This window comes from Pseudomonas sp. ASL4 (genome assembly GCF_056680395.1).
In genome coordinates this window covers 2,966,379-3,022,500 of record NZ_CM155280.1, presented here as the reverse complement: position 1 = coordinate 3,022,500, position 56,122 = coordinate 2,966,379, and the positions used below count along the sequence as shown (strand labels likewise).

Genomic DNA, 56,122 nt, shown 5'->3' with positions numbered 1-56,122 from the left:
CCAGGCTTTGGCACAACTCTCGCTCGACGATCGCCGCAAACAGTTCATCCTTTGACGAAAAGTGACTGTAGAACGCCCCGCCACTCAAGCCGATCGCCTTCATCAAACCGTCGACACCGACCGTTGCAAAACCAGACTTCTTGGCCGACACCGCACTGCTTTCCAGCAATTTCTCTTTGGTTTCCAGCTTGTGATTGGGCGAGTAACGCATTGCCTTGTCCTCAGGATTGATCACCTTGACGTTAGCCGGATCGTAGCATAACGTTCGTTTAGTTAACGATCGTTTACCAAAGGGATCTACCCATGAATAACAAGAAGGTCGTACTGATTGTCGGCGCTGGGGATGCTACCGGCGGCGCTATTGCCAAACGCTTTGCGCAAGAAGGTTTTATCGCCTGCGTCACCCGACGCAGCGCCGACAAACTCCAGCCGTTGGTGGATGCCATCAAGGCCAGTGGTGGCGAAGCTCACGGTTTCGCCTGTGACGCGCGCAAGGAAGAGGACGTGATTGCGCTGGTCGAGCAAATCGAAACCCAGATCGGCCCCATCGAAGCATTCGTGTTCAATATCGGCGCCAATGTGCCGTGCAGCATTCTCGAAGAAACCGCCCGCAAGTATTTCAAGATCTGGGAAATGGCCTGTTTCTCGGGATTCCTCAACGCTCGCGAAGTGGCCAAGCGCATGGCCACACGCCAACGGGGAACGATCCTGTTTACCGGCGCCACCGCTGGCATGCGTGGAGCGGCAGGGTTTGCAGCGTTCGCCGGCGCCAAACACGGCATCCGCGCCCTGGCCCAAAGCATGGCCCGAGAATTGGGACCGATGAACATCCACGTCGCCCACATCGTGGTCGACGGTGCCATAGACACCGACTTTATCCGCGACAACTTCCCGGAAAAGTACGCGACCAAAGATCAGGACGGCATTCTCAACCCCGAGCACATTGCCGAAAACTACTGGTACCTGCACAGTCAGCCTCGGGACGCCTGGACCTTCGAGCTCGACCTGCGCCCCTGGAGCGAACGCTGGTAAGCCCTCCCCCAACAACAATAAGCAGAGCGCATTGACCATGAGCAAAACCGTGGAGTTTTACTTCGATCTGGGCAGCCCCGCCACCTATCTGGCGTACACCCAACTGCCGAAGATCTGCGCGCAGACCGGCAGCCAACTGATCTACATTCCCATGCTGCTGGGCGGCGTCTTCAAAGCCACCGGCAACGCTTCACCGGCGACCATCCCCGCCAAGGGTCGCTACATGTTTCAGGACCTGGACCGCTACGCCAAACGCTACGGCGTTCCGCTGAAGTTCAACCCGCATTTCCCGATCAATACACTGATGCTCATGCGCGCCGTCACCGGCATGCAATTGCGCCATCCCGAGCGTTTCCAGGCGTTCATCGATTGCCTGTTCATCGCCCTCTGGATCGAAGGTCGCAGTCTCAATGATCCGGCGACCGTCGCGGCCGTATTGACGCAGAACGGTTTCGACCCGAACGAGGTACTGGCCCTGACCGCCGACGAGGAAGTCAAAGCCGCCCTCAAGGACAACACCGAGAAAGCCGTGCAACGCGGCGTATTCGGCGCACCGAGCATGTTTATCGACAATCAACTGTTCTTCGGCCAGGACCGCTTGGACTTCGTCCTTGAAGCCTTGCGTTAAATCTCGATAACCAATCGCCCTTTGGCCGCTCCGGCAGTGAGCATGTCATAGGCGGCCTCGGCAGTTTCCAGCGTGAACTGCCGGGGATCGAGTAACGGCGTCAGTTGACCCGCCTCGATCAATTGCGCAGCCTCCCGAAGTATCTGCCCGTGATGCTCACCGCCCGTGCCAGTCAGCAACGGCAACAAGGTAAATACCCCAGAGTAGGTCGCCCCACGAAACGAGAGCGGCGCCAGGCTGTGTTGTCCCCACCCAAGGCAGCTCACCACATGGCCGTGATAAACCCGAGCGGCCTTGAATGACGCATCCAGGGTCGCGCCGCCTACCGTGTCATAAACAATATCAAAGCCCTCACCCGCGGTGTGTTCAGCCACGTACTCTTCAACCGTAGACTTGCGGTAATCAATGAAAGTCGCACCGAAGCTCTCGATGATTGCCTGTTGTCCCGCCGATCCGGTGGCAAACACTTCAGCCCCGAACGCCCGAGCCAGTTGCACAGCCACATGCCCGACCCCGCCCGCGCCGCCATGAATCAATACCTTCTGGCCGGCCCGCACCCGAGCACGATCCACCAACCCTTCCCACGCTGTAATCAATACCAGCGGTAAACCCGCCGCCTCACGCATACTCAGACTCGCCGGTTTGCGCGCCAACAACCGTGAATCAACTACGGCGAATTCAGCCAGGGAACCCTGGACCCCGCCGATACCGGTGGCCATGGCATAGACCTCATCACCCGGCAGCCATCCACTGACACCTGCCCCTACCCCTTCAACGGTCCCTGCCAGGTCCATGCCCAATACCGCCGGCAATGGTTGGCGAGCATGGACAGCCTGACCCGCACGAATTTTCCCATCCAGCGCGTTCACGCCGCTGGCCTTGATCCTGACCAACACCTGCCCCACTCCCGGCACAGGCCGCTGAATCGAAGCCAAGCGTAACGGCCCGTTGGCCGAGTCAACAATCAGAGCGCGCATTTCCAGTAAGTCAGTCATTTCGTCAATTCCTGTAAGAGGTGAGTAACCCCATCCTCCTGCAATGCACTCATGCCGATAAGACGCTATATAGCTATAGTGACCATGCCCATTTGGCATCAATGAGAAACCCCGTGGACAAACTCAACGCAATGGCGGTTTTCGTCCGGGTAGTCGAGCGCGGCAGCTTTTCGGCAGTTGCCCGGGAATTGCAGACCAGCCAGCCGACCATCAGCAAAGTCCTGCGGGCGCTGGAAACCGAACTGGGCGGAAAGCTGATTTCCCGCAGCACTCGGCAACTGTCCCTGACGGACGAAGGTCAGCGGTACTACAGCGAATGCCGACAGATCCTCGCCGCCGTCGACGCCGCAGAACACAGTTTTCAATCGGGACGCGAGACCGTCGCCGGCAATCTAAGGATCGGCTCATCGGTGAGTTTTGGACGCATGCAAATTGCGACGCGACTGCCAGGTTTCCTCAAAAAATACCCACAAGTACACATCGACCTGCAATTAAGCGACCAAAACCAGGGCCTGGTCAGCGAAGGACTGGACGTCAGTTTCCGGATCGGCGAGCTGAATGACAGCGGCATGATTGCTCGCCATATCGGCACCACGCACCGGGCGACCGTCGCTGCGCCCGATTACCTCAAGCAACACAAAACACCACAAACGCCACAGGACTTAAGCGAGCACAACTGCCTGCAGTTCAACCTGCTGAACAGCCAAAACCTGTGGGTTTACGAGAAAGACGCCCAACGCCACGAAGTGCGGATCAAGGGCAATGCACAGAGCAACAACTCCGAGGCGATCCGCGAAATGGTCTTGGGGGGATTGGGGATTGCACTGTCGCCGGTATGGCTGTTCAGCGAGGATCTGAAGGCAGGCCGTGTCACAGCGATTCTTAAAGACTACAGCGCACAGCCACTGCCGATTCATGCCGTGTCCCCGGCCAATCGTCGCCAATCGGCCAGGGTTAAAGCCTTTGTCGATTACATGAGTCAGGCGCTGGAGACAGCGCCTGAACTCAAACCGGTCAGATAGCTGCGGTCCGGGTTTTCAACCATTCAAGGGCAGCACCGTCGAGCAACGGGCTCAAGCGCTCACACACTTCGGCGTGATAGGCGTTGAACCACTGTTTTTCGTCCAGCGTCAGCAACGACGGCTCAAGGCATCGAGTGTCGATCGGGCACAGGGTCAGGGTTTCGAATTTCAGGAACTCACCGAACTCGCTCTTGCCTGCTTCACGGTTCAACACCAGGTTTTCGATCCGCACGCCCCAACGACCCGGACGATAAGTCCCCGGCTCAATGGAGGTAATCATCCCCGGCTGCATCGCAGTTTGCGGTGCGGCTGCGGCTTGATAGGCAATCACTTGAGGGCCCTCATGAACGTTCAGGAAGTAACCGACGCCATGACCGGTGCCGTGACCGTAATCCACGCTCTCCGCCCAGATCGGCGCGCGAGCGATGGAGTCCAGCAGCGGCGACAGAATGCCCCGAGGGAATTGCGCACGGGATAACGCGATCACGCCCTTGAGCACCCGCGTGCAATCGCGTTTCTGCTCATCGGTCGGCGTACCGACCGGAACCATCCGCGTAATGTCGGTGGTGCCGCCCAGGTACTGGCCGCCGGAGTCGATCAACAACAGGCCGTCACCCTCGATAACTGCGTGTTCTTCTTCAGTGGCGTGGTAGTGCGGCATCGCGCCATTGGCGTTGAATGCGGCAATGGTGTTGAAACTCAGCGACACATAATCCGGACGCCGGGTACGGGCGGCGGTCAGGTGTTCGTCGATGGTCAGTTCGGTGATGCGCTCGCGGCCCCATGCCGACTCCAGCCAGGCGAAAAATTCGCACAGCGCCGCGCCGTCCTGCTCCATGGCCTGACGAATGTGTTCAGCGTCGGCCAGGCTTTTCTGTGATTTGGCCAAAGTAGTCGGGTTCAGGCCTTCCAGCAGTTTCACGCCACTGCTCAGGTTATCCAGTAGACCGGCAGTAACGCGGGCCGGATCGACCTGCAGGCTCGCGCCGCTCGGCACGGCGCGCAGGGCATCGGCCACTTCGCTGTAGTCGCGCAGTGTCACGCCGTCCTGTTCGAGGATCGCACGCAGTTCGGCGCTGACTTTGCTCAGGGCCACGAACAAGGTGGCCTGCTTCTGGCTGATCAAGGCGAAGGACACGAACACCGGATTAAACGACACATCGCCGCCGCGCAGGTTGAACAGCCAGGCGATGTCATCAAGGGTGGCGATGAAATGCCAGTCGGCACCGCGCGCCTCAAGCGTTTCGCGCAGCTTGGCGAGTTTCTCGCCACGACTGACGGTCGCTTGCGGCGGCAAATGTTGATAGATCGGCTCGTTCGGCAGCGTCGGACGGTCGCTCCAGACTTCGCTCAACAAATCGATGTCAGTGCGCAGTCGGGCACCGCGTTCTTCGAGTTTGCCGCCCAGCGTCCGCGCCGACGCCACAGCCATCACTGCACCATCGACGGCAACGACGCCACCTTCAGGGGTTTGTTCCGCCAGCCAGTCCAGCGGCCCGGGTTGACCCGGTTGCAGCTTGACCAGTTCGATGCCGCTGCCCTTGAGCTCCTTGCTCGCTTGCTCCCAATAACGACTGTCGGCCCAGACACCGGCAAAATCCGGCGTGACGATCAGGGTGCCGACCGAGCCGTGGAAGCCCGACAGCCATTGCCGACCTTGCCAGTAACCCGGCAGGTATTCCGACAAATGCGGGTCGGCCGACGGCACCAGCAGGGCATGAATACCCTCCCGGCTCATCAGCTCGCGGGTTTGCGCCAGGCGCTGGGGTACCAATCCATTGATCAAAGGCTGCGTACTCATCATGTCTCCTGCTAACCACTTCATCATTATTGTTGAGTGCCGATCTGAGTCGGCGCTTTCATAGCCTTATTGCCAAAATGCCGGCGCACTGGCGCAAGCCGCTTTAATCAGTTCGACCGCTTGATCGATGTCTTGCTCGGTGGTGAAACGCCCCAGGCTCAAGCGGATGGTGCGGCCGGCCGAGCGAGCGTCGTGCCCCAGCGCCAGCAACACATGGGACGGAGCATTGCTGGCGGAGTTGCAGGCCGAGGTCGCGGAAAATGCGATCGAATGGCCCAGCGCCGCCGCATTGAACTCACCTTCACCGAAGGTCAGGCTCAGCGTATGAGGAATACGTTGGATCGCGCTGCCGTTGAGGCGCACGCCGGGGATATTCAATAGTTGTTCGAGCAGACGCTCACGCAGATGAACGACGGTCGCTTTTTCGTCATCGAACAAGGTCGCCGCCAACGCAAACGCCTCGCCCATCGCGACGATCTGGTGAGTGGCCAGGGTGCCGGAACGCAACCCGCCCTCGTGGCCGCCGCCATGGATCTGCGCCTGCAAACGCTGGTGTGCACGCGGACCGACATAGAGCGCGCCGATGCCTTTGGGGCCATAGATTTTGTGAGCGGAAAATGACATCAGATCCACCGGCCATTCGGCCAGGTCGATCGCGACTTTACCTGCGCCCTGGGCGGCGTCGACGTGAAACAACGCGTCACGATTTCGCACCACCTGGCCGATGGCCGGGATGTCGTTGACCGTGCCCAATTCATTATTAACCAGCATCAGCGACACCAGAAACGTGTCGTCACGCATGGCTTCGCTGACCGCTTGCGGGGTGATCAGGCCTTCAGCGTCCGGCACCAGATAGGTGACCGCCACACCGGCGTCCTGCAATTGTTTCGCGGTGTCGAGAATCGCCTTGTGTTCGATCTGGCTGGTGATGATGTGGCCGCCGGACACACCACGGGCCTGGGCGACACCTTTGAGCGCGAGGTTATTGGACTCGGTGGCGCCAGAGGTCCAGACGATTTGATCAGCCTGGGCCCCCACCAGTTTGGCCACTTGCTGGCGCGCCTGCTCGACCGATTGCCGGGCCTGCTGGCCGAACGCATGGGAGCTGGACGCCGGGTTGCCGAAATTGCCGTTGAAACCCAGACACTCGACCATGACCTTGATGACCCGCTCATCCACCGGCGTGGTGGCGGCGTAGTCGAAATATAGCGGACGTTTATTCATAAAAAGACTCGCAGAGCATGTTCCGGGATCAGGAAGCTCGTGACTGGATAGGTCAAAGCGTCGCCTTGTGAGCGACGCCGAATAATCCGCACGTAAGCAATACCTGATCGGAGGCCGTTAAAGAAGAACAACTTCATTTAAAAGTGCGTAGGAACGCTCCTGAAGTCGAGCTTAACAGGCATCGGCCAACCGGTTGAAGCAATGCGTCAGCGAAAGCTTTCGATCAACAACGGATACAACGAAGCCACCAGCAGCAGGGCCATGCCCCAGTTGAAGATCCGCAACCAACGGCGATCCTTCAACACATTGCGCAACAAAGTACCGCAACCCGCCCAGACACCAACGCTAGGCAGGTTGATCAAGGCGAACACTGCCGCAATCACGATCACATTGGTGAAGTAGCCCTGCATCGGCGTGTAGGTACTGATGGCACCGATGGCCATGATCCAGGCCTTGGGATTGACCCACTGAAACGCCGCAGCGCTGAGGTAACTGATCGGTTTACTTTCGCCCTTTTCGCTCTCGGAGACGGGACCGGAATGGGCGATCTTCCACGCCAGGTAGAGCAAGTACGCCGCGCCGACGTAACGCAACACGGTGTAGAGCAACGGATAGGTTTGAAACACCGCGCCCAGGCCGAAACCCACCGCGACCACCAGGACAAAGAAGCCGCAAGTGATGCCGAGCATATGGGGGATGGTGCGGTTAAAGCCGAAGTTCACGCCCGATGCCAGCAACATGGTGTTGTTCGGGCCGGGAGTAATTGAGGTGACGAGGGCAAACAGGGCGAAGCCCAGCAGCAGATCGAGCGAGAGCGTCATCGGTGGCAGTCCGTCAGGGTCAGTCAGGTATTGACCCTATCGCACGCCTTGCGCAAAACCCACGGACAGTTACGTGAAAGTTCGAGCAGTACAGTCGCGAATCAGCTTGGGCGACCGTGAAGGTGTACGGCACGCTCGGCGTTCATTTCGCCTTGGCTATCAAAACCGTATGACTTCTGTGGCTGGCCGAGCAATGCAGCTTTTTTCATTTGGTATTCATCGAAGGACAAACCCCGGCGGTTCAAGGCTTCCAGCGCCAGTTCCTTGGTTTCTTCGGCGGTGTAGGGACGCAATTCCGGGGAAACATGGCTGGCACATCCAGCGAGGACAGAGACGGCAAGCAGCAAGGAAACAGCGAGTAAACGATTCATGGGGAGCGTCCTGACATTCTTTTGTTTGGCGATGGATGAAGGCTACGCCCGGCCTGGGTTTGGTAGAAATCACCGCTCTCGATAGTGGGTATCAGGGTTGGCGGCAATGAGGCTTAAAAATCAAAAAATCGCAGCCTTCGGCCGCTGCTACAGGGATAAGTGCATATTCATTTATGATCTATAAATATCTTTTAATGATCTTTTGAGGAATAACAACAAGCCTTTATAACAACTCCATCGCTTCAACCACTGTTGCCCACGCAACTGTTTGCCAGGCAACAGTCATTCAACAAACAGCCCTGGAAATCGCACAGCTTGCGCTGTTCACGGCGCTGAAAGCCCCGAAAACAGGGGCCTCGAAGGATTGGTACAGGTCTTGCTCAGGCCCAGTGACTATTCACTGCTCCCTGAGCAACTGTTTAAAAAGGAACTGATCATGTCGCGTCCACTGAAAGTTGTTGCCCTCTCCGGCGGTACCTGGCGTCCGTCCCGCACTTTGGTACTGACCCAAGCCCTGTTGGCGGAACTGGCCGAACAGTTGCCGATCGAGAGCAAGCTGATCGAACTGGGCGACATTGCCCGACCACTGGGCGCCGCCCTTGCCCGCCAGGAACTGAGTGCCGAGATTGAAGCCGAACTGCAAGCCATCGAAAGCGCTGATCTGCTGATCGTCGCCGCCCCGGTTTATCGCGGTTCGTACCCCGGCTTGCTCAAGCACCTGTTCGACCTGATCGATCTCAATGCGCTGATCGACACCCCCGTGCTGTTGGCCGCGACCGGTGGCAGCGAGCGGCATGCACTGATGCTCGATCATCAACTGCGGCCGCTGTTCAGTTTCTTCCAGGCCCTGACCCTGCCGATTGGCGTCTACGCCACCGAAGCCGATTTCTCGAATTATCAAATAACCAGTGAGCCCTTGAAGGCCCGCATTCGCCTTGCTGCAGAACGCGCTGCGCCATTGTTTGGCGTGCACCCCAAAAATCTGCTGAAAATCGCTTAAGGATTTCTTCATGGATGTTTTCTGGTTCCTGCCGACCCACGGCGACGGTCATTACCTGGGCACTACCCAGGGCGCCCGCCCGGTGACGCTCAACTATCTGAAACAAGTGGCCCAGGCCGCGGACAGCCTTGGTTACCACGGTGTACTGATTCCCACCGGTCGCTCCTGCGAAGACTCGTGGGTGATCGCCTCGGCGCTGGTGCCGTTGACCGAACGACTGAAGTACCTGGTGGCGATTCGTCCGGGAATTATTTCGCCGACGGTCTCGGCGCGCATGGCCGCCACACTGGATCGTCTGTCCAATGGCCGGCTGCTGATCAACGTGGTGACTGGCGGCGACCCGGATGAAAACCGTGGCGACGGGATCTTCCTCGACCACAGCGAGCGCTACGAAGTCACCGACGAATTCCTGCAGATCTGGCGTCGGGTGCTGCAAGGCGAATCCGTCGACTTCGAAGGCAAGCACCTGCAAGTACAAAACGCCAAGGCGTTGTATCCGCCGGTGCAGAAACCCTATCCGCCGCTGTACTTCGGTGGTTCTTCTGAAGCGGCCCATGAACTCGCTGCCGAACAGGTCGATGTTTACCTGACCTGGGGCGAGCCACCGGCCGCCGTGGCAGAAAAACTCGCCGATGTGCGTGAGCGTGCTGCACGCAACGGGCGCACGGTGAAGTTCGGAATTCGCCTGCACGTGATCGTTCGCGAGACGGCCGAAGAGGCCTGGAAAGCTGCCGACAAACTGATTGAGCACATCAGCGACGAGACCATCGCCGCCGCACAGAAGTCGTTCTCGCGTTTTGATTCCGAAGGCCAGCGGCGCATGGCCGCGTTGCATGATGGACGTCGCGACAACCTGGAAATCGCGCCCAACCTGTGGGCCGGTGTCGGCCTGGTGCGCGGCGGTGCCGGGACTGCACTGGTGGGCGATCCGCAACAAGTGGCGGCGAGGATCAAGGAGTACGCGGACCTGGGGATCGAGAGCTTTATCTTCTCCGGTTATCCACACCTCGAAGAAGCATATCGCTTTGCCGAACTGGTGTTCCCGCTGCTGCCAGAACCGTATGCGAGCCTGGCTGGCCGGGGCGTCACCAACCTCACCGGGCCGTTTGGCGAAATGATTGCCAATGATGTGCTGCCCACCAAAGCCACGGCCTGATAGAACCGGTCTGTGGGCTGTCGGGATTAATTGTGGCGAGGGGGCTTGCCCCCGTTCGGCTGCGCAGCAGTCGTAAAACAGGCTGACGCGCAGTATCAATAAATGCTCGGCTCTCAGGTTTTGGGGCCGCTTCGCAGCCCAACGGGGGCAAGCCCCCTCGCCACAAAAGCCAGCTCCCACAGGGATTACGTCGACTTCAATGAGGAACCCCCGCGTGACGGCCAAACCACAAAGCGCCCTGCTATCCCCTTTGCACACCGCTCGCCAGTTGGCGGCCGAGTTTGCCCTGACCGCCGTCGAGCGCGACGAACGCGGCGGTACGCCCAAGGCTGAACGTGATGCCTTGCGCCACAACGGTCTGCTCGCCTTAAGCATTCCCACCCAGTACGGCGGCCTCGGCGCCAGCTGGAGTGACACCCTGAGCATCGTGCGCGAGTTCGCCAAGGTCGACAGCTCGATTGCCCATGTCTTCGGTTTCCATCACCTGATGCTCGCCACCGTGCGCCTGTTCGCCAAACCCGAACAGTGGCAACCGTGGTTCGAACAAACCGCGCGCAAGAACTGGTTCTGGGGCAACGCCCTCAATCCGCTGGACACCCGCACCGTGGTGAAGAACCTCGGCGGCTGGCGCGAGTTTTCCGGCAAGAAGAGTTTCTGCTCCGGCGCCAGCGATTCACAAATGCTGATCGCCTCGGCGGTCGATGAAAGCGCTGGCGGCAAGCTGTTGATCGCCGCGATCCCCAGCGGTCGCAGCGGTATCACCCTGCACAACGACTGGAACAACATGGGCCAGCGCCAGACCGACAGCGGCAGCGCGACGTTCGAACGGGTGCGGGTCGAGGAATCGGAACTGCTGCTCGATCCGGGTCCGTTGAGCACACCGTTCGCGTGCCTGCGGCCATTGATTGCTCAACTGACGTTCACCCACATGTTCCTTGGCATTGCCGAAGGGGCGTTCGAAGAAGCGCGGCAATACACCCTCACCGAAACCCGACCCTGGCATAAATCCAGCGCCCAGGATGTGCGTGAAGATCCCTACGTACTCGGCCATTACGGCGAATTCTGGGTCGCTCTCGAAGGGGTTCGATTGCTGGTGGAACGCGCCGCCGAACTGCTCGACAAGGCCTGGGCCAAAGGCCCGAATCTCAGCGCCGAAGAACGCGGGCATCTGGCGACAGCGATTGCCACGGCCAAGGTCGCTGCCACCCGCAATGGCCTGGAACTCTGTAGCCGCTTGTTCGAAGTGACCGGCGCGCGCTCGACCCACGCCTCGCTGCGACTGGACCGCCACTGGCGCAACCTGCGCACGCAAACCCTGCACGACCCGGTGGATTACAAACTCCATGAACTGGGTGATTGGGCGTTGAACCAGTCCCTGCCGATTCCGACTTTCTATTCCTGATCTTCTCTTCATGGAGCCTGCCATGCAACTGCTGACCCTACCGCCCTCGCCCGCCCTCGCTACGTCGATCCGCGCCACCGCGCAGGTGTTCGAAGATCCGAAATCCCAGGCCTTGCTCGCGCATTTGCAACAGGTCGCCCCGAGTGAAGCCAGCGTGCTGATCATCGGTGAAACCGGCACCGGCAAGGAGTTGGTGGCGCGGCACATCCACAACCTCAGCGCCCGGCGTAACCGGCCGTTCGTGGCGGTGAACTGCGGCGCGTTCTCCGAATCCCTGGTCGAAGCCGAGCTGTTCGGCCATGAAAAAGGCGCCTTCACTGGCGCCCTCAGCGCCAAGGCCGGGTGGTTTGAAGAGGCGGATGGCGGCACCTTGTTCCTCGATGAAATCGGCGATTTGCCGATGGCGATTCAGGTCAAGTTGTTGCGGGTGTTGCAGGAGCGTGAAGTGGTGCGACTCGGTTCGCGCAAGAGCATTCCCATCGACGTACGGGTGCTGGCGGCGACCAATGTGCAACTGGAGAAAGCCATCAACGCCGGGCACTTTCGCGAGGATCTGTATTACCGCCTCGACGTGGTCAGCCTGGAGCTGAGCCCGTTGCGCGACCGTCCCGGCGACATCCTGCCGCTGACCCGGCACTTCGTCGAAGCCTACAGCCAGCGCCTCGGCTACGGCACGATCACCATCAGCAAAGAAGCCGAACTGAAACTGCGCAGCTACAGTTGGCCGGGCAACATCCGCGAACTGGAAAACGTGATTCACCACACCCTGCTGATCTGCCGTAACGGCGTGATCGAACGCGATGACTTGCGCCTGTCGAACATGCGCATCGAGCGTCAGGACGATCACCACGGCAACGTCGACGACTCACCGGAAGCCTTGCTCGACCGAGCCTTTCAAAAGCTCTTCGAGGAACAGGCCGGGGCGCTGCACGAAAAAGTCGAAGACGCGTTGTTGCGCGCGGCTTACCGCTTCAGCCATTACAATCAGGTGCACACCGCCGCATTGCTGGGCTTGAGCCGCAACGTGACCCGCACGCGGTTGATCAAGATCGGCGAACTGGCAGTGAACAAACGCCGCCCGACGGAAAACGTGCAAGGCGAGCGCTTGATGCAGTTGTCGATCTAGGCGCTTACCGGGAATGCACCAAATTGCAGTGCAGCGCGTTGTCGTGACTGCGCTCCAGGCTGTGCAGCACCTGGAAGGAGCCGAACGTTACGGCTTTCGCCTTGTGGGCGCGGATCAGTTGCCAGAAATCCTGCTCGCCGCTTTCAAAGTGCTGGAATGCGGCTTCCCCGGCCTCGCGGGATTGCCATTGCAGGTAATTGAGCACCCGCCGACCATCGTCGCTGGCCTGGATGCTCGCACTCAGAAACCCGCTGAAATCCTGGGCCAGACGCTCTGTCTGGACAGACAGCGCCGACACTAGAGCCGGTTGCTGATGCGGTTCAATCTCGAATTCGATCAATTGGGTGAAACTGCGGTTTTTCTCTGACATCGGCATAAAGACTCCCCACTCACCGGTTAACCGGACCTTGCGATCCGAAGGCTTGCAGGGTAAAACCTCGAGTTAACTAGAGGTCAAGGAGTTTTTCCAATGATCACCGCGCAGAACCTGCACAAAGAACTCACCGTCGGCGAGGTTGCCACCCGCAGCGGCGTGGCCGTGACCGCCCTGCACTTCTATGAAACCAAGGGCTTGATCAAGAGCCATCGCAATCAGGGCAACCAGCGCCGTTATCCGCGGGAAGTGTTGCGCCGGGTGGCGCTGATCAAGGTCGCGCAACGGCTAGGGGTTCCGTTGGCGGAGATTGGGGACGCGTTGAAGAACTTACCGGACAACCGCGCACCGACGGCGGCGGACTGGAAAGTGATGTCGGCGCAGTGGAGCCAGGATCTGGATCAGCGGATCAAGCAGTTGACCCTGATGCGGGACCGGTTGAATGGCTGCATCGGGTGTGGGTGTTTGTCGATGGAAGCGTGTCCGTTGCGCAATTTTGGCGATGTGCTCGGGGAGCGTGGACCGGGGGCGCAGTTGCTCGAGTGATCGTTCCCACCCTGTGGCGAGGGGGCTTGCCCCCGTTGGGTCGCGAAGCGGCCCTGAAACCAGCGAATTAGGTTCTTCAGACAGACCGCGCGCTGGTTTTACGACTGCTGCGCAGCCGAACGGGGGCAAGCCCCCTCGCCACAATGAGATCATCATTTGCAGGGCCTGCACCAGGATCAGCAGCAACATCACGGTGACCACCATCACGTCTGCCTGAAAACGCTGATAGCCGTAGCGGATCGCCAGGTCGCCCAGCCCTCCGCCACCAATCACCCCGGCCATCGCCGTGTAATCCACCAGCACAATCGCGGTCACCGTGACCGCCGCCAGCAACCCTCCCCGGGCTTCGGGCAACAAGGTGTGGCGGATGATTTGCCAGGTGGTTCCGCCCATCGCCTGCGTCGCTTCCACCACCCCGCGATCGACCTCGCGCAACGCGGTTTCCACCAGCCGCGCGAAGAACGGCGTGCAACCGACCACCAGCGGCGGAATCGTCCCCGGCACCCCGAGCGAGGTGCCGACCAGCAGCGTGGTCAAGGGAATCATCACGATCAGCAAAATGATGAACGGCAGCGAACGCAGCATATTCACGATCACCGACAACACCCGGTAAACCCCGACAGCCTCATGCAACTGGCGCTTGCCGGTGAGGAACAGCACCACTCCCAGTGGCAGCCCCAGCAACACGGTAAAACCGAGGGCCGCACCCAGCATGCTCAGGGTGTCGAGGCAGGCCTGGGCGATGTCCGCCCAATAGATGTGTTTCAGTAACTCGGCCATGGTCAGGACCAATCGTGGCGCGGCGGCTTCACGCCGTTGAGCAGCCAGTTGCCGACCACGTGGTACTTCCAGCGCACCGGGTCGTGCAGGGTGTGGACCCGAGCGTTGCGCCAGTGACGGTCGAAGTTGTGCTTCTTCAGAGTCGAGCGGGTGCCGCCGAGCTCGAAGAGTTTGTTGCTGGCCTCAATCGCAATTTCGGTGGTCAGCACTTTGGCCTTCGCGACGGCCAGCGAGGCGCGGGCGACGTTGTCTTCATCGGGTGCCGGACGTGCCGCGTCCAGCGCCCAACCGGCCCGTTCGAGTAAGGCTTCGGCGGCTTCCAGGCGAATTTCCAGGCCACCGACCTGGATGATGGTCAGTGGGTCTTCGCTGGCCTTTTCCACACCGGCGTCGATCCATGGCCGGGCGAATTGCTGGACGAAGGCGATGGTGTCACGCAGGGCCGCGCGGGCGATGCCGGCGTCGATGGCGGCGGTGGTCAGTTGCGCGAACGGGCCGGCCAAGGTTGGGCTTTCATAGGAACGCCAGGTCGGGAACACATTGAACGCTGGCACGTGCAGGTCCTCGGCCAACACCGTGCCGCTGGAGGTGGTGCGCTGGCCGATGCTGTCCCAATCGTCGACGATCACCAGCCCGGTTGTGCCGCGCTCGACGAACGACAACTGGCCCTTCTGCTCTTCATCCAGCGCCAGCACCGCCAGCCAATGGGCGTAGAGCGAACCGGTGCAGTACCCCTTGCGCCCGTTGATCACATGACCGTCGCCAAAACGGCGAATGGTCGCCTGGATGTCCTGCACGTTCTTGCCGCCAGTTTCCGACAGCGCGTTGGCGAACCGATGACCTTGCAGCGCGAGGCCAAAGAAATGCGCCTGTTGCTCGGGCGTGCCTTGCAGGCGAATGTCTTCCAACAGGCAATAGTGGTTTTGCGGGATCTGCCCGAGGGATGGATCCGCGGCCGAAATGATCGCGATCACCTGCGCCAGTACCGCATAGGACACCTGCGCGCCACCGAACTCCCGAGGCACGCTGATGCCCCACAGACCGCTGTTGGAATACAGATCGACGATCTCGGCGGGCACCTGGCGACTACGGTCGCGCTCGGCGTCTTGTTCCAACAAAACGGCGGCCACGCGTTCGGCGACGCGCAGGGCTTCGGTTTCGTCGGCGATCCGATGGGCGGCCGGCGGGTTGATCGGATAAACGGCAGATTCAGGCATGCAAGACTCTCGACAACAGTGTTTTGAGGAGGTCATTGCAGCTTCTGTGCCGACTGTATCACCCAATGTTTTCGGGGGTTTTACCGGGTTTCCTGGTGACAAACCCGAGCAATCTGCTGCTTCACTGTTGATGGCTGAACAGTGGCGTTTTTGCGCCCAACACCTGTAGGAACTGCCGAAGGCTGCGATCTTTTGATCTTGATCTTTGGTGGTTTCGGCATTGAGAAGATCAAGAACCAGGTCAAAAGATCGCAGCCTTCGGCAGCTCCTACTATATTTGTCCGCTCGTAATACTTTTGACCCATAACAAAAAACAGGGAGAACCGTCATGAGCGTCAAACCCATTCCAGAGGGTTATCACAGCATCACCCCGTACCTGGGCATTCAGAAAGCCGCTGAAGCCATCGAGTTCTACAAAAAAGCCTTTGGCGCCATTGAAGTCATGCGCCTGTCCATGCCCGACGGCGGTATCGGCCACGCTGAACTGCGCATCGGCGACTGCCCGATCATGCTCGGCACGCCGTGCGATCAAGGACCGTTGAGCAACCCGGACAAGTCACCGTCCGTGGGGTTGCACCTGTATGTGACCGATGTCGACAAGTCCTATGCCAAGGCAATTGCTGCCGGTGGCACGGTGGTGTCCGAGGTCAAAGATCAGTTTTATGGCGACCGCTCGGGGACCTTGAAGGATCCCTACGGGCATTTGTGGTTCCTGGCGACACGCAAGGAAGACCTGACGCAGGAGCAGATTGAGCAGAGGGCGAAGGAGATGTTTAGTCAGGGTTGAGTCTTCAGTGCCTGACCGGGCCTCTTCGCGAGCAAGCCCGCTCCCACAGGGGATCGGTGTGGATCACATATTTTGTGTACACAGCCGATCTACTGTGGGAGCGGGCTTGCTCGCGAAGGCGGCATTCCAGACAGCGCATATTCCTCGAACACACTTCATGAACAAACGCCCCACGCTTTGCGCCTTGCCCTAACGCGCCAACAATTTCAGGATGCAGGCAACTACAACAAGGAGTCACTCCCCATGTTCGCCGGATTCCTGAAAGACCAGCGCCACGTCAACGGCGTGGACATCGCCTACCGCATCGGCGGCACCGGGCCGGGCCTGCTGTTGTTGCACGGTCACCCGCAGACTCACGTCATCTGGCACAAAATCGCCGGACAACTGGCCGAGCATTTCACCGTGGTCGCCGCCGACCTGCGCGGTTACGGCGACAGCGCCAAACCGCTGGCCAACGATCAGCACACCCACTACTCCAAACGCGAAATGGCCAAGGACGGTGTGGCGCTGATGCAGTCCTTGGGCTTCGAGCGGTTCTCGGTGCTGGCCCATGACCGTGGCGCCCGGGTCGCCCATCGTCTGGCGCTGGATCATCCCGATGCCGTGCAACGCATGGTCCTGCTCGATATCGCCCCGACCCTGTCGATGTACGCGCAAACCAACGAAGCGTTCGCCCGCGCCTACTGGCACTGGTTCTTCCTGATCCGCCCGGCACCGTTGCCGGAAACCCTGATCGAGGCCGATCCCGAAGCGTACCTGCGCAGTGTGATGGGCAGCCGCAGCGCCGGGCTCAAGCCGTTCACCGCCGAGGCGTTTGGCGAATACCTGCGTTGCCTGAAACTGCCCGGCACCGCGCGCGGGATCTGCGAGGACTACCGCGCCAGCGCCAGCATTGATCTGGACCACGACCGCGCCGACATCGACGCCGGCCATCAGCTGAATCTTCCCTTGCTGGTGTTGTGGGGCGCCGAAGGCACGGTCGGCCGCTGCTTCGAGCCGCTCAAGGAATGGCAACGCGTGGCCACCGACGTGCGCGGCAAAGCACTGCCCGCCGGCCATTACATCGCCGAAGAAGCCCCCGAACTGCTACTCGCCGAAGTCCTGGATTTCCTGCGCTGATAGCCGCGCCTTACTGACCTGAACCCGCCGCTCGTCGCGGGCCGTCACTGGCCCGTGCGGGATCGGCATGCCCAAAAAACCTCTGGAGATAATAAAAATGACAATCAGAAAACTGCTGGGAACCCTCTATGTGCAGGTGCTGATCGCCATCGCCCTGGGCATTGTGATCGGGCATTACTGGCCGCAGGTCGGCATCGATCTCAAGCCGTTGGGCGACGGCTTCATCAAGCTGATCAAGATGATCATCGGCCCGATCATCTTCTGCACCGTGGTCTCCGGGATCACCAGCATGCATGACGTAAAACAGGTGGGCCGGGTCGGTGGCAAGGCGTTGCTGTATTTCGAAGTGGTCTCCAGCATCGCGCTGTTGATCGGGTTGCTGGCCGCTCATGCACTGCATCCGGGTGCGGGTTTCAATATCGACGTTAAGACCCTCGACACGTCGGCCATCGCCGGTTTCGTCGGCCAGGCCCAACATGGCGAAGGCGTCACCGGGTTTCTGTTGCACGTGATTCCGACGACGTTTTTCGAGGCGTTCTCACAGGGCGAAATTTTGCCGGTGCTGTTTGTTTCGGTGCTGTTCGGGATTGCACTGGTGATGGTCGGGGAAAAGGGTCGCCCGCTAGTGGGCATCATCAACCAGGCCAGCGAGGTGTTTTTCCGCATTGTCGGGATCATCAGCCGCGTGGCGCCGATCGGGGCGTTCGGCGCGATTGCCTTCACCATCGGCAAGTACGGTCTCGGTTCGCTGTTGCCGCTGCTGAAGTTGATCGGCACGTTCTACCTGACGGCGTTTATCTTCGTCGCTTGCGTGCTGGGCAGCATTGCCCGCTATGCCGGGTTCAGCATTTTCAAACTGCTGGCGTACATCAAGGCTGAACTGTTGATCGTGCTCGGCACCAGCTCTTCGGAATCGGCACTGCCGCAGTTGATCCAGAAGCTGGAAAGCCTCGGCGCGTCGAAAGGCGTGGTCGGCATCGTGGTGCCGACCGGCTACACCTTTAACCTGGACGGCACCAACATCTATATGACCCTCGCGGTGTTGTTCCTGGCCCAGGCAACCAACATTGACCTGACGCTGGAGCAGCAATTGACGCTGCTGGCAGTGGCGATGCTGACTTCAAAAGGCGCGGGCGCGGTGGTTGGTGCAGGCTTTGTCGCTTTGGCGGCGAGCCTCGCGGTGGTGCCGACGGTTCCGGTGGCAGCGATGGTATTGATCCTCGGGGTCGACCGCTTCATGGCTGAATGCCGGTCCCTGACCAACATCATTGGTAACGCGGTGGCAGCCTTGGTGGTGGCCGCGTGGGAAGGTGAACTGGATCGCAGCAAAATGGCGCCGATTGCGCTCAAGCGCGGACGTCATGCCCGGGCCGCAGCCAAGCTTTCCGCGGAATAGAAAGCCTGCACACCGATGCTATGCTGGCGGCTCATGCCGCCAGTGCTCGTTCTGTCATGACCATCAAGAAAGACACCGTGCCCCTACCCGAAGACCTGCGTGTTTTACTCACCGTCATCCGCAAAAGCGGTTTCGCCGCAGCTGCCGATGAGCTGGGGCTGTCCCCCGCCTACGTCAGCAAACGCATCCAGATTCTCGAGACCACCCTCGGCACTCGCCTGCTGCATCGCACCAGCCGCCGCATCGCGCTGACCGAGGATGGCGAGCGGGTGCAGCGCTGGGCCTTGCGCATTCTCGATGACTTTCAGCAACTGCACGACGAACTCTCCGACGCCCACGACAGCCCTCGCGGGCGTCTGCATTTGTGCAGCAGTTTCGGTTTCGGCCGTAACCATGTGGCGCCGGCTGTGTCGCTGTTGGCCGAGCGTTATCCGGAGCTAGAGATTCGCCTGGACCTGTTTGATCGAGTGGTGGACATCGTCAGCGAAGGCTTTGACCTGGAGATCCGCGTGGGCGATGACATTCCCGGCCAGCACATCGGTCGGCGGCTGGTGAGTAACCGTCGTGTTTTATGTGCGGCGCCCGGTTACCTGGAACGTCACGGTACGCCGCAGACGCTGGCGGACCTGGAACAGCATCATTGCCTGGTGATCAAGGAACGCGACAACGCGTTCGGCATCTGGAACCTGGAGCGCGATGGGGTTCAGGAGAGCGTGCGGGTCAGCGGGCCGCTGTCGTCCAATAACGGCGAGATTGTCTTGCAGTGGGCACTGGATGGGCGCGGTGTGCTGCTGCGCTCATTGTGGGACGTGAAGCCGTTGCTGGAACAAGGGCGGTTGGTGCAGGTGCTGGCGGATTACACCCAGAGCGCGAATGTCTGGGCGGTGTACCCGACGCGGTTGGCGTATTCCGGGAAGTTACGGGCGTGTGTGGAGTTTTTGCAGGAGCATTTCAAGGGGTTGTCGGTTTGAGGTGTGTTGTCTGTGCGGGCCTCTTCGCGGGCAAGCCTCGCTCCTACAGGTACAGTGTTGTTCGCGAATAATGCGCGATCCTGTAGGAGCGAGGCTTGCCCGCGAAAGCGATTTCAGCCCAACCAGGGATTCGCGGCCAGATGCTCGCGCTCGAAGGCTTTGATCTGCTCGCGGCGCTGAAGGGTGCTGCCGATGGCATCCAGCCCGAGCAGTAAGGCGGTTTTACGCAAGGTGTCGATCTCGAACGGGATGACCTGGCCATCGCTCAGGCGAATCTGCTGCGACTCCAGATCAACGCTGATTTCAGCGCTGTCCGGCTGGCTGACCACCTGCCCAAGCCGCTGCAACACCGCCTCTTCCAGCGTGATCAACAAGACCCCATTGCGCTGGCAATTGTCGTAAAAGATCCCGGCGAAACTGCTGCCAATCAACGCTCGAATCCCCATCTGCTTCAACCCCCACACCGCATGTTCCCGGCTCGACCCGCAGCCGAAATTCGGCCCGACCACCATGAAACTCGCGCCTTGCCACGCCGGTTGGTTCAGCACGAACTCGGGATTGAGCGAACCGTCCGGCATAAACCGCAGATCGAAAAACAACCCGCGATCCAGCCCGGCACGGTCGATGCCCTTGAGGAATTGCTTGGGCATGATCACGTCGGTGTCGATGTTGGCCGCCAGCATCGGCGCAGCTTTACCGCTGACTTGAGTGAAGGGTTGCAGGCTCATGCGCGGTCTCCAAAGTGACGAATGTCGGTCAGGCGCCCGGTGATGGCGGCCGCAGCGACCATCGCCGGGCTCATCAGATGGGTGCGGGCGCCGGCGCCCTGCCGGCCTTCGAAATTGCGGTTGGTGCTGGAAGCGCAGCGGTCACCTAGGGCCAGCACATCGTCATTCATTGCCAGGCACATCGAGCAGCCGGACTGGCGCCATTCGAACCCGGCATCGATAAAGATCGCCGCCAGGCCTTCGGCTTCGGCCTGATCGCGCACTTCGGTGGAGCCCGGCACAATCATCGCCCGCACATGGCTGGCGACGTGTTTGCCGCGCACCACGCTGGCGGCATCGCGCAGGTCTTCGATGCGGGCGTTGGTGCAGGAACCGATAAAGGCATGGCTGATGACGATCTCGCTCAGCGGCATGCCGGCCTCCAGGCCCATGTAGTTCAGGGCGCGGCGCATGTCCTGGCGCAGGATCAGGTCGCTGACGGCTTGCGGGTCCGGGACCCGCGCGCCGATGGGCGAGGCCTGGTCCGGGCTGGTGCCCCAGGTGACCATCGGTTCCAGAGTGCTGGCATCCAGTTCCACTTCGCAGTCGAACTGCGCGCCCGCATCCGTGTGCAAGGTGCGCCATTTCTCCACCGCGCGATCCCAGACCTGACCTTTGGGCGCCCGGGGTTTGTCCTTGAGGTAGGCGAAGACTTTCTCGTCCGGCGCCATGAAGGCGCCGCGGGCACCGGCCTCAACGGCCATGTTGCAGATGGTCATGCGCGCTTCGACGCTTAAGGCATCGATGGTCGAACCGCGAAATTCGATGGCATACCCGGTGGCGCCCGATGCGCCGATCTGGCCGATCAGCGCCATGATCACGTCCTTGGAGGTCAGTCCGATTGCCAGTTCACCGTCCACAGTCACGCGCATGCTTTTCAGGCGTTTGTAGACCAAGGTCTGGGACGCCAGCAGGTGTTCGATCTCCGAGGTACCGATGCCGAAACCGAAGGCCCCAAGGGCGCCGTAAGTGGTGGTGTGACTGTCGCCCGCGGCGATCACCATGCCCGGCAGGATGAAACCCTGTTCCGGGGCGATTACATGTTCGATGCCCTGGCGCTTGTCGAGGATGTCGAGCAGTTCGATGCCGAAGTCCCGGCAGTTTTCCGCCAGGTACGACACCTGCCGCGCACCGCCGGCATCCGGCATCGCGGCGATACGCACCGGCGCCGTCGGGTTGACGTGATCGACCACCGCCAGTGCGGTTTCCGGGCGCCAGACATTGCGTTTGGCCTCGCGCAGACCGCTGAAGGCTTGAGGGCTGGTGTATTCGTTGATGACCTGGCGATCGATATACAACAGGACATGGCCCTGGTCATCGAGGCGACACACCGTGTGGGCATCGATGTGTTTGTCGTAGAGGGTTTTGGCTGAGGTCATGGAGGTGCTCGCTCGGGCGTGTGAGTTCCATCTTAGAGAGCGAGGGTTGGGCATCAATGGCCTGAGAGTGATCCCGTAAACCATGTTTCGTGTTGGATCTCGATCCAAAGGTCAGTGAAGACCCCTTGTGGGAGCGGGCTTGCTCGCGAAAGCGTCGTGTCAGCCGACATCAATTTTGACTGCCCCCCCGCTTTCGCGAGCAAGCCCGCTCCCACCAAAAGCCGACCTTCATGAAAATGCGAAACATTTTCTTTCATCTCTGCCTTCGGGATTTCCCCTGCTCATCCGTCCTATATAGATGCAGTCCGGCCGCGTAGGCAAAAGCCACGGCCGGGCTTTCAGGGGTCACCGCGCTACGAAGCCCGCAGCACGGCCCTCTCATCGATACAAGACCTTTAATCATGTCGAAGAAATCCCGCTCAAAACTCTGGTTTCTGGTCCATAGCTGGCTGGCGTTGCCGATCTGGTTTTTCGTCTTGATCGTCTGCGTGACCGGCACCCTGGCCGTCGTCAGCCAGGAGATCGTCTGGCTCGCCAACCCACAAATGCGCGCCAGCCCGCCTTCTGACGATGCCCGGCGACTCAGCTACGACCAGATCCTCGCGGCCATGAAAAAAGCCGAACCCCAGACCCTCGTCTCAGCCATCAACCGCCCCGACGAATCGCACTTCGCCCTCGACGTGGACGTCAACTACCCCGACGGGCGCTCGGTGACGGTCTACGTCAACCCTTACACCGGGGTGATCCAGGGCGTCGCGCCAACGTTCAACTTCAAGGCGTTCACCCGCGCTTTGCATGGCTGGTGGCTGGTGCCATTTACCAACGGTTTCAGTTGGGGCTGGTACCTGGTGTCGTTCCTTGGCTTGCCGCTGCTGGTTTCACTGATTACCGGGCTGGTGGTCTACAAAAAATTCTGGAAAGGCTTCTTCAAGCCGACCCTGCGTTTTCGTCACGGTGCGCGGATTTTCTGGGGCGACTTTCACCGACTCAGCGGCATCTGGTCGATCTGGTTCATCGCGGTCATTTCCGTCACCGGTACCTGGTTTTTGATTGAAGCCCTGCTGTTCGACAACCAGATTTCCATCTCCAGCGAACCGATCATTCCGGCCATGGCCCGTGAAGCCGTGCCGTTGTCGCCGGATGGTTCGCCGGCACCGCAGATCCCGCTGGATCGGGCGATTGAAATCGCCATGCAAAAAATCCCGGGGCTGGAAGCCAGTTTTATCAGCCTGCCGGGCAACGCCTACAGCCACCTGGATATTGGTGGCCGTGGTTGGTATCCACTGATGTACCAGACGGCGACCATCAACCCGTACAACGGCGAGATCGCTGCGTCACGCCTGCTCTCGAACCGGACCACACTGGAGTTCGTCACCGAATCCATGCGGCCATTGCACACCGGGGATTTCGGTGGTTTGTGGATCAAGTTGATCTGGTTCTTCTTCGGCCTGGTGCTGAGCATGATGGTCCTCAGCGGCTTGCTGATCTGGACCAAGCGCACCGCCCTGGCCACCGCCAATGCGCTTAAGCGCAGCAGCAAGAAACAGCGCACTGCCACGGCGCAACCGAGCATGAGCCGCGAGACGTCGGAGGCTAGCCTGTGAGCAAAACCGCTGCCGCCCCCCAGCCCTCGCGCCTGAACGTGCTTTGGCACAAATGGCGTTTTCACCTGAACATTCTGTTGCTGCTGATCCCGTTGGGGTTCATGCCCAAATACTTCACCAACGCCGCGTTGATTCGCGGCGACACGGGGCTGGGCGAGCACGAAATCGGCGAGATCCAGGTCGGTCCCTGGAGCCTGCGCCTGGCCGAGTTGCGCGATGAAGCGCCGCGTCGGGATGGCGCGACCGGCCACGTAAAAGCCTTCAACGCAGCCCTGTGCGACGCCTGTATCGAACAGGTCAAAGCCACTTACCTGCGCATCGGCAAACCCCGCAGCCTGCGCGCCGCCGGGGTGATTTTCTTCGGTACACCGTACCGCATGGGTGCTTCGTTACCGGTGCCGGAAAAAACCCAGGCCGACGCCGAGCTGTGGATAACCATGGAAGGCTGGGACGGCGCCATGCATCAAGCCGCTATCCCGCTGAGCCAAGCATCGCCGGCCACCATCGCTTGGCTGAACAAACAAGGAGGCAAACCATGAGCAACGCTTTTCGCCCTCTGCGCGCCGCGTTACTGGTGCTCTGCACCGGTTTCAGCGCCAGCGCCATGGCCCACAACCCGATGTGCGAATGCAAAGCCATCGACGCCGAGCAGATCAAATGCACTGGCGGTTTTTCCGATGGCAGCAGCGCGCCGGGGGTGACGCTGGATGTGATCGGCTACGACGAAACCATTCTGTTGCCGGGCAAGCTTGGGGCCGACTCGACCCTGATCTTCAAGAAACCCGCCGCTGAGTTTTATGTGCTGTTCGACGCCGGTCCCGGCCACGTGGTCGAGATCGACCAAGCCGACATCGAGGCGCCCTGATGAGTACGCCCACCACGCAAGTCGTCCGCCCGGCCGGTGCCGGCCATGAAACCCTTTATGTGCTGCTGTTGTGCCTGATGATCCTCGCGGTTGCGGGCTCGGTGGTCGCTTGGCGTCACGAGTCCCAAGTTGTGAGCAACGTCGGCAGCCATCAACTGGATGGCCGCCGCGACTTGAGTGCGTCCGAACAAGGCATCTACGCCGATCTGCGGGTGACCCTGGACGAGATTCAGCTGCTGCGTCAGGAGCAACAGGTACTGCCCACGCCAGAAGCACTGGCCGGTGAAGGCTTTGCACCGTTTGCGCAAGACGCCAGTTCGGTCAGCCGCGGTGGGCATGTCTGGCAGTTGCTTGAGACCAAGGCCTACTTCGGCCAGAGCCAGACGCCGAGCGTGGCCGGTTCGTTTTTGATGCGTTTGATCGCAGCTGATGACGCGCCGTCGGACATCTGGCTCAACCGCGCAAGCGACATCAAAGCCCCGTCCGACCTGACTGACGCCGCGCTCGAAAGCGCCGGCTGGCAGCAGATCGTCGCGCAATTCGATGCCGGCGTAACCCGCCAGCACCGGGACTAACCCCTCGCCTTCACCCGAGAGAAGACCGCTTGCCCATGCCTAGTTCATCTCAACGTTCTTTACTGCGCTTGTTGCTTGTCGGGCTGTTTGCCCTACTGCTGACACCACTGGCCAGCGCCGATCAGGCCAAGCGCCTGCGCATCGGCATCACCCTGCACCCTTATTACAGCTACGTGGCCAATATCGTTGGTGACAAGGCCGACGTGGTGCCGCTGATCCCGGCCGGTTTCAATCCCCACGCCTACGAGCCACGTGCCGAAGACATCAAGCGCATTGGCGGGCTCGACGTGATCGTGCTCAACGGCGTCGGCCACGATGACTTCGCCGACCGCATGATCGCCGCCAGCGAAAAACCGAACATCCCGGTGATCGAGGCCAACGAAAACGTGCCGCTGCTGGCCGCCACCGGGACCGCCGCGCGCGGCGCCGGCAAGGTCGTCAACCCGCACACCTTCCTGTCGATCAGCGCCTCAATTGCCCAGGTCAATAACATCGCCCGGGAACTGGGCAAACTCGACCCGGACAATGCCAAGACCTACACCACAAACGCCCGTGCCTATGGCAAACGCCTGCGGCAGATGCGCGCCGACGCCCTGGCCAAACTGACCCAGGCACCGAACGCCGAACTGCGGGTGGCCACGGTTCACACCGCCTACGACTACTTGCTGCGCGAATTCGGCCTGGAAGTGACCGCCGTGGTCGAGCCGGCCCACGGCATCGAACCGAGCCCGAGCCAGTTGAAAAAGACCATCGATCAACTACGCGAGCTGGACGTGAAAGTGATCTTCTCGGAGATGGATTTCCCGTCCACCTACGTCGAGACCATTCAGCGTGAATCCGGGGTCAAGCTGTACCCGCTGTCGCACATTTCCTACGGCGAATACACCGCCGACAAGTACGAAAAAGAAATGACCGGCAACCTCAACACGGTAGTGCGGGCGATTCAGGAGTCCGGTTCATGACGGCTAAAGAAACCATCAGTTCGACCAACCCCGAATCCCCTGTGGGAGCGGGCTTGCTCGCGAAGGCGGTGGGTCAGTCCACATCAATGTTGAATGATGAACCGCTTTCGCGAGCAAGCCCGCTCCCACAGGTTTCGGGGCCGACTCTGGATTTCGCGGAGGTCAGTCTGACGCTGGGGCGCACCACGATCCTCGATCAAGTCACCTTCACCGTTCAGCCCGGCAGCGTGCATGCACTGGTCGGCCCGAACGGCGGTGGCAAAAGTTCGCTGATCAAGACCCTGCTCGGGCAGATGCCGCATCAGGGTCGCTTGAGTCTGCAATGGCCCGGCGATCCCGGCACCATCGGTTACGTCCCGCAAGCGCTGGAGTTCGACCGGGGCTTGCCGATGACCGTCGACGATTTCATGGCCGCGATGTGTCAGCGGCGTCCGGCGTTTCTCGGTTTGAGCAAGCACTACGCAGCGGAGATTGGCGAAGCGCTGGAACGGGTCGGCATGCAGGACAAACGCAAGCGCCGCATGGGCGCGCTGTCCGGTGGTGAACGTCAGCGAGTGTTGCTCGCCCAAGGCCTGATCCCGGCGCCGAACTTGTTGGTGCTCGACGAACCGATGTCAGCGCTGGATGAAGCCGGGATTCAGGTGTTCGAACGACTGCTGGGTGACTGGCGCCAAAGCGGCATCACCGTGCTGTGGATCGAGCATGACCTGGAAGCGGTTGCACGCTTGGCCGATCGGGTTACCGGGCTGAATCGCCGGGTGCTGTTTGACGCGACGCCGAAACAGGCACTGACACCGGAGCATCTGCTGACCCTGTTCTCGACCCATCCACGGAGCGCTGCCTGATGAGTTATGAAGCCTTTCGTTTGATGGTCCAGGGCTGGGCCTCTTCGGGTTATCTGCCGGAAGCGCTGGCTTATGGATTTGTGGTTAACGCGCTGATCGCCGGCCTGTTGATCGGCCCGGTACTGGGCGGGTTAGGCACGCTGGTAGTGGTTAAGCGCTTTGCGTTTTTCTCCGAAGCGGTGGGCCACGCGGCGCTGACCGGCGTGGCCATCGGGATTCTGCTTGGCGAACCCTACACCGGGCCGTATGGCAGCTTGTTTGGTTACTGTTTGCTGTTCGGCATCCTGCTTAATTACCTGCGAAACCGCACTGGTCTGGCCCCGGATACGCTGATCGGGGTGTTCCTCTCGGTGTCGTTGGCGCTGGGCGCCAGCCTGCTGTTGATTCTGGCGGGCAAGATCAATGTGCATATCCTCGAAAACGTGCTGTTCGGTTCGGTGCTGACGGTCAACGGTAACGACCTGTTGGTGTTGGCGATTGTCGGTTCGCTGGTCATGGCCCTCGCCCTGCCGCTGTACAACCGCATCATGCTTGCCAGCTTCAACCCGCAACTGGCGGCGGTGCGCGGCGTGGCGGTGAAGACCCTGGATTACCTGTTCGTGATTCTGGTGACGCTGATCACCGTCGCCGCGGTGAAAGTCATCGGCGCGATTCTGGTCGGTGCTTTGCTGGTGATTCCGGCGGCGGCCGCGCGGTTGCTCAGTCAGTCGCTGAAGGGGTTCTTCTGGTGCTCGGTGCTGATCGCCACGGTCAGCACGCTGTGCGGCATCCTGGCGCCGATAGTCTTCGACCTGCCGATCCCGTCCGGCGCCGCGATCATTCTGGTCGCCGGTATTGCTTTCGCCCTGTCCGCCATTGCGCGCGGCGTCGTCCCAAGTCTGAAAGGGAATCTCGGATAAATGTCATTTTCTCTGCGTCAATTAACCCTGGCCATAGCCCTATGCGGGCTGACCGCACCGCACGCGTTCGCGGACGACAACTTCGAACCGATGCGCCTGGTGGCCAATCACGGTGTCGGCAATACGCCGCTCTTCGCCTCTTCATCGGCGCACAAAGTCCTGGTCCTCGCGTCGTTGCCGGTGACTTATGGCCTGGGCTCGGTGCTGCTGGAAGGCACCGATGTTGCCATTCAGCGCGCCGCACCGGCCAACCTGCCTGGCTCGCGCCAGACCGCGTATTTCACCGGCCGTGGCGCGCCAGAACTGAGCAAGCTAGCGACCGATGCCGACGCAGTCATTGGCCTGCGCTCACTGTGGCCGGACGATCCGCTGTACCCGAATGCCCGCCGCAGCAATATCCGCATCATTGAAATCGACGCCGCCCGCCCAGTAGACGGCGCCCTGCCCGGTATCGCCGTGCAGCCGGGCAACAAGGTCGACGGCTTGAACAGTCAGCCATGGCTGGCGAGCAACAACATGGGGCGCATGGCGGACGTGATGGCCGCGGACCTGGTGCGCCTGGCGCCTGAGGCCAAGCCGAAGATCGAAGCGAACCTGGCGGCACTCAAGCAACGTCTGCTCAAGCTCAGCGCCGATAGCGAAGCGCGGCTGGCCAGCGCTGACAACCTCACGGTGATGAGCCTGAGCGATCACTTTGGCTACCTGATCGGCGGGCTCAACCTGGAACTGGTCGGCCTTGATACGCGGCCGGATGCCGAGTGGACGCCTGAAGCGCTGAAGCAATTGGGCGCGACACTCAAGGCCTATAGTGTGGCGGTGGTGTTGCATCATCGTCAGCCTTCGCAGGCGTTGAAAGCGGTGATTAGCGAGGCAGGGAGTCGGTTGGTGGTGTTGAGTACCGATGCGCAAGATCCGGTGGTCGAATTGGAGGGGAATGTGGATTTGGTGATCAAGGGGTTGAGCGGGGCGTAACGTCAGTTGGACCGCGTTATCGTTCTTCGCGGGCAAGCCTCGCTCCCACATTGGATCTACGGCACGACGAAATTCCAATGTGGGAGCGGGCTTGCTCGCGAAGACGTCCTGACAGGCAACACAAATTCCAGGCCAATAAAAAGCCCGTTGACCTTATCGGTTCAACGGGCTTTTTATTACACCGTGACTTACTGAGCCACAGCCGCCTGTTCTTCCATCTTCTGCCGCAAGCTCAGTGGACGCATGTCGGTCCAGGTTTCTTCGATGTAGGCCAGGCATTCCTTTTTCAGGCCGCTCTTGCCCACGGTGCGCCAGCCTTGGGGTACGGCTTTGTAGTCGGGCCAGATCGAGTATTGCTCTTCGTGGTTGACCACGACCTGAAAGAGGATGTCCTCGCGGTCGAATACTGACGTCATGCTATGTCTCCATCGCTATAGGGGTGGGCTGCACTGCGTGTACAGCCGGTATGTAGAAGGAACGTTCGAGTCGCTGAAAAATTTAGAGGCTGGCAATTGCTGCCGCCAACGCCCGGCCAAAAATCTCCGCGACCTGGTCGATTTCCGCAGCAGTGATCACCAGTGGCGGCAGGAAGCGCACCACCGCGCCATACCGGCCGCCCAGTTCGAGGATCAAGCCGCGTTTGAGGCATTCACGCTGAACCAGCGGTGCCAGGCGACCGAACGCCGGTGGATGACCTTGCACGTCCGGTGTGCCCGTCGGGTCGACCAGCTCGACGCCAAGCATCAAGCCGCGACCGCGGATATCGCCCAATTGCGGGAAGTCCCGCTGCAGGATGCGCAGGTGTTCGCTCAAGCGTTCGCCCATGGCCGCAGCGTGCGTACACACGTTGTTTTCGACCAGATAACGCATCACCGCCGAACCCGCGGCCATGGCCATCTGATTGCCACGGAAGGTCCCGGCGTGAGCACCCGGCAACCAGGTGTCGAGCCAGTCGCGATAAACCACCACCGCCAACGGCAGACTGCCGCCGATGGCCTTGGACAGCACCACCACGTCCGGAATGATCCCGGCATGTTCAAAGGCAAACATCTTGCCGGTGCGGGCAAAACCGCTCTGGATTTCATCGACGATCAGCGCCACGCCCGCCTGCTCGGTGATGCGCCGCAAGCCGCGCAGCCAGTCGAGATCCGCCGGGATCACCCCGCCCTCACCCTGCACCACTTCAACGATCACCGCCGCGGGCAATTGCACGCCGGCCTCGGGGTCGTTGAGCAGGTTTTCCAGGTAGTTGAGGTTGACCTGAACCCCTTGCGCACCGCCGAGCCCGAACGGGCAGCGGTAGTCGTAAGGGTACGGCATGAATTGCACGCCATTGCTGAGCAACGCGCCCAAGGGCTTTTTCGGCCCCAGGCTGCCCATCAGGCTCAGCGCGCCCTGACTCATGCCGTGGTAACCGCCCTGAAACGACAACACGGTGCTGCGCCCGGTGGCGGTGCGCACCAGTTTCAGCGCCGCTTCCACGGCGTCGGTGCCGGTCGGGCCGCAGAACTGGATTTTTGCTTCAGCGGCCAGGGCCGGCGGTAGCAGGCCGAACAGGTCCTGGACGAATTGATCCTTGACCGGCGTGGTCAGGTCGAGGGTGTGCAGCGGCAACTCATCGGTCAGCACTTGCTGGATCGCTTCGATCACCACCGGATGGTTATGCCCCAGCGCCAGCGTCCCGGCGCCTGCCAGGCAATCGATAAAGCGACGGCCCTCGACGTCATCGACATAAATGCCCTTGGCGCGTTTGAGCGCCAGGGGAATCCGTCGCGGGTAGCTGCGGGCATTCGATTCCTGCTGGCTCTGACGGGCCAGTAATGGCGATTCGTTGAACTGGTAAAGCGTCTCGGCAGGCGTCGGGGCAACCCGGGCCGGCTGATCTTCGATAAGGCTGGTAGCGACTGACATCTCTCGACCCCTCAATACGCTGTAGATAGTGACCAAAACTGCACACCGGGCAGGTGCGCGTTCCGGTCACGGGGCGCACTTGCAGGTTTTCCTGTTCTGGAAACGCATCGGGGGCTTGAGGATTTAGACCTGCGATCAGCTTTCTATGAAGGTGGCGCCAGCGCTTTATGCATCGGGATGGCTTGCAGCCCCGCCACGCTGAAGATTTCGGCGCTGGCGCGATAACCCTGGCGCCGATAAAAGGCTTCGCTGGTGCGAGTGCTGTTGAGTCGCGACTGACGCAAGCCCTGACCGAGCAACCAGGCTTCCAGGTCGTGAATCAAGGCCTGCCCGGCGCCACGACGAAACCATTCCGGTTGCACGTAGCAGAACGCGACCTGGCCGCTGAGCGCGGCCATGGCGACGCCAATGGGTTTGTCCTGAAGTAAGGCGATATTGAGGTACAACCGTGGGTTGGTGAGCCAGGTGTGGATGTGTTCGGCGGTTTTGTTGTGGGTCCAGGCGGCGACGATTTTTGCGTCGTTGCGGTGGTCGAGCGCGCAACCGACCCGGATCGAGCGTTCGACGATCCGGCTGATAATGCCGGCGTCGGCGGGCGTTGCCTTGCTGATGTGCAGGGGTGCATCCATGGCGCTGTTACCTCAATCCATTGAGTCAAAGCTGCCGGGGACGATAGCGCTAGCGCGGGCAGGAAAGCCAATGGAGAGAAGTTACATTTGATGTTCAACACCGATCCCCGAGGGGATTGGTGGTGTTGGTCAGGCCGGTTGCAACGGCATGGTCAGCTCGACCCGCAACCCGTCCGGGCGACTGTCGAAACGCAAGGTGCAGGCGCAACGCTGAACAATCGCCTGAACAATCGCCAGTCCGAGGCCGCAACCGGTGCTCTGGCCATTGCGCCAGAAGCGCTGGGTCAGGTGCTGAAGATCAGCCTCAGCAATTCCCGGCCCATGGTCGCGCACCACGAACCGCACACGGTTATCGGTGGTTTCAAGGCTCAACTCCACGGCACCGTCGCTCGGCGTATGACGCAAAGCGTTGTCCAGCAAGTTGCGCAACGCAGCAATCGACAGCACCGCGGGCATTTGCACCGGGGCGGCCGAGACTTTCGTCGGCACCTGAAACTTGATGCGTTGGCGATCACCACTGGCGGCATCCTGAATCGCCAGTTTTGCCACTTGCTCGGCGCTGCACTGAACGCCGTCATCGAACGACAGACTGCCCTCGACCCGCGCCAGCAACAGCAATTGTTCAAGGGTGCGGTGCAGACGGTCGGCGCCCTCCTCGGCCCGAGCCAGGGATTGATCCCGGGCTGCGCCGTCGGTCATGCGCGCCACTTGCAGGTGGGTCTTGATCGCGGTGAGCGGGCTGCGCAACTCGTGGGCCGCATCCCCGGTCAGGCGTCGTTCACGCTCGATGGTCCTGCCGATACGCTGGAACAGCTGGTTCTGGGTATCCAGCAACGGTTGCAGCTCACTGGGCAGCGGCTGGATCAGCAACGGTTCAAGGGAATCGGCACTGCGGCGCATCAAAGCATCGCGCATGCGATTGAGCGGCGCCAACCCCTGGCCGATGCCCAGCCAGAGCAGGCACAGACAACCGAGCAACGCCACGCCGACTGGCACCGACGCGGCCAGCAGGATCGACATGTTCAGCGCCTCGCGCTCGATCTGCCGATCCGCCGTGGTGATCCGCAGATCACCGCGCGCCAGGGTAAAACTGCGCCACGGCGCGCCATCAATCATCTGATCGTGGAAGCCCATTTTCTCGGCTTCCAGTTTTTGTTGCGGGTCGGTGTGACTACGGGCGAGGATTTCGCCGCGCAATGAACTGACCTGACAGGCCATGCCACCGGGGACATTCAATTGCTCAGCACTGAAATGAGTGCCTTCGCCCTTGGTCGGCAGCGCCGGCAGTTGCTCCATCAACCCGGCGACCATCCGCGCCGACGCCACCAGCCGCTGGTCGAGGGAAAACATCATCTGGTTTCGCAGGTCGCTGAGCATCCAGGCCGCCGCCAGCGCCCAGATCAGCGCAAACGCGGCGCCGAGGGTCAGGCTCAGGCGCAAACGCAGGCTCATCACTTCGATTGATCTCCGCCATCCGCCGGCCCCAGGCGATAGCCCAGGCCGCGCACCGTCTCGACGATGCCATTGCCGAGTTTACGCCGCAGGTGATGGATATGGACATTGAGGGCATTGCTTTCCAGTTCATCGTTGAAGCCGTAGACGCTGTCCTTCAATTGCTCGGTGGACAGCACTCGGCCACGGTTGTGCAACAGGGCTTGCAACAGCGATTGCTCGCGGCGCGACAGGTCAACCGGCTGGCCGCCGAGCATGGTTTCGCGGCTGCTTGGATCGTATGTCAGCGCGCCGTGTTCGATCAGGTTGACGCTGCGCCCGGCCACCCGCCGCAACAGCGTGTGCAGGCGCGCGGCGAGTTCACGCAGGTCGAAGGGTTTGAGCAGGTAATCGTCAGCGCCGGCTTGCAGGCCGTCGACGCGGTCAGTGACCGAATCCCGGGCAGTGAGGATCAGCACCGGAATCTCCAGGCCGCTATTGCGCAGCTGTTGAAGCAGCTTGAGCCCGTCTTCGTCCGGCAGGCCGAGGTCAAGCACCATGACGTCGAATTCAGCGACCTTGAGCATCGCCCGCGCAGCAGACGCGGTGGCGACGTGCTCCACGGTCAGGCCTTGGGCGGTGAGGCCGGCGACAATGCCGCTGGCGATCAGCTCATCGTCTTCGCATACCAGTACGTGCATGAGTGCTCCATGAGCAAAAACGTGAGTCAAGCAGGTGAGTATTAAGCACCGATTATGGCAAGCCCGGCGAAAGACGAGAAGCTCAACGTCTGCTCGCCCCCTCGGGCGTACCGAAAACAAGCCACATCGCCACGCCCCTCAAACAACTTAAAATTATTAATACTCAAGCCTGCCGTTTAAAACTGAAACACTATACCACTAACACTCTTATAAAAAGCCCCGTATAAAAAACGCATCTTCAAACCCACAAAAAGCACCTTAACCATGAAAACACTTAAAAACTTCGTTGCCGTTGACTGGCGCTCAGGCAAAGATCGTTTCTACTTCTTTTTCAAAGACACTAATACCTATACTCGATTTGACCTTGGGGATAACGAAACCCCCAAGAACTACCCAAGGACCATCAACGGTTACTGGGGCGATATGGATGCCAAACTTAAAAACCTGCGTTTTGGGTTTGCCACTACCGGCATCAGCCCGGCCAACTACCTAGAGCTCGATTCCGACATTTTATGGCTGTTCTATTATGAAGACGGGATTCCCACGGTCTGTAAGTACGACCAGGACACTGACAAGGTCAACAAGGTGTATCGACTGGCCGACTCCATCTGGCATAGATTACTTCCTTACTTTGATCGCATCGTCGCAGGCACGTGGTGGGAACAATCGCCGCACCCTCGGCTTTTTCGTTTCCTTATGAACGATGGAAACTGCCTTACCCTCAACCTTGCTATCGATAAATTGACGCAAGAGACCATCAGTGAAACCTGGTCTGGGCTGGCCCCCTATAAAGATCGAATCATTACAGCGGTGCAGAACGACCGGACGTTGGCCCACAACTATTACTATATATTCCTCACTGATAATGAATACCTACGGTACAGCGTCCCCTCCAGGCAGCTACTTGCCGGTCCGATTGCCATCGATGACGCTTCCTGGCCAGGGTTATTACGCGACTGAAAACACGTCAAAGCGCAACCCAAACACCATCACTTAACATTGAAAGAAATCAAGAATGTCCAAACTAAAAAATGTGGTCGCCGTCGACTGGCGCGCAAAAAAAGATAAAATCTTCTTCTTTTTCAAAGACAGTAATACTTATACAAAATTCGTTATCGACGGTAACGGAGTTCCTGATGGATACCCTGCACCGATCAGATTCGGTAACTGGCATGATTTTCATATGCACGCAAAAAACTTGCGATTTGGGTTCACCACCACAAACTTTCAACGAGAAGACAGGTTTGGCCTTGATCAGGATTTTCTCTGGCTATTTTATGACGATGGCGGTACGCCAATGGTCTGCACCTACTATCAAGACGAAGACAAAGTAATTGGGAACTCTCGCATTGCTGATTCGATATGGCACATGATTCTTCCTTATTTTGATCGTATCGTCGCGGGTACCTGGTGGCAGAACTCCACACCTCCACACCTGTCGTTTCGATTCCTCATGAACGACGGTAACTCACTATTCCTTAAATGGTATCCCCCCTCGACAAAATCCGATGGCGACTGGGCACATAAAGTGACGCTTCAACCCATCACTAACAAAACATGGCCTGGCCTGGAGCCCTACAAGGACCGGATCATTACGGCCGCACAAAATGATCGAACACTTGCCGATAGTTATTACTATATTTTCCTGACAGGTAACGAGTACATCACCTACAACATCCAGCAAAACAAAGTCGAATATGGCCCGTATAAAGTCAGTGACTCTACCTGGCCCGGACTGTTACGCGACTGAACGCCAACCAGTCCCCATGGCAGCCAAGCGGCGGTTAATCATCGGTTAATCGCCGCCCACCATTGTGCACCTCACTTGCACAGGGATAAGGCCTACCCATGCGTCGACTGTTTTTCCTCTTTGCTCTCTTGATCTCGGGTCTGGCCCAGGCTGGCACCAATCCGTTCGAGACCAAACCCGACTTTCTCCCCGTCGATCAGGCGTTCATCTTTACCTCCGAACGCCTTGAATCCGGTGAAACCCAACTGTTCTGGCAAATCGCCGACGGTTATTACCTGTATCAAAAACGTCTGAAATTCGACGGACTGGAACCGCAGCAGCACCCCGCACTGCCTGAGGGCGAGTCGCATAGCGATGAGTTCTTTGGTGAGCAGCAGGTCTATCGCCAGGGTCTGGAACTGAAGATCCCGGCCGGTGCCACCGGCCAGATCAAGGTTGGTTTCCAGGGCTGTGCCGATGCTGGCCTGTGTTATCCGCCACAGACCCAGGTCGTGAACCTGGGCAACGCTGCCGACGCGCCCGCTATCAATGAAGCCCCGGACCAAGCCCTGGCCAGCAACCTGCAACAGCGGGCGCTGGGCTGGAGTTTGCTGGTGTTCTTCGGCCTGGGTCTGCTGCTGGCCTTCACCCCCTGCACCTTGCCGATGCTACCGATTCTGGGCGGTTTGATCGTTGGCAGCGGCGCAACGCCCAAACGCGGTTTCGCGCTGGCCGGCAGTTATGTGGTCTGCATGGCGCTGGTGTATGCGGCGATGGGCGTTTTGGCGTCTCTGCTGGGGGCCAACCTTCAGGCACTGCTGCAAAATCCCTGGTTGCTGGGCAGTTTCGCTGCGGTGTTTGTGTTGTTGGCACTGCCGATGTTCGGCTTCTTTGAGCTGCAACTGCCGGTGGCCGTGCGCGATCGGCTGGAAAACGTCTCGCGCAATCAACGCGGCGGCAGCCTGATCGGGGCCGGCGTGCTGGGGGCCTTGTCCGGTCTGTTGGTCGGTCCGTGCATGACCGCGCCACTGGCCGGTGCCCTGCTCTACATCGCCCAGAGCGGCAACGCATTGCACGGCGGGCTGATTCTGTTCGCCATGGGCATCGGCATCGGTGTGCCGCTGTTGTTGCTGGTGACCGTCGGCAACCGCTTCCTGCCCAAGCCCGGCGCCTGGATGAACCTGCTTAAAGGCGTGTTCGGTTTCCTCTTCCTCGCCACCGCGCTACTGATGCTGCGCCCGGTGCTGGACGAGTCGCTGTGGGTCGGATTGTGCGGCGCCTTGCTGTTGATCGCCGCCTACAGCGCCTGGAAACAAGCGGAAGGCTTTAGTCGCGTCGCCCATGTGTTCGGCGCCAGTTCGCTGCTGCTGGGTATATGGGGCAGCCTGTTGATGATCGGTGCAGCGGGCGGCAGCGATGATCTGTTCAAGCCGTTGCAGGTTTATGCCGGTTCCAGTTCCAGCAATACCGCCAGCCCGGTCGGCCATGATGCGTTCACCACGATCAAGGACCCTGCGTCACTGCAACGGGAACTGGATGCCGCGCAGGCGCAGGGCCAATGGGTGTTGCTGGATTATTACGCCGACTGGTGCGTGTCGTGCAAAGTCATGGAAAAACAGGTCTTCGCCAAACCTCAGGTGCTTGAAGCCCTGAGCGATGTACGCTTGCTACGGCTGGACGTCACCGCCGACAATGCCGCCAGCCGCGAACTGCTCGGCCGTTATAAAGTGCCGGGGCCGCCTAGCCTGCTGTGGATTGGTGCCGACGGCGTCGAGCGCCGCAGCCAGCGCATCACCGGCGAGGTCGATGCCGACACCTTCCTGCAACGCTGGACCACCACCCGAGATGCCCGTTAATGCTGACCTTTACCCTCGGCACCTTTGCCATCGCGCTTAATCACCTGCTGCTGATCAGTGCCCTGGCGCTGGCCACCTTTGTCGGCTGGCGAGTGGCCAAGCGCGGCGGCGATAACCCCGAGTCGGTGCTGTTCGGCCTGTTTTTGCTGGGCATGCTGGGCGCGCGGATCAGTTTCGTGGTCGCCTACTGGGCGCAGTATCGCAACGATCCGTGGCAGATCATCGACCTGCGCGATGGCGGCTTTCTCGCTTGGCCGGGCGTGATCGTGCTGGTGCTCGCCGCGTTGTATCGCGGTTGGCGCCGACCGGGTTTGCGCCGGCCACTGGGTTTCGGTGTCGGCAGCGGCCTGCTGTTCTGGTTGCTGGCGACCTTCTCCTTGAGTCTTTACGAACAAGGCACGCGCCTGCCGGAAATCACCTTGCGCAATGCCGCCGGCGAAACCGTGCAACTGGCCGACTATCAGGGTGGCCCGCTGGTCATCAACCTCTGGGCCACTTGGTGTCCGCCGTGCCGCCGGGAAATGCCGGTGCTGGAAAACGCCCAGCAACAGCGCCCGGACCTGACCTTCCTGTTCGTCAACCAGGCCGAAAGCATGCAAAGCGTCAGCACTTTCCTGGAAACCCAGGGCCTGAGCCTGTCCAATGTGCTGTTCGATGGCAGCGGCCGACTGGGTCAGGCCGTCGGCTCCATGGCCTTGCCGACTACGCTGTTTTATAGCCACGACGGTCGCCTGCTGGGCAGCCATCTGGGCGAATTGTCGCAAGCAAGCCTGGCCCGAGCCCTGGAAAACTTCGACACCCCTAATCCTGCCGCACCGGCTACCTCTGCAAGGAAATTACCATGCCTCGCCTCCGCCACCTGCTGACGCTGACCCTGGGCGCTGCCCTGCTACACCTACCGTCGGTACAGGCTGCTGAAGAACTGCCCGATGCGATCAAAAAGATCGAAGCCAAAGGCGCGAAAATTGTCGGCCAGTTCGATGCACCGGACGGTTTGCGTGGTTACGCGGCGCAATACCAGAACCGCGGCATGGCGCTGTACCTGACCCCGGATGGCAAGCACGTGCTGCTCGGTAACCTGTACGACGCTGACGGCAATGACCTGAGCAGCGCGCCGCTGCAGAAGCTGGTCTACGCGCCGATGGCCAAGGAAGTCTGGGGCAAGATGGAAGCGAGCAACTGGATCGGCGACGGCAACAAGGACGCACCGCGCGTCGTGTACCTGTTCAGCGATCCGAACTGCCCTTACTGCAATATGTTCTGGGAACAGGCGCGGCCGTGGGTCAAGGCTGGCAAGGTGCAACTGCGGCACATCATGGTCGGGATTATCCGCGAAGACAGCCCGGGCAAATCCGCCGCGCTGTTGGCCGCCAAGGACCCAAGCAAAGCCCTGGAGGAACACGAGAAATCCGGCAAGGCCAGTTCGCTCAAGGCCTTGAAAGAGGTGCCACCGGCGATTCAGGCGAAACTCGCGGCGAACATGAAATTGATGGAGGACCTGGAGTTGTCAGCGACCCCGGCGATTTTCTACATGGATGACAAGGGCGAGTTGCAGCAACAACAAGGCGCGCCGTCGCCGGACAAGTTGTTGTCGATTCTCGGGCCGAAGTAAGCAAGATCAAAAGATCGTCCGAACGCGGCCCGAACCTTCGGCAACTCCTACATTGGAATGCGTACCCCTGTAGGAGCTGCAGAAGGTTCGGGCCGCGTTCGGACGATCTTTTTCTTAAACGCTATACCTGATGTTGCTCAGCCAAAAACTTCAGCAGCGCCGCCGTCACAAACCCCGGATTCTCCAGATTGGAGATATGTCCCGCCTCCGGCACCAACACACACGGGCAACCAATCAGCTCAGCCATCTCTCGGGCCTCGGATGGCGGCCGTGGCTTGTCCTGATCACCACACATCACCAACGTGGTTTCAGCATTCAACTCAGCCAGTCGCGGCAACAGATCATCCCGACCAAACGTAATCCGCCCCATCGGCACGATGCCCTCGCGCAGACGTTCAGCGGGCAACGCCGCCAGCGATGCGCGGAATTGCTGATACAGCGCCGACTGCGGATCAATGCCCGGACGGAAGAAGATCGGCACCACGATGTCCAGTAGTTGCGGCGAGATCACGCCGGTGTCTTCAATCTGTTTGAACAGCGAAAAATAGTATTGGCGAGTCGGCTCGGGTTCGACGCCGACGTAAGTGTCCATCAGCACCAGGCCGTTGAGCCGCTGAGGTGCCGACAGCGCCAAACGCACGCCCCACATGCCACCGACCGACAACCCGACCAGGGTGACGCGATCGATGTCCAGATGATCGAGCAGCGCCAATGCCTGACGTGCAATGTCATCCAGTGACGTTGTGCCTTCGGGCAGCCGTCCGGACTCACCGTGGCCCCAGAGGTCCAGGGCAATCACCCGATACTGCTGCGACAGCGCGGCAATCTGCGGCGCCCACATGGCCTGGTCCCACAGGTAGCTGCCAGCCAGCAGGACTGCCGGGCCAGTGCCTTGATCTGTGTAGTGAAGGGGTTGTCCGTCTATTGTTGCGAAGGGCATCGAATGTCTCCTCTCCAAAAAATGGCATGGGCAGACTGTGCCGCTGGCGATCTACAGTCAACCTTATGGTGCTTTTGCCGGCCCTTTCGCGAGCAAACCCGCTCCCACATTGGAATGCGTTCCCCTGTGGGAGCGGGCTTGCTCGCGAAGAGGCCGGTACAGGCGCCAGAGAACTACAGCCCCTCCAACTCCGCCATCAGATCATTCAGTCGATCAACTTTCTCTTCGGTGATGTCACTCGCCGCCAACCCCTCGATGTATTCGGCCAACGCTTCCACCGTGCTGCACTCGAACATTGCCCGCAGCGGCACGTTACGTTGCAGGGCTTTTTGCACCCGCGAGGCGATTTGTGTCGCCAGCAGCGAATGGCCGCCCAGCTCGAAAAAATTGTCGCGAATGCCGACTTTCTCCACCTTCAACACTTCAGCCCAAATGTCAGCCAGGGTCTGCTCCAGTTCATTGCGAGGGGCCAGATAATCCTGGCTCTGCAACTGGCCAATCTCCAGCGCCGGCAGCGCCTTGCGATCAAGTTTGCCGTTGGCGTTCAGCGGCATTTTTTCGAGCCACAACCAGTGCAGCGGCACCATGTATTCCGGCAATTCGGCGCGCAGACGTTGCTTGATACGCTCCAGTCGTTCACTCGGGTTGAGCGCTGAATTCGCCGCGACCAGATAGCCGACCAAGTGCTTGCCGTTTACACCTTCTTGCACGCCAACCGCCGCATCGCGAACTTCCGGTTGTTCGTACAGGCGCGCTTCGATTTCCCCCAACTCGATGCGGTAACCGCGAATCTTCACCTGATGGTCGATGCGGCCAACGTATTCCAACACGCCGTCACTGCGCCGACGGGCCAGGTCGCCGGTGCGATACAACCGGTCACCGGGCTCGCCAAACGGGTTCGGCACAAACACTTGGGCGGTGCGCAGCGGATCACTGACATAACCGCGACCGACGCCGGTCCCCGCGACGCACAACTCACCCACCGCACCCAACGGCACCAGTTCCAGCGCGCCATCGAGCAGGTACAAACGGTTGTTGTCGGTTGGCGTACCAATCGGCAAATAACTGCCGCGGGTCGAGGCCATGTCGACGCGGAAGAACGCCACATCGTCCGAGCATTCCGCCGGGCCATAGGCGTTGACCAGCCCGATACCCGGGTAGCGCAGCAACCATTGGTGTGCCAGTTCCGGCGGCATCGCTTCACCGGTCGGCAGCATCCAGCGCAGGCCGTCGAGGCTCATGCGGTCCTGGGCGAGCATGCCCTGGATCAGCGACGGCACGCTTTCGAGCACGGTGATGCCCTGGCTCTGGACGTGAGCCAACAAGCCCTGCGGATCATGGGCGATGGTGTTCGGCACGATGTCTACCCGCGCGCCGAACAGCGGCGCGGCGAGGAACTGCCAGACCGAAATATCGAAACTTTGCGAGGCGGTTTGCGCAATCACATCCGCAGCGCTCAGGCTCAGGTACGGCACCTTGCTCAACTGGTTATTGAGCATGCCGCGCTGCTCGACCATCACACCTTTCGGCAAACCGGTGGAGCCCGAGGTATAGATCACGTAGGCCAGGTTATCCGGCCCGCTGTAGATGCCCGGGTTTTGCACCGAGGCATCACTCGCCTGCACCTCCTCCCAGACCAGCAATCGAGGTCGATGGGCGCAACCAAACTCTTCCAGCAACGCCACCGCTTGTTCACGGCAAGCCTTAGTGCAGACCAGCAACGGTGTATGACTCAGGTCGATGATCCGGCTCAAACGCTGGCTCGGCAGCGCTGGGTCCAGCGGCAGGTAACCGGCACCGGCCTTGAAGCTGCCGATGATCATGCCGAGCAGATCGAGGTTACGTTCCGCCAGCAACGCCACCGGTTGATCCAGCCCGACGCCGGCCGCGATCAACGCATGACCGAGGCGGTTACTGCGCTGGTTCAGCTCGACGTAACTGTGCAGACGGTCGAGGCAACTGGCGGCGATGCGCTGCGGATGCTGGGCAACCTGGGCTTCGAACAACTCGACGTAGCTTTGCTCCAGCGGGTAGTCGTGTTCGCTCTGGTTACAGCCGTGGATCAAGAAGTCCTGCTCCTCCGCGCCCAGCAACGGCAAGTCAGCCATGTCGCCATGGAAGCCCGCTACCAACGCCAGCAGCAAACGCTTGAACTCACCGAGCATGCGCTCGACCGTGGATTCGTCGAAATAGCGCTGATCGTAGGACAGGTGCAAACCGAGGTCATCGCCCGGATAGCAAACCGCCGTCAGCGGGAAGTTGGTGTGGGTGCGACCCGAATCCGAGGTGGCGTTGAGGCTTTGCGCACGGTCCAGCACCGAGACTTCCACCGGAGCGTTTTCGAACACGAACAGGCTGTCGAACAGCGGCTGGCCCTTGGGCAGTTCGCTGTTTTCCTGAATCGTTACCAGCGGCAGGTATTCGTACTCACGTAGTTGCATGTTGTTGTCGAGCAAACCGCTGAGCCACTGACGCACGCTGCAACGCTGATCGTCTTCCGGCATCTTCACCCGCAGCGCGATGCTGTTGATGAACAGCCCGACGGTGCGCTGCATCTGCGGCATGTCCACCGGGCGCCCGGCCACCGTGACACCGAACAGCACGTCGCGATCACCGCTCAAGCGTCGCAGCACCAAGGCCCACGCCGCTTGGGCGAAGGTGTTGATGGTCAACTGATGAGCCTGGGCCAGTTCACGCAGTTGCGCACCGTCCCGGGCATCGAGTCGGGTGTAGCGGTCGCCCACCACCATGCCGCCGCTGTCGCCAGCGTGTTCACGCAGGAACGGCCGGTCACTTGGTATCGGCGTGGTCCGCTCAAAGCCTTGCAGGTTGGTTTTCCACCACTGCCGCGCTTCGGCAAGGCTTTGGCGTTGCAGCCAGCCGATGTAGTCGCGATAACGCGGCGGCACGGCCAACTGTGCTTCGCGCCCTTCGTCTAGCGCCGTGTAGATTTCGAAGAAATCGTTCATCAGCAGCGAGCGACACCACGCATCGATCAAGATGTGGTGGTTGCTCATCATGAACCAGTAACGCGCCTCGCCAACCTTGATCAAACGCAGGTGGAACGGTGCCTGGTTGAGCAGATCGAACCCGGCTTCACGCTCACTTTTGAGCAGCACTTGCAGCTTCGGTTCTTGCTCGGCATCGGCAATTGCAGTCCAGTCGAGGTACTCGATGGGCGTGCTGCCTGGCTTGTGGATCACTTGCAGCATGTCTTCGCCGACGTTCCAGCAGAACGAGGCGCGCAAGGCTTCGTGACGGGCGATCACCGCTTGCCAGGCCTGGGCGAAACGCTCGGGGTCGAGTTCGCTGTTGATGCGGTAGCGGTCCTGCATGTAGTAGAGGCCGGTGCCCGGTTCCAGCAAAGTGTGCAGTAGCATGCCTTCCTGCATCGGGGTCAGCGGGTAGACGTCTTCGATGACGGCCGCCGGGATCGGCAGTGCATCGAGTTGCGGCTGGGTCAGTCTGGCCAGCGGGAAGTCCGACGGCGTCAGGCCTCCGGCCTCGTCTTGCAGGCAATGCTCGATCAGGCTTTGCAACTCACCGACGTAAGCCTGCGCCAGGTCGCTGATGGTTTGCGAGTCGTGGCGTTCGGCGCTGAAGGTCCAGCGCAATACCAGTTCGCCGCCGTAGACCTGACTGTCGACGCTCAGTTCATTAGGCAGCGGCGCGTGTGGATCATGGGCCGCGCCGACCGGCTCATCGAGCGGACGGAACAAGGCGTCCGCACCGAAACTCTGGTCGAACTGGCCGAGGTAGTTGAAGGTGATCGGCGCCACCGGCAACGCGGCCAGGGTCTGGCGGCACAGCTCATCGGCGAGGTAACGCAGCGCGCCATAGCCCAGGCCTTTATGCGGCACGGCGCGCAGTTGTTCCTTGATCGCTTTGATCGAGGCGCCCTGCTCGTCCATTGGCACCAAGCGCAGTGGGTAAGCACTGGTGAACCAACCGACGGTGCGAGTCAGGTCAATCTCGTCGAACAGGGTTTCGCGGCCGTGCCCCTCGAGTTGAATCAACGCCGAGTCATGACCGCTCCAACGGCACATCACCCGGGCCAATGCAGTCAGCAATAAGTCGTTGACCTGCGTGCGATACGCGGCCGGTGCCAGTTGCAGCAATTGCTGGGTGCGCTCGACATCCAGCCGCACACTGACGGTTTGTGCATGACGATTTTGCTGGCCGCCCTGGGGGCGATCACATGGCAGGCCGGCGCTTGACCCGGCCAGTTGCGCCTGCCACCAGCCCAGTTCTTCGCGCAGTGATTCGCTGCCGGCATAGGCCTGCAAGCGTGCGGCCCAGTCCTTGAAGGCACTGGTTTTGGCCGGCAATTTGACCGACTGCTGAGCATCGAGTTGACGGTAGACCGTTTGCAGATCGTCCAGCAGCACTCGCCACGAAACGCCGTCCACCACCAAGTGGTGAATGGCGATGAACAACCGTTGTTGGCCTTCAGGTCCATCGACCAGCAAGGCACGCATCAGTGGCCCTTGCTCCAGATCCAGACTGCGCTGGGCATCAGCGAACAGCGCCGTGCACTTGCCCATCGATGCGACGCGAATCTGCCACAGCACTGGGATGTCATTGACCGCTTGGTGTTCGGCGTGCCATTGCGCGCCGGATTGGGTGAAGCGCAGGCGCAAGGCGTCGTGTTGTTCGATCACCGCCAGCAGCGATTGCTCCAGGCGTTGGGGCTCCAGCGCCACGGTGGGTTCCAGCAGCAATGCCTGGTTCCAGTGCTGACGCTCGGGGATGTCGGTGTCGAAGAACCAGTGCTGGATCGGCGTCAAACGCGATTCACCGGTGAGCAAACCTTGCTCGGCGGTGACCTGCTCGGTGCGGGTCGCCACGGCGGCGAGGGTTTGCACGGTCTGGTGCTGGAACAGATCACGCGGACTGAAGTGAATGCCCTGCTGCCGCGCCCGGCTGACCACCTGGATCGACAGAATCGAGTCGCCGCCCAGTTCGAAGAAGTTGTCGTTGAGGCCGACCTGCGCGACGTTCAGCACTTCACACCAGATGCCGGCCAATGTCAGCTCCAGCTCATTGCTCGGCGCCACGTAGTGCTGACGGTTCAACTCCGGGTCCGGTGCCGGCAGTGCGCGGCGGTCAAGTTTACCGTTGGCTGTGAGCGGCATGCTCGCCAGCAGGATCAGGTGCGTCGGCACCATGTAGTCCGGCAGCTGGGATTTGAGGTGAGCCTTCAATGCTTCGCGCAATGCGGATTGTTGCGCTTCGTCCTGTTCGGCGACGTCGGTGACTAGGTAGCCAACCAATTGTTTGCCGCTTGGGGCATCCAACGCCAGAACCACGGCTTCACGGATCGACGCATGTTCCAGCAGACGGGTTTCAATCTCGCCCAGTTCAATGCGGAAACCGCGAATTTTCACCTGATGGTCGATACGACCGAGGTACTCGACCAAACCGTCATCACGCTGACGCACCAAGTCGCCAGAGCGATAGATGCGCCCGCCGTTATCAGCAAACGGATCCGCCACAAAACGCTCGGCGGTCATGCCCGCCCGCCCGTGATAACCCTGGGCCAGACCGGCACCGCCGACGTACAACTCGCCGGTCGCGCCTTGCGGCACCAAGGCCAGGTCGGCGTCGAGAATGTAAGCCACCCGCGCGCCAATCACGCTGCCAATCGGCACGCTGCCCAACCCTTCTTCCAATTCCTCAGGCGCAAGACTGGCCAGTGGCATGACCACAGTTTCAGTCGGGCCGTAAGCGTTAAAGAACACACTCGGTTTGAACGCCGCGCGAATCCGCGACAAGTGTTCGCCAGTCAGGGCTTCGCCGCCGGTGATGCACATGCGCACCGGCAAGGTTTCGCCCTGGGTCGCCAGCCACTGCGCCAACTGACTGCCGTAACTGGGGGTGAAGCCGAGGATGTTGATCTGATGCCTACGAATCAGGCCGCAGATTTCTTCAGCGTCCCATTGCCCTTGAGCGCGCAACACCACTTGGGCACCGCTCAACAGCGGCACCAACAGACGCTCGGTGGCGGCGTCGAAGTTGATTGAATAGAAGTGCAGTTCGCAGTCGTCGGGGCGCATGCCGAAACGCTCGATCACCGCTTGGCAGTGCATGGCGATTTCGCCGTGGGACACCACCACGCCTTTCGGTTTGCCGGTGGAGCCGGAGGTGTAAATCAGGTACGCCTGATGCTGCGGCAGGCTGATAAACGGCAGCTCGCTGGCCGGGTAGTTGGCCAGTTCGGCGGTGTCTTCTTCGAGGCACCAGAGGGCTACGGTCGATGGCAATTCACCGAGGGCCTTGAACATCGCCGCGTCGCTGAGCAGCAGACCAATGCCGCTGTCTTCGATCATGTAATGCAGGCGATCGAGCGGGTATTCCGGGTCCAGCGGCACGTAAGCGCCGCCAGCCTTGAGGATCGCCAACAGGCCGATGACCATTTCCAGCGAACGTTCCAGCGCCAGGCCCACCCGCACTTGCGGGCCGACACCGCGCTCGCGCAGCATCCAGGCCAGGCGATTGGCGCGGCTGTCGAGTTCGGCGTAACTCAGGGTTTGCCCGGCGAAAGTCAGGGCCGGCGCGTCTTTGCGGGCCAACGCTTGTTCGCTGAACAGGTGATGAATGCACTGGTCCAGACGATGCTCGCCCGGCTCGATGCCGAGGCTGTCCAGCAGGTTTTTCTGTTCCGTGGTTTCAAGCAACGGCAGTTCACTGAGGCGTTGTTGCGGATCGGCCAGCAAGGCCTCCAGCAGGTTGCGCCAGTGCCCTGCCATCCGTGCAATGCGCGGTTCATCGAACAAATCGGTGCTGTAAGTCAGGCAGCAACCGAGTCGATGATCGAGGTCGGTGACTTCCAGGTTGAGGTCGAACTTGGTCGCCCGGGCATCGTTGGCCAGGTACTCGACGGTCATGCCGGCCAGCGTGCGGCTCTGCTGGAATTCCCAGCGCTGGACGTTGCACATCACCTGGAACAACGGGTTGTAAGCGGCGCTGCGCGGTGGCTGCAAGGCTTCCACCAGATGATCGAACGGCAGGTCCTGATGGGACTGACCTTCGATCACGGTGTGGCGAACCTGCTCGAACAACTCACCGACGGACATCTGTCCGTCGAGCTGGCAACGCAGCACTTGGGTGTTGAGGAACGCGCCGATCAGCCCTTCGCTTTCCGGGCGAATGCGGTTAGCTACCGGCGCGCCGATGCGCAGATCAGTCTGGCCGCTGTAGCGGTAAAGCAGCACGGCCAGGGCGGCGGTCATGGTCATGAACAGGGTCAGACCGTTTTGCGCATTGAAGGCACGAACCCGTGCAGCTAGCTCATCGCTCAGGTCGAAACGGAACAGTTCGCCCTGATGGCTTTGCACCGGTGGACGCGGACGGTCGGCAGGCAATTCCAGCAACGGATGTTCGCGACCGAGTTGCCCGGTCCAGTAGTCGAGTTGGCGTTGACGCTCGCCGGATTCCAGCCATTGCCGCTGCCAGACGCTGTAATCCAGATATTGCACTGGCAGCGGTTCCAGCGGCGACTCGCGGTCATCGACGAAGGCTTCGTAAAGCGCGCTCAGTTCACGGGCGAAGATGTCCATCGCCCAGCCTTCGGTGACGATGTGGTGCAAGGTCAACACCAAGTAGTGTTCCTCCTCGCCGGTCTTGACCAGACAGGCGCGCAGCAGCGGGCCGGTTTCCAGATCGAATGGCTTGTGCGCCTCATCGTCCGCCAGTTGCTGGACCTGCCACTCGCGGCCGTCGGCATCCAGAGAGGTAAAGTCCTTCCAGTCCATGCGCATGCCGGTGTCGACGTGCACCTGTTGGCGGGCCACGCCATCGACGCTCGGGAACGTGGTGCGCAGGGTTTCGTGACGGATGATCAGCGCTTGCAGCGCCGCTTCGAAACGCCCGACATCCAGCACCCCGCGCAACCGCGCCATGCCGCCGACGTTATAGGCCGGGCTGTCCGGCTCCATTTGCCAAAGGAACCACATGCGCTGCTGGGAATAGGACAGCGGCACCGGTTGGCTGCGATCGACTTTCTCGATCGGCGGCTGCTGGTTGGTTTTTCCGCTGGCCTGGATCAACCGGACCTGTTCGGCGAACGCCCCCAGCTCACTGTTTTCGAACAGCGCCCGCAGCGGCAATTCGACGTCGCAGGTTTGACGGGTGCGGGAAATGATTTGTGTGGCTAACAGCGAATGACCGCCAAGGGCGAAGAAATCGTCGCGCAGACCGATCTGGTTTTGGCCCAATACTTGGCGCCAGATGCAGGCGATTTGTTGCTCAAGTGCGCTGACCGGTTCGACGTGTTCACGAACCTGCCACTGCGGTTCCGGCAAGGCGCGGCGATCGAGTTTACCGCTCGGGCTCAACGGCATTTCATCCAGACGCATCAGTTGCGCCGGGACCATGTATTCCGGCAGCTCGGCAACCAGCGCAGTGTTCAGGCGCTGATTTTGCACATCGATGTCTTCCGAGGAATCGGTGGTGGTGTAGTAACCGATCAACTGCCCGCCAGCGGCTGTTTCGCGCACCAGCACCACAGCTTGAGCGACGCCGTCCTGAGCCAGCAGGCGTGCTTCGATTTCTTCCGGCTCAACCCGGAAGCCACGCAGTTTGACCTGCTGATCGAGGCGCCCGAGGTATTCGATCACGCCATCAGTTGTCCAGCGTGCCCGGTCGCCGGTGCGGTACAGCCGCGCGCCCTGCTCGCCCAATGGATCGACGACAAAACGTTCGGCAGTCAGGGACGGACGACCGAGGTAGCCTCGGGCCAGGCCGATACCGCTGATGCACAGCTCTCCCGGCACGCCAGCCGGTACAGGATTGAGGTCGTTATCGAGCACGCGGCAGACCACGTTGCCCAACGGCCGGCCAATCGGCGAGCGCTCCCCATCGGCGCTGGTGCAATGCCAATGGGTGACGTTGATCGCGGTTTCGGTCGGGCCGTAACGGTTATGCAATTGCACCGCTGGCAGTTGCTCAAGTACGCGGTTGCGCAGTTCGGCGGGCAAGGCTTCGCCGCCGGAGAACACCCGGCGCAGGCTGGTGCATTCGGCGGTCAGTGGCTCTTCGATAAACAGCGCCAACAGTGGCGGGACGAAGTGCAGCGTGGTCACGCCATACTGCTGAACCAGTTGCGCAATGCGATGTGGGTCGCGGTGTTCGCCGGGCCCGGCAATCAGCAAACGCGCGCCTGTGATCAACGGCCAGAAGCACTCCCACACCGACACGTCGAAACTGATTGGCGCTTTTTTCATCAGCACATCGGTTTCATTCAGACGATAAGTGGTCTGCATCCATTGCAGGCGTTCAGCGAGGGCCGCGTGGGTGTTGCCGACCCCTTTCGGCTGACCGGTGGAGCCCGAGGTGTAAATCACGTAGGCCAGGTTGTCGCCGTGCAGGTGCAGGCCCGGTGCCTGGCTCGGCCAGTTCTCCAGGTGCAGAGCGTCCATGGCGATCACGCTGACGCCGTCGGTCGCTGGCAAGCGGTCGAGCAATTCGGTCTGGGTCAGCAGTAATTCGACGCCGCTGTCGCTGAGCATGTAGGCCAGGCGATCAGCCGGGTAATCCGGGTCCAGCGGCACGTAGGCGCCGCCGGCCTTGATGATCGCCAGCAGGCCGATCAACAGCTGCGGCGAACGCTCGGCGGCGATGGCCACGCACACATCCGGGCCGACACCTTTGTCGCGCAGGTAATGGGCCAGACGGTTGGCCTGGGCGTGCAATTCGGCGAAGTCCAGTTGACCGCCATCCCAGATCAGCGCGTTGCGTTCCGGGGTCTGGCGCAGTTGTTCATTGAGCAGCTCTGGCAGCCATTGGCTGGCGGGTGAGCGCGGGGCCGCACTCCACGAATTTTGCTGATCGTGCTCGCACGGGGTCAGTAGTTGAAGGTCGCCGATGGCCTGTTGTGGCCGCTCGCAGACTTCACGCAGCAGGTTAGTGAAGTGCTCGGCCAGACGTTCGATGGTCGCGGCATCGAACAGTTCGCTGGCGTAATCGAAGGACAGGCTCAGCCGACCATTTCGGTCTTCTTCGCTGTGCAATTGCAGGTCGAACTTGGCTTCGCGGCTGTGCCACGGCAATTCTTCGGCCAGCAGTCCCGGCAAACGGCGCAGTGCGCCCAAGTCCCGTTGCTGGTGGTTGAACATGACCTGGAACAAACCGGATTCCCGAGCTTGCGCGAAGGCTTCGAGCAGTTGCTCGAACGGCAGGTCCTGATGGGCTTGCGCGCCCAACGCGGCTTGGCGGGTTTGCGCCAGCAGCTCAACGAATGGCAGCCGTGAATCAACCTCGGCGCGCAGAACCTGGGTGTTGATGAAGAAGCCGATCAGCCCTTGGGTTTCCAGGCGCGGACGGTTGGCGTTCGGCACGCCAATGCGAATGTCACGCTGGCCGCTGTAGCGGTGCAGCAGACTTTGGAACGCACTGAGCAACAGCATGAATGGCGTGGCTTCGTGGGCCTGGGCAGTCTGGCGGATCGCCTCGCTCAAGCTCACGCCCAAACGCACGGTATGCCGCGCGGCGCTGTGTGTCTGTTGCGCGGAACGTGGATGATCGGTGGCCAGGTTCAGCACCGGACATTCATCGCCCAACTGGTTTTTCCAGTAGGCCAGTTGCCGCTCGCCCTCGCCTTGCGCCAGCCATTGGCGCTGCCAACTGCCGTAGTCGGCGTATTGAGTCGGCAATGCCGGGAGGGTCGCTTTTTGCCCTTGGGATGCCGCTGCGTACAGGCGCGAGAACTCGTCGATCAATACGTTCAGCGACCAGCCGTCGGCGATGATGTGGTGCATCGTCACCAGCAACTGATGGTCCTCGTCGTCGAGGCGCACCAGGGTTACCCACAGCAGCGGGCCTTTTTCCAGGTCGAACTGGGTGTGCGCTTCGTCCTCACGAATTTGTTGCGCACGAGCCTCTCGTTCGGCAGCGGGCAGGTCGCTGATGTCGATCAATTGCAGGTTGAATTCACCGGCCGCATCGACCTTTTGCAGCGCCACGCCGGCACGCTCGAAGAAGCGCGTGCGCAGGGATTCGTGGCGTTCGATCAACTGTTGGAAACTGGCACGCAGCGCGTCTTCGTCCAGCTCGCCACGCAGACGCAAGGCGCCGGGAATGTTGTAGGCGCTGCTCTGCGAATCAAGTTGCCAGGTGATCCACAGACGGTTTTGCGCCAGGGATTGCGGCATCGCTTCGGTGCGCGACAACGCGGTGATCGTGCCTTGGGCGAGGCCGCCGTCCTGTTGCAGTCGAGCGACAGCATCAGCGAAGGCGCCGAGGGTCGGGGCCTCGAACAGCAGGCGCAGGTTCAGCTCCAGGCCGAGTTCTTCACGCAAACGCGCAACCACTTGGGTGGCGGCGATGGAGTTACCGCCGAGCAGGAAGAAGTGGTCGTCGGCGTTGACCTGTTTGACGCAGAGTTGCTCGCACCAGATCTTCGAGATCAGGCTTTGCATCTCGGAAGCGGATTGCGCTGAGGACTCGCTTTCAATGTTTGCCGACGGGAACAACGCATAGCTGTCGAGGCTGCCGTCCACCAGACGATTGCGGCACGCCGAGCGTTGCAGTTTGCCGCTGGAGGTCTTCGGCAACGCACCCGGATTGAGCAGCACCACCACGCTTGGCGCTTCCTGATACGCCTCGGCCACCGCTTGGCGGATGGCTTTGATCAGTGCCTCGGGCGGGAGGATTTTCTGCACGCTGCGGCTGACTTCCGCAGCAATGCCGATGCCTTCCTGACCGTCGATGTTGACGGCGAATGCAGCGACGCGACCTTTGCGCACCACTTCCACTTCGCGCTCGATGGTTTGCTCAATGTCTTGCGGATACAGGTTGTGGCCGCGAACGATCAGCATGTCTTTCAGGCGCCCGGTGATAAACAGTTCATCGTCACGCATAAAGCCCAGGTCACCGGTGCGCAGCCAGGTGCGGCCGGCATGCTGGACGAAGGTTTTGGCGCTGGCCTCGGGGTTGCGCCAGTAGCCGTGGGCGATGCTCGGCCCGGTGGCCCAGACTTCGCCAACGGCGTTATCCGCCAGTTCGGTGAGCACAAGCGGATCGATGATTAGCACCGCGTGATCCGGCTGGCTGACGCCGCAACTCATGATCGCTGCGCCCTCGCCCGGTTCGGCACGGTTTTGTGCCAAGGCCTGATCGTCCACCTTCAGGTTACCGATGCCTTGACCGCGAGGCGTGCCGGCCACGAACAGCGTGGCTTCCGCCAAACCGTAAGACGCCATGAAGCTGTCCGGGGTGAAGCCGCACGTCGCGAACTTCTCGGCGAAGCGTTCCAGCGTATCAAGACGAATCGGCTCGGACCCGGAATACGCCACGCGCCAGCCGCTCAGGTCGAGGCGTTCCAGCGCCGATTCGCTGACCCGCTCGCTGCACAGCCGATAGGCAAAGTCCGGCCCGCCGCTGATGGTGCCACCGTATTCGCTGATCGCTTCGAGCCAGCGCAACGGCCGGCCGAGGAAGTAGGCCGGCGACATCAACACGCATGGCACGCCACTGAAAACCGGCTGCAACAGGCCGCCAATCAGGCCCATGTCGTGGTACAGCGGCAACCAGCTGACGATCACATCGTCCGGGTTCAGATCAATGCCGAAGCCATGGCGGATCAGCAGTTCATTGGCCACCAGATTGCCGTGGCTGACTTGCACACCTTTAGGCAACGCGGTGGAACCGGAGGTGTATTGCAGGAAGGCGATGTGGTCGTCTTCAAGGTCCGGCGCAATCCAACCATCAGCCAGCGCAGCGTCGAGGGTATCGACGCAGAGCAACGGTGGTGCCCCGTCGATTTGCAGCAAGGCATCGCGCAGGCCGACGCTGGTCAGCAGCAAGCGCGGCTCGGCATCGCTGATGATCGACAGCAGACGTTCCTGGTGATGACGCTTGGTCGACTCCGGCGGATAGGCCGGCACCGCAATCACTCCGGCATACAGGCAACCAAAAAACGCCGCGACGTAATCCGGGCCGCTGGGAAACAGCAGCACCGCGCGATCACCCAATGCAGCCTCGGACTGCAACGCGCCGGCAATGGTCCGCGCCCGCTGATCTAGCTCGCGATAACTGAGCACTACGGCCTGATCCGGGGTTTCAGCGAGAAACCGCAAAGCCACGCGGTCCGGCGTCAGGGCCGCGCGGCGCTGAAGGGCTTGGACCAGTGTGCTGGGGAGTTCGAACGCGTCGGTCATGAGGTTTCCTGCCTGAATTCGGCTTGCAAGTTGAAATCGGTTTTCGTACGTCACGCTCATTTAGAGGGCGTGCAGGACGCGGTCTTCGCCGACCGCGCAAGGCTTGGGAATGCTGTTGTGGCCGGAACGTATCCGGACCCATTCACCAATGAGAACGATTGATGTCTTTAAATAATTAGTCCGCAGGCTTGAACCCAACCGGGCCGGGCCTGCCTGCGTGTCGCAGTTCGCACTCTGCACTTTTGTGGAGCATTAATTCTCTTTCTCAATTGACAATCATTATCATTCAACATAATTTGGCGCTCGATGTGTAGGACGGCTCCGAAACGCTTGTCGTCCCACAACCCTATTTGCAGCAAGGTGATTTCCATGACGGAACAAGTATCCACAGGCAGGTGCGATTCACCGCTACTTCAGGCCTTTGTCGACAACCGACTGATTCTGGTCAAAATTGCAGCCCGCATTACCGGCTGCCGGTCGCGGGCTGAAGACGTGGTGCAAGACGCGTTCTTCCGGCTGCAATCGGCGCCGCAGATCACCTCTTCATTCAAGGCCCAGCTGAGCTACCTGTTCCAGATCGTGCGTAACCTGGCGATCGACCACTACCGCAAACAGGCGCTGGAGCTGAAGTACTCGGGCCCAGAAGAAGAAGGTCTGAACGTGGTGATTCAGGGCGCTTCGCCGGAAACCTCGCACATCAACTTCTCGACCCTGGAACACATCGCCGACGCGCTGACCGAACTGCCGAGCCGCACGCGCTACGCCTTCGAGATGTACCGCCTGCACGGCGTGCCGCAAAAGGACATCGCCAAGGAACTCGGCGTCTCGCCGACCCTGGTGAATTTCATGATTCGGGATGCGTTGGTGCACTGCCGCAAAGTGTCGGGCAGTCGTGCGGATACGTTTGCCCGTCGGTAAGATCCGAAATTTCATCGCCCCCAATCGCGAGCAAGCTCGCTCCCACAGGTTCAGCGCAATCCCTGTGGGAGCGAGCCTGCTCGCGATGGCGGACTCAAGATCGCAACGGATCTTGAGTCCTACACCTCACGCCAATTTGCACCGATCAAAAAACCGCTCACGCCCCAGCACCATCAGCGCCGCGCGCTTGTGCGGGAAGTCGAACTCTTTTTCGCAGTGGAAACACTGGTTGTGCATATACCCGATCATCTTCGCGTTGTCGGCGCGAGGCTCGGCAACCACGTGCTGGGTGCGTGGATCGTCGAGAAACAGGTAATGCACCAGCGCCGATAACCAACTCGCGACTTTATGCGGGCCGCGATGCGCTTCTTCCCCCACCAGCATGTGAATGCCGCGGTCGTAATCGCCGGCGTCGTAGAACGGCGCGATGCGATCTTCCTTGGCCCAGTAGGCTTCAAAGTAAGCGAATGGCTGATCATCAAAACAACCGATCAGCGTCAAGGTGTGCGGGTCGGCATCGAGTTTGCTCAGGTACTCGCGATGCTTCTCGAGGCTGCCCTCTTCTTCCCAGAAACTCGCCACCCGCGGGCTGTTCTGCCAGCGATTAAACCGCGTCAGGTCATTTTCGATTTCCACTGTACGCAAGGAAACCCACGCACCGAGTCGCGCATCGAAACGTCGATAGACCTCGCCACGTGGTTTGGCCGGGCGTAATGGATGACGCTTGCCACCGCTGATGACCATCTGCTGCGGATAGCTGCCGGTCAGTGATTGCCCCAACCACGGCTGCGGCAACTGCCAGAACAAGGTGCGCTCACAGCGATACTCGCCAACCACGTCCGTCGGGATCAGCAAACCGCTGAGCAAGGCTTCGGTCGGTGCTTCATCCAGACGCCAGGTCAACTGCTGGCAGCCCGGGTCACGGGCAAACAACCAATAGCAAGCGGCCCAGAACGCCTGACTGGCAGGCAAACCAAAGCGCTCATCGACTTCGATGTGCAACTCGGGCTCGCGGCTCAGACGCAAGCGAATCAGCGGCTGCCCTTCCAGGCTGAGGCTCAGGCGGCTTTCGGTTTCATCGGCTACAAGACTGCGCCCTGACGGCAAGGCCAGGGCAGTCAGGTCATTCAGATTGGACATGGGTCGGGCTCACAGTAATCGTCGACAGTTCAACGATGTGACGTGAGCCGGGGCGGGAAATTTAAGCGAAGTGGTTAAATCCGCGACTTGCGGCACGCTTTCAGGTTTTGGGTACCGGCACCAAAGAGATTTTGTACGGCTCGAAAATCTTCAGCATCTGGCCGTTATCGCGCAAGCCTTGCAACAACTTGCTAAACGCCGGGCCACTGATCGGTGCAGCCGGACTGAGCAGTGCGTAATGGTGATAGACCTGATCGATGCGCTGGGACACCAGCAACTGATCGGCGACCTTCTCGTTGCGCAGCAGGTAATCGAACAGGTAAGAGCGCGTCACCAAGGCAATGTCCGCGCGCCCGCGCAGCACCATCAGCAGGTTGCTGTCGTGGGAATAGGTCAGCGTGGCGTTGTAGTTCTGCGCGAGGAATTTCGGGTCGGCATTGAAGTTGGCGAATTCGTAGTGATAACCGCTGAACAGGGCCAGGCGCTTGCCGGCGAGGTCGGCAAAGTAACTTTCACGACGATCAGGTTCGCGTTGCGCAACGAAAATCTCGGCGTCTTCCAGACCCATGTCGACGGTAGTGTGAGGAATGTCCTTCCAGCCCCAATCCGGGTTCTCGAAGATCGCCATGTCGACGCGACCTTGCTTGAAATCACCGAAACGCCGGGGAATGGAAGTGGGCACCAGTACAAACTGGTAATCGGTTTGCAACTGGTTCAAGGCTTCGACCAGTTGCGGCAGCAGACCGGTGTCGGCCCCGGACTCCGGGCGCACGGTGTAAGGCGGGAAATGCGCCGCACCGACCCGCACCTGTTGCGCAGCCTGGGAAGGCATTACCCAGACCACCGCAAGTGCCGTCAGCAATAACCGCGAGACCGTCCAAATTGGCGAAGACATCAAAAAAACCCACTCCCCGAAAAAAAATACCCATCAATTCATTCAAGCTAGGCGGTTTCGCCTGTTTATCCAGTTTATTGTTGAGATAGACGTCTCATGGCTTCTCCTCAAGCACCAGAATCAACGCTTCATCAGCCAATTGATCAAGGCTCATGCTGCCACCGGCGCGAAACCAGGTGGTGGTCCAGGACAAGGCGCCCGTCAGGAACCGTCGAGTGATGAACACATCACCGCGAATAAAACCGGCGTCCTTGGCCTCGCCCAGCACATGCAACCAGATGTCTTCATAAATGTCCCGCAGCGCCAGTACCTGGGCCTGCCCTTCTTCGGATAACGACCGCCATTCGTAGACCAGCACCGCCATGGCTTCGCCGCTACCGCCCATGATCGACTGCAACTCGCAACGAATCAGCGCCAGCACCCGTTCACGCACGTTGGCCGCGTCGGCCAGGGCGGCGCGCATCAGCGCGGTGTTGTAGCGAATGGTTTCCTCCATCACGGCGCGCAGGATCTCGTCCTTGCTTTTGAAGTGATGAAAAATACTGCCCGACTGAATGCCCACCGCGCC

The 56,122-nt window shown here is 60.5% G+C and carries 46 protein-coding genes and 1 pseudogene (2 of these 47 only partly in view); 26 read left to right on the top strand and 21 right to left on the bottom strand.

Translation table 11 applies throughout. The annotated features are described in order from the left end of the window. A protein-coding gene (locus tag AC1MEW_RS13735) for a TetR/AcrR family transcriptional regulator (RefSeq protein WP_201205361.1) crosses the window boundary here: on the bottom strand, positions 1 to 211 show its start. It extends 368 nt beyond the left edge of the window; the window shows 211 of its 579 coding nt (coding positions 1-211); it begins with the start codon at positions 209 to 211; the stop codon falls past the left edge of the window. A gap of 92 nt (positions 212 to 303) precedes the next feature. Between AC1MEW_RS13735 and AC1MEW_RS13730 the strand changes: the two genes are divergently transcribed. Together AC1MEW_RS13730 and AC1MEW_RS13725 are read left to right on the top strand one after the other, a co-directional pair. Continuing rightward, positions 304 to 1,032 (top strand): SDR family oxidoreductase, encoded by a 729-nt coding sequence (locus tag AC1MEW_RS13730; RefSeq protein ID WP_201205363.1) that lies wholly within the window; start codon positions 304 to 306, stop codon positions 1,030 to 1,032. A 37-nt stretch (positions 1,033 to 1,069) separates the two neighbouring features. After that, positions 1,070 to 1,660: a 2-hydroxychromene-2-carboxylate isomerase gene (locus tag AC1MEW_RS13725; RefSeq protein WP_480426651.1), complete on the top strand. Its 591-nt coding sequence runs from the start codon at positions 1,070 to 1,072 to the stop codon at positions 1,658 to 1,660. Here AC1MEW_RS13725 and AC1MEW_RS13720 read toward each other — a convergent pair. Beyond that, positions 1,657 to 2,655 (bottom strand): zinc-dependent alcohol dehydrogenase family protein, encoded by a 999-nt coding sequence (locus AC1MEW_RS13720; RefSeq protein WP_480426650.1) that lies wholly within the window; start codon positions 2,653 to 2,655, stop codon positions 1,657 to 1,659. The genes AC1MEW_RS13725 and AC1MEW_RS13720 overlap by 4 nt on opposite strands. 101 nt (positions 2,656 to 2,756) lie before the next feature. Here AC1MEW_RS13720 and AC1MEW_RS13715 point away from each other — a divergent pair, with 101 nt between their 5' ends. Next, positions 2,757 to 3,677, top strand: a complete 921-nt coding sequence (locus AC1MEW_RS13715; RefSeq protein ID WP_480426649.1) for a LysR family transcriptional regulator — start codon at positions 2,757 to 2,759, stop codon at positions 3,675 to 3,677. Here the strand turns inward: AC1MEW_RS13715 and AC1MEW_RS13710 are convergent. The 4 genes from AC1MEW_RS13710 to AC1MEW_RS13695 form a co-directional block, all read right to left on the bottom strand. Further along, entirely contained in the window at positions 3,670 to 5,478 is a 1,809-nt protein-coding gene (locus tag AC1MEW_RS13710) for an aminopeptidase P family protein (protein ID WP_201256338.1), read from the bottom strand. The two genes, AC1MEW_RS13715 and AC1MEW_RS13710, sit on opposite strands and share 8 nt — an antisense overlap. Before the next feature lie 66 nt (positions 5,479 to 5,544). Then, positions 5,545 to 6,702: an aminotransferase class V-fold PLP-dependent enzyme gene (locus AC1MEW_RS13705; RefSeq protein ID WP_480426648.1), complete on the bottom strand. Its 1,158-nt coding sequence runs from the start codon at positions 6,700 to 6,702 to the stop codon at positions 5,545 to 5,547. Between the two features lie 206 nt (positions 6,703 to 6,908). Then, a complete protein-coding gene (locus AC1MEW_RS13700) occupies positions 6,909 to 7,523 on the bottom strand; it encodes a LysE family translocator (RefSeq protein ID WP_201191143.1) in 615 nt (204 codons plus the stop codon). A gap of 101 nt (positions 7,524 to 7,624) precedes the next feature. After that, on the bottom strand, positions 7,625 to 7,894 hold the full coding sequence (locus tag AC1MEW_RS13695; protein ID WP_480426647.1) for a hypothetical protein: 270 nt from the start codon (positions 7,892 to 7,894) through the stop codon (positions 7,625 to 7,627). Between the two features lie 436 nt (positions 7,895 to 8,330). On the opposite strand from AC1MEW_RS13695, the gene msuE reads away from it, so the two are divergent. From msuE to AC1MEW_RS13675, 4 genes are all read left to right on the top strand, one after another. Beyond that, positions 8,331 to 8,894, top strand: coding sequence for an FMN reductase (gene msuE / locus AC1MEW_RS13690; RefSeq protein WP_201256340.1), 564 nt, complete (start codon positions 8,331 to 8,333; stop codon positions 8,892 to 8,894). A gap of 10 nt (positions 8,895 to 8,904) precedes the next feature. Continuing rightward, positions 8,905 to 10,050: an FMNH2-dependent alkanesulfonate monooxygenase gene (ssuD, locus tag AC1MEW_RS13685; protein WP_123409526.1), complete on the top strand. Its 1,146-nt coding sequence runs from the start codon at positions 8,905 to 8,907 to the stop codon at positions 10,048 to 10,050. 199 nt (positions 10,051 to 10,249) lie between these two features. Next, positions 10,250 to 11,452 carry an acyl-CoA dehydrogenase family protein gene (locus AC1MEW_RS13680; RefSeq protein WP_480426646.1) on the top strand — a complete coding sequence of 401 codons (1,203 nt, stop codon included), beginning with the start codon at positions 10,250 to 10,252 and terminating at the stop codon, positions 11,450 to 11,452. 22 nt (positions 11,453 to 11,474) lie between these two features. Then, positions 11,475 to 12,578, top strand: a complete 1,104-nt coding sequence (locus AC1MEW_RS13675) for a sigma-54 interaction domain-containing protein (protein ID WP_201205377.1) — start codon at positions 11,475 to 11,477, stop codon at positions 12,576 to 12,578. Between the two features lie 4 nt (positions 12,579 to 12,582). Here the strand turns inward: AC1MEW_RS13675 and AC1MEW_RS13670 are convergent, their stop codons facing one another. Further along, positions 12,583 to 12,954: an antibiotic biosynthesis monooxygenase gene (locus AC1MEW_RS13670; RefSeq protein ID WP_201205379.1), complete on the bottom strand. Its 372-nt coding sequence runs from the start codon at positions 12,952 to 12,954 to the stop codon at positions 12,583 to 12,585. A gap of 93 nt (positions 12,955 to 13,047) precedes the next feature. On the opposite strand from AC1MEW_RS13670, the gene soxR reads away from it, so the two are divergent. Continuing rightward, positions 13,048 to 13,497, top strand: a complete 450-nt coding sequence (gene soxR / locus AC1MEW_RS13665; protein ID WP_201256342.1) for a redox-sensitive transcriptional activator SoxR — start codon at positions 13,048 to 13,050, stop codon at positions 13,495 to 13,497. 156 nt (positions 13,498 to 13,653) lie between these two features. Here the strand turns inward: soxR and AC1MEW_RS13660 are convergent. Both AC1MEW_RS13660 and AC1MEW_RS13655 read right to left on the bottom strand, forming a co-directional pair. Further along, positions 13,654 to 14,277, bottom strand: a pseudogene (locus AC1MEW_RS13660) (methionine ABC transporter permease); the annotation flags it as partial. Positions 14,278 to 14,279: 2 nt separating this feature from the next. Beyond that, a complete protein-coding gene (locus tag AC1MEW_RS13655) occupies positions 14,280 to 15,494 on the bottom strand; it encodes an SfnB family sulfur acquisition oxidoreductase (protein WP_480426645.1) in 1,215 nt (404 codons plus the stop codon). A gap of 328 nt (positions 15,495 to 15,822) precedes the next feature. Between AC1MEW_RS13655 and AC1MEW_RS13650 the strand changes: the two genes are divergently transcribed. From AC1MEW_RS13650 to AC1MEW_RS13635, 4 genes are all read left to right on the top strand, one after another. Then, positions 15,823 to 16,281: a VOC family protein gene (locus AC1MEW_RS13650; RefSeq protein WP_201191158.1), complete on the top strand. Its 459-nt coding sequence runs from the start codon at positions 15,823 to 15,825 to the stop codon at positions 16,279 to 16,281. A 243-nt stretch (positions 16,282 to 16,524) separates the two neighbouring features. After that, positions 16,525 to 17,400 carry an alpha/beta fold hydrolase gene (locus AC1MEW_RS13645; RefSeq protein ID WP_480426644.1) on the top strand — a complete coding sequence of 292 codons (876 nt, stop codon included), beginning with the start codon at positions 16,525 to 16,527 and terminating at the stop codon, positions 17,398 to 17,400. A gap of 97 nt (positions 17,401 to 17,497) precedes the next feature. Continuing rightward, on the top strand, positions 17,498 to 18,796 hold the full coding sequence (gene dctA, locus AC1MEW_RS13640) for a C4-dicarboxylate transporter DctA (RefSeq protein WP_201256344.1): 1,299 nt from the start codon (positions 17,498 to 17,500) through the stop codon (positions 18,794 to 18,796). A gap of 20 nt (positions 18,797 to 18,816) precedes the next feature. Beyond that, the gene (locus tag AC1MEW_RS13635) at positions 18,817 to 19,767 is read left to right on the top strand and encodes a LysR substrate-binding domain-containing protein (RefSeq protein WP_201256345.1); all 951 of its coding nucleotides are present in this window, start codon (positions 18,817 to 18,819) and stop codon (positions 19,765 to 19,767) included. A 113-nt stretch (positions 19,768 to 19,880) separates the two neighbouring features. On the opposite strand, the gene leuD is transcribed toward AC1MEW_RS13635, so the two are convergent. Then, positions 19,881 to 20,495: a 3-isopropylmalate dehydratase small subunit gene (gene leuD, locus AC1MEW_RS13630; protein ID WP_322269203.1), complete on the bottom strand. Its 615-nt coding sequence runs from the start codon at positions 20,493 to 20,495 to the stop codon at positions 19,881 to 19,883. Beyond that, on the bottom strand, positions 20,492 to 21,913 hold the full coding sequence (gene leuC / locus AC1MEW_RS13625) for a 3-isopropylmalate dehydratase large subunit (protein ID WP_480426643.1): 1,422 nt from the start codon (positions 21,911 to 21,913) through the stop codon (positions 20,492 to 20,494). The genes leuD and leuC overlap by 4 nt, the downstream gene beginning before the upstream one ends. A gap of 401 nt (positions 21,914 to 22,314) precedes the next feature. Between leuC and AC1MEW_RS13620 the strand changes: the two genes are divergently transcribed. The 8 genes from AC1MEW_RS13620 to AC1MEW_RS13585 all read left to right on the top strand — a co-directional run bounded on the left by AC1MEW_RS13620 (position 22,315) and on the right by AC1MEW_RS13585 (position 28,635). Continuing rightward, a complete protein-coding gene (locus AC1MEW_RS13620; RefSeq protein WP_323570306.1) occupies positions 22,315 to 23,517 on the top strand; it encodes a PepSY-associated TM helix domain-containing protein in 1,203 nt (400 codons plus the stop codon). Further along, positions 23,514 to 24,056 carry a thiamine pyrophosphate-binding protein gene (locus AC1MEW_RS13615; RefSeq protein ID WP_480426642.1) on the top strand — a complete coding sequence of 181 codons (543 nt, stop codon included), beginning with the start codon at positions 23,514 to 23,516 and terminating at the stop codon, positions 24,054 to 24,056. Before AC1MEW_RS13620 ends, AC1MEW_RS13615 begins: the two co-directional genes overlap by 4 nt. Further along, complete coding sequence (locus AC1MEW_RS13610; protein ID WP_201205389.1) at positions 24,053 to 24,382, top strand: hypothetical protein; 330 nt, start codon at positions 24,053 to 24,055, stop codon at positions 24,380 to 24,382. The genes AC1MEW_RS13615 and AC1MEW_RS13610 overlap by 4 nt, the downstream gene beginning before the upstream one ends. After that, positions 24,382 to 24,957: a DUF6162 family protein gene (locus AC1MEW_RS13605; protein ID WP_322269204.1), complete on the top strand. Its 576-nt coding sequence runs from the start codon at positions 24,382 to 24,384 to the stop codon at positions 24,955 to 24,957. The genes AC1MEW_RS13610 and AC1MEW_RS13605 overlap by 1 nt, the downstream gene beginning before the upstream one ends. A 35-nt stretch (positions 24,958 to 24,992) precedes the next feature. Next, positions 24,993 to 25,919, top strand: a complete 927-nt coding sequence (locus AC1MEW_RS13600; protein WP_480426641.1) for a metal ABC transporter substrate-binding protein — start codon at positions 24,993 to 24,995, stop codon at positions 25,917 to 25,919. A gap of 86 nt (positions 25,920 to 26,005) precedes the next feature. After that, on the top strand, positions 26,006 to 26,764 hold the full coding sequence (locus AC1MEW_RS13595; protein WP_480427229.1) for a metal ABC transporter ATP-binding protein: 759 nt from the start codon (positions 26,006 to 26,008) through the stop codon (positions 26,762 to 26,764). Beyond that, complete coding sequence (locus AC1MEW_RS13590) at positions 26,764 to 27,663, top strand: metal ABC transporter permease (RefSeq protein WP_201205395.1); 900 nt, start codon at positions 26,764 to 26,766, stop codon at positions 27,661 to 27,663. Before AC1MEW_RS13595 ends, AC1MEW_RS13590 begins: the two co-directional genes overlap by 1 nt. Continuing rightward, entirely contained in the window at positions 27,664 to 28,635 is a 972-nt protein-coding gene (locus tag AC1MEW_RS13585) for a metal ABC transporter substrate-binding protein (RefSeq protein ID WP_480426640.1), read from the top strand. A 188-nt stretch (positions 28,636 to 28,823) separates the two neighbouring features. Here the strand turns inward: AC1MEW_RS13585 and AC1MEW_RS13580 are convergent, their stop codons facing one another. The 5 genes from AC1MEW_RS13580 to AC1MEW_RS13560 form a co-directional block, all read right to left on the bottom strand. Continuing rightward, positions 28,824 to 29,051 carry an MbtH family protein gene (locus AC1MEW_RS13580; RefSeq protein ID WP_201191179.1) on the bottom strand — a complete coding sequence of 76 codons (228 nt, stop codon included), beginning with the start codon at positions 29,049 to 29,051 and terminating at the stop codon, positions 28,824 to 28,826. 82 nt (positions 29,052 to 29,133) lie between these two features. After that, positions 29,134 to 30,546: an aspartate aminotransferase family protein gene (locus tag AC1MEW_RS13575; protein WP_322269208.1), complete on the bottom strand. Its 1,413-nt coding sequence runs from the start codon at positions 30,544 to 30,546 to the stop codon at positions 29,134 to 29,136. Between the two features lie 143 nt (positions 30,547 to 30,689). Then, positions 30,690 to 31,175 (bottom strand): GNAT family N-acetyltransferase, encoded by a 486-nt coding sequence (locus AC1MEW_RS13570; RefSeq protein ID WP_322269209.1) that lies wholly within the window; start codon positions 31,173 to 31,175, stop codon positions 30,690 to 30,692. Positions 31,176 to 31,304: 129 nt separating this feature from the next. Then, the gene (locus AC1MEW_RS13565; protein WP_322269210.1) at positions 31,305 to 32,630 is read right to left on the bottom strand and encodes an ATP-binding protein; all 1,326 of its coding nucleotides are present in this window, start codon (positions 32,628 to 32,630) and stop codon (positions 31,305 to 31,307) included. Continuing rightward, on the bottom strand, positions 32,627 to 33,307 hold the full coding sequence (locus AC1MEW_RS13560) for a response regulator (protein WP_201205408.1): 681 nt from the start codon (positions 33,305 to 33,307) through the stop codon (positions 32,627 to 32,629). Before AC1MEW_RS13560 ends, AC1MEW_RS13565 begins: the two co-directional genes overlap by 4 nt. Before the next feature lie 264 nt (positions 33,308 to 33,571). Here AC1MEW_RS13560 and AC1MEW_RS13555 point away from each other — a divergent pair, with 264 nt between their 5' ends. From AC1MEW_RS13555 to dsbG, 5 genes are all read left to right on the top strand, one after another. Then, on the top strand, positions 33,572 to 34,267 hold the full coding sequence (locus tag AC1MEW_RS13555; RefSeq protein ID WP_480426639.1) for a hypothetical protein: 696 nt from the start codon (positions 33,572 to 33,574) through the stop codon (positions 34,265 to 34,267). A gap of 55 nt (positions 34,268 to 34,322) precedes the next feature. Beyond that, entirely contained in the window at positions 34,323 to 35,057 is a 735-nt protein-coding gene (locus AC1MEW_RS13550) for a hypothetical protein (protein ID WP_480426638.1), read from the top strand. Positions 35,058 to 35,155: 98 nt separating this feature from the next. Beyond that, positions 35,156 to 36,892 (top strand): protein-disulfide reductase DsbD, encoded by a 1,737-nt coding sequence (dsbD, locus tag AC1MEW_RS13545; protein WP_201255324.1) that lies wholly within the window; start codon positions 35,156 to 35,158, stop codon positions 36,890 to 36,892. After that, positions 36,892 to 37,758, top strand: coding sequence for a TlpA disulfide reductase family protein (locus tag AC1MEW_RS13540; RefSeq protein ID WP_201205411.1), 867 nt, complete (start codon positions 36,892 to 36,894; stop codon positions 37,756 to 37,758). Before dsbD ends, AC1MEW_RS13540 begins: the two co-directional genes overlap by 1 nt. Further along, positions 37,734 to 38,504 (top strand): thiol:disulfide interchange protein DsbG, encoded by a 771-nt coding sequence (dsbG, locus tag AC1MEW_RS13535; protein WP_201205412.1) that lies wholly within the window; start codon positions 37,734 to 37,736, stop codon positions 38,502 to 38,504. Before AC1MEW_RS13540 ends, dsbG begins: the two co-directional genes overlap by 25 nt. Positions 38,505 to 38,625: 121 nt before the next feature. Here dsbG and AC1MEW_RS13530 read toward each other — a convergent pair whose 3' ends face one another. Next, the gene (locus AC1MEW_RS13530) at positions 38,626 to 39,444 is read right to left on the bottom strand and encodes an alpha/beta fold hydrolase (RefSeq protein ID WP_480426637.1); all 819 of its coding nucleotides are present in this window, start codon (positions 39,442 to 39,444) and stop codon (positions 38,626 to 38,628) included. A gap of 173 nt (positions 39,445 to 39,617) precedes the next feature. After that, complete coding sequence (locus tag AC1MEW_RS13525) at positions 39,618 to 52,601, bottom strand: non-ribosomal peptide synthetase (RefSeq protein WP_480426636.1); 12,984 nt, start codon at positions 52,599 to 52,601, stop codon at positions 39,618 to 39,620. Between the two features lie 369 nt (positions 52,602 to 52,970). Between AC1MEW_RS13525 and AC1MEW_RS13520 the strand changes: the two genes are divergently transcribed. Then, entirely contained in the window at positions 52,971 to 53,519 is a 549-nt protein-coding gene (locus AC1MEW_RS13520; RefSeq protein WP_201205415.1) for an RNA polymerase factor sigma-70, read from the top strand. 126 nt (positions 53,520 to 53,645) lie between these two features. Here the strand turns inward: AC1MEW_RS13520 and AC1MEW_RS13515 are convergent, their stop codons facing one another. From AC1MEW_RS13515 to AC1MEW_RS13505, 3 genes are all read right to left on the bottom strand, one after another. Then, positions 53,646 to 54,659 (bottom strand): GNAT family N-acetyltransferase, encoded by a 1,014-nt coding sequence (locus AC1MEW_RS13515; RefSeq protein ID WP_323570302.1) that lies wholly within the window; start codon positions 54,657 to 54,659, stop codon positions 53,646 to 53,648. Positions 54,660 to 54,759: 100 nt separating this feature from the next. After that, complete coding sequence (locus tag AC1MEW_RS13510; protein WP_201255327.1) at positions 54,760 to 55,554, bottom strand: substrate-binding periplasmic protein; 795 nt, start codon at positions 55,552 to 55,554, stop codon at positions 54,760 to 54,762. A gap of 94 nt (positions 55,555 to 55,648) precedes the next feature. Then, positions 55,649 to 56,122, bottom strand: partial view of a TetR/AcrR family transcriptional regulator gene (locus AC1MEW_RS13505; protein ID WP_201205421.1) — the 3' portion only. The gene runs 153 nt beyond the window's last position; 474 of the gene's 627 nt are visible here — the last part of the coding sequence; the start codon falls outside the window, past its right edge; it ends in the stop codon at positions 55,649 to 55,651.

Coding starts and splice junctions, on each gene's coding strand:
- soxR (WP_201256342.1), top strand. CDS start 13,048: ATGATCACCGCGCAGAACCTGCACAAAGAACTCACCGTCGGCGAGGTT.
- AC1MEW_RS13715 (WP_480426649.1), top strand. CDS start 2,757: ATGAGAAACCCCGTGGACAAACTCAACGCAATGGCGGTTTTCGTCCGG.
- dsbD (WP_201255324.1), top strand. CDS start 35,156: ATGCGTCGACTGTTTTTCCTCTTTGCTCTCTTGATCTCGGGTCTGGCC.
- AC1MEW_RS13580 (WP_201191179.1), bottom strand. CDS start 29,051: ATGACGTCAGTATTCGACCGCGAGGACATCCTCTTTCAGGTCGTGGTC.
- AC1MEW_RS13555 (WP_480426639.1), top strand. CDS start 33,572: ATGAAAACACTTAAAAACTTCGTTGCCGTTGACTGGCGCTCAGGCAAA.
- AC1MEW_RS13650 (WP_201191158.1), top strand. CDS start 15,823: ATGAGCGTCAAACCCATTCCAGAGGGTTATCACAGCATCACCCCGTAC.
- dsbG (WP_201205412.1), top strand. CDS start 37,734: ATGCCTCGCCTCCGCCACCTGCTGACGCTGACCCTGGGCGCTGCCCTG.
- ssuD (WP_123409526.1), top strand. CDS start 8,905: ATGGATGTTTTCTGGTTCCTGCCGACCCACGGCGACGGTCATTACCTG.
- AC1MEW_RS13645 (WP_480426644.1), top strand. CDS start 16,525: ATGTTCGCCGGATTCCTGAAAGACCAGCGCCACGTCAACGGCGTGGAC.
- AC1MEW_RS13695 (WP_480426647.1), bottom strand. CDS start 7,894: ATGAATCGTTTACTCGCTGTTTCCTTGCTGCTTGCCGTCTCTGTCCTC.
- AC1MEW_RS13680 (WP_480426646.1), top strand. CDS start 10,250: ATGAGGAACCCCCGCGTGACGGCCAAACCACAAAGCGCCCTGCTATCC.
- AC1MEW_RS13540 (WP_201205411.1), top strand. CDS start 36,892: ATGCTGACCTTTACCCTCGGCACCTTTGCCATCGCGCTTAATCACCTG.
- leuD (WP_322269203.1), bottom strand. CDS start 20,495: ATGAGCCTGCAACCCTTCACTCAAGTCAGCGGTAAAGCTGCGCCGATG.
- AC1MEW_RS13605 (WP_322269204.1), top strand. CDS start 24,382: ATGAGTACGCCCACCACGCAAGTCGTCCGCCCGGCCGGTGCCGGCCAT.
- AC1MEW_RS13525 (WP_480426636.1), bottom strand. CDS start 52,601: ATGACCGACGCGTTCGAACTCCCCAGCACACTGGTCCAAGCCCTTCAG.
- AC1MEW_RS13720 (WP_480426650.1), bottom strand. CDS start 2,655: ATGACTGACTTACTGGAAATGCGCGCTCTGATTGTTGACTCGGCCAAC.
- AC1MEW_RS13725 (WP_480426651.1), top strand. CDS start 1,070: ATGAGCAAAACCGTGGAGTTTTACTTCGATCTGGGCAGCCCCGCCACC.
- AC1MEW_RS13710 (WP_201256338.1), bottom strand. CDS start 5,478: ATGAGTACGCAGCCTTTGATCAATGGATTGGTACCCCAGCGCCTGGCG.
- AC1MEW_RS13670 (WP_201205379.1), bottom strand. CDS start 12,954: ATGCCGATGTCAGAGAAAAACCGCAGTTTCACCCAATTGATCGAATTC.
- msuE (WP_201256340.1), top strand. CDS start 8,331: ATGTCGCGTCCACTGAAAGTTGTTGCCCTCTCCGGCGGTACCTGGCGT.
- AC1MEW_RS13570 (WP_322269209.1), bottom strand. CDS start 31,175: ATGGATGCACCCCTGCACATCAGCAAGGCAACGCCCGCCGACGCCGGC.
- AC1MEW_RS13675 (WP_201205377.1), top strand. CDS start 11,475: ATGCAACTGCTGACCCTACCGCCCTCGCCCGCCCTCGCTACGTCGATC.
- AC1MEW_RS13515 (WP_323570302.1), bottom strand. CDS start 54,659: ATGTCCAATCTGAATGACCTGACTGCCCTGGCCTTGCCGTCAGGGCGC.
- AC1MEW_RS13600 (WP_480426641.1), top strand. CDS start 24,993: ATGCCTAGTTCATCTCAACGTTCTTTACTGCGCTTGTTGCTTGTCGGG.
- AC1MEW_RS13700 (WP_201191143.1), bottom strand. CDS start 7,523: ATGACGCTCTCGCTCGATCTGCTGCTGGGCTTCGCCCTGTTTGCCCTC.
- AC1MEW_RS13590 (WP_201205395.1), top strand. CDS start 26,764: ATGAGTTATGAAGCCTTTCGTTTGATGGTCCAGGGCTGGGCCTCTTCG.
- AC1MEW_RS13730 (WP_201205363.1), top strand. CDS start 304: ATGAATAACAAGAAGGTCGTACTGATTGTCGGCGCTGGGGATGCTACC.
- dctA (WP_201256344.1), top strand. CDS start 17,498: ATGACAATCAGAAAACTGCTGGGAACCCTCTATGTGCAGGTGCTGATC.
- AC1MEW_RS13510 (WP_201255327.1), bottom strand. CDS start 55,554: ATGTCTTCGCCAATTTGGACGGTCTCGCGGTTATTGCTGACGGCACTT.
- leuC (WP_480426643.1), bottom strand. CDS start 21,913: ATGACCTCAGCCAAAACCCTCTACGACAAACACATCGATGCCCACACG.
- AC1MEW_RS13705 (WP_480426648.1), bottom strand. CDS start 6,702: ATGAATAAACGTCCGCTATATTTCGACTACGCCGCCACCACGCCGGTG.
- AC1MEW_RS13595 (WP_480427229.1), top strand. CDS start 26,006: ATGTTGAATGATGAACCGCTTTCGCGAGCAAGCCCGCTCCCACAGGTT.
- AC1MEW_RS13550 (WP_480426638.1), top strand. CDS start 34,323: ATGTCCAAACTAAAAAATGTGGTCGCCGTCGACTGGCGCGCAAAAAAA.
- AC1MEW_RS13560 (WP_201205408.1), bottom strand. CDS start 33,307: ATGCACGTACTGGTATGCGAAGACGATGAGCTGATCGCCAGCGGCATT.
- AC1MEW_RS13610 (WP_201205389.1), top strand. CDS start 24,053: ATGAGCAACGCTTTTCGCCCTCTGCGCGCCGCGTTACTGGTGCTCTGC.
- AC1MEW_RS13575 (WP_322269208.1), bottom strand. CDS start 30,546: ATGTCAGTCGCTACCAGCCTTATCGAAGATCAGCCGGCCCGGGTTGCC.
- AC1MEW_RS13635 (WP_201256345.1), top strand. CDS start 18,817: ATGCTGGCGGCTCATGCCGCCAGTGCTCGTTCTGTCATGACCATCAAG.
- AC1MEW_RS13585 (WP_480426640.1), top strand. CDS start 27,664: ATGTCATTTTCTCTGCGTCAATTAACCCTGGCCATAGCCCTATGCGGG.
- AC1MEW_RS13620 (WP_323570306.1), top strand. CDS start 22,315: ATGTCGAAGAAATCCCGCTCAAAACTCTGGTTTCTGGTCCATAGCTGG.
- AC1MEW_RS13520 (WP_201205415.1), top strand. CDS start 52,971: ATGACGGAACAAGTATCCACAGGCAGGTGCGATTCACCGCTACTTCAG.
- AC1MEW_RS13655 (WP_480426645.1), bottom strand. CDS start 15,494: ATGCCTGAATCTGCCGTTTATCCGATCAACCCGCCGGCCGCCCATCGG.
- AC1MEW_RS13530 (WP_480426637.1), bottom strand. CDS start 39,444: ATGCCCTTCGCAACAATAGACGGACAACCCCTTCACTACACAGATCAA.